At 65.4% G+C, this 56858-nt stretch carries 53 protein-coding genes and 2 pseudogenes (2 of these 55 running past the window's edge); 22 read left to right on the top strand and 33 right to left on the bottom strand.

Annotation, left to right across the window (positions count from 1 at the left end; genetic code table 11):
- Positions 1 to 186 carry the final stretch of a ferric iron uptake transcriptional regulator gene (fur, locus tag OKW38_RS21395; RefSeq protein WP_013090534.1) on the top strand. It extends 243 nt beyond the left edge of the window, so the window shows 186 of its 429 coding nt (coding positions 244–429); its start codon lies off the left edge, out of view; the stop codon is at positions 184 to 186.
- Positions 187 to 286: 100 nt separating this feature from the next.
- Here the strand turns inward: fur and OKW38_RS21390 are convergent, their stop codons facing one another.
- The 3 genes from OKW38_RS21390 to OKW38_RS21380 form a co-directional block, all read right to left on the bottom strand.
- The gene (locus OKW38_RS21390) at positions 287 to 799 is read right to left on the bottom strand and encodes an ureidoglycolate lyase (protein ID WP_429362959.1); all 513 of its coding nucleotides are present in this window, start codon (positions 797 to 799) and stop codon (positions 287 to 289) included.
- 27 nt (positions 800 to 826) lie between these two features.
- Positions 827 to 1837, bottom strand: coding sequence for an allantoicase (gene alc / locus OKW38_RS21385; RefSeq protein ID WP_090801856.1), 1011 nt, complete (start codon positions 1835 to 1837; stop codon positions 827 to 829).
- A gap of 123 nt (positions 1838 to 1960) precedes the next feature.
- Positions 1961 to 3289, bottom strand: a complete 1329-nt coding sequence (locus OKW38_RS21380; protein ID WP_090801858.1) for a C4-dicarboxylate transporter DctA — start codon at positions 3287 to 3289, stop codon at positions 1961 to 1963.
- Positions 3290 to 3526: 237 nt separating this feature from the next.
- Between OKW38_RS21380 and OKW38_RS21375 the strand changes: the two genes are divergently transcribed.
- Complete coding sequence (locus OKW38_RS21375) at positions 3527 to 4213, top strand: FadR/GntR family transcriptional regulator (protein ID WP_429293941.1); 687 nt, start codon at positions 3527 to 3529, stop codon at positions 4211 to 4213.
- A gap of 71 nt (positions 4214 to 4284) precedes the next feature.
- On the opposite strand, the gene gap is transcribed toward OKW38_RS21375, so the two are convergent.
- Positions 4285 to 5295 carry a type I glyceraldehyde-3-phosphate dehydrogenase gene (gene gap / locus OKW38_RS21370; protein ID WP_008923882.1) on the bottom strand — a complete coding sequence of 337 codons (1011 nt, stop codon included), beginning with the start codon at positions 5293 to 5295 and terminating at the stop codon, positions 4285 to 4287.
- Between the two features lie 112 nt (positions 5296 to 5407).
- Positions 5408 to 7429 (bottom strand): transketolase, encoded by a 2022-nt coding sequence (gene tkt / locus OKW38_RS21365; protein ID WP_429362957.1) that lies wholly within the window; start codon positions 7427 to 7429, stop codon positions 5408 to 5410.
- A gap of 269 nt (positions 7430 to 7698) precedes the next feature.
- Between tkt and speE the strand changes: the two genes are divergently transcribed.
- The 3 genes from speE (at position 7699) to OKW38_RS21350 (ending at position 9879) form a co-directional block, all read left to right on the top strand.
- Positions 7699 to 8601, top strand: coding sequence for a polyamine aminopropyltransferase (speE, locus tag OKW38_RS21360; RefSeq protein ID WP_429362955.1), 903 nt, complete (start codon positions 7699 to 7701; stop codon positions 8599 to 8601).
- A gap of 104 nt (positions 8602 to 8705) precedes the next feature.
- Positions 8706 to 9119: a VOC family protein gene (locus OKW38_RS21355; protein ID WP_090801864.1), complete on the top strand. Its 414-nt coding sequence runs from the start codon at positions 8706 to 8708 to the stop codon at positions 9117 to 9119.
- 19 nt (positions 9120 to 9138) lie between these two features.
- Positions 9139 to 9879 (top strand): 16S rRNA (uracil(1498)-N(3))-methyltransferase, encoded by a 741-nt coding sequence (locus OKW38_RS21350; protein ID WP_090801866.1) that lies wholly within the window; start codon positions 9139 to 9141, stop codon positions 9877 to 9879.
- Positions 9880 to 10008: 129 nt separating this feature from the next.
- Here the strand turns inward: OKW38_RS21350 and OKW38_RS21345 are convergent, their stop codons facing one another.
- The 3 genes from OKW38_RS21345 to OKW38_RS21335 form a co-directional block, all read right to left on the bottom strand.
- Positions 10009 to 10569: a barstar family protein gene (locus tag OKW38_RS21345; protein ID WP_090805466.1), complete on the bottom strand. Its 561-nt coding sequence runs from the start codon at positions 10567 to 10569 to the stop codon at positions 10009 to 10011.
- A gap of 16 nt (positions 10570 to 10585) precedes the next feature.
- Positions 10586 to 10999, bottom strand: a complete 414-nt coding sequence (locus OKW38_RS21340; protein WP_090801868.1) for a ribonuclease — start codon at positions 10997 to 10999, stop codon at positions 10586 to 10588.
- 420 nt (positions 11000 to 11419) lie between these two features.
- Positions 11420 to 13759: an NADP-dependent malic enzyme gene (locus OKW38_RS21335; RefSeq protein WP_429362954.1), complete on the bottom strand. Its 2340-nt coding sequence runs from the start codon at positions 13757 to 13759 to the stop codon at positions 11420 to 11422.
- A gap of 178 nt (positions 13760 to 13937) precedes the next feature.
- Here OKW38_RS21335 and thiL point away from each other — a divergent pair, with 178 nt between their 5' ends.
- From thiL to OKW38_RS21315, 4 genes are all read left to right on the top strand, one after another.
- Positions 13938 to 14939, top strand: a complete 1002-nt coding sequence (gene thiL, locus OKW38_RS21330; RefSeq protein ID WP_429362952.1) for a thiamine-phosphate kinase — start codon at positions 13938 to 13940, stop codon at positions 14937 to 14939.
- The gene (locus OKW38_RS21325) at positions 14929 to 15504 is read left to right on the top strand and encodes a phosphatidylglycerophosphatase A family protein (protein WP_429362951.1); all 576 of its coding nucleotides are present in this window, start codon (positions 14929 to 14931) and stop codon (positions 15502 to 15504) included. The genes thiL and OKW38_RS21325 overlap by 11 nt, the downstream gene beginning before the upstream one ends.
- A gap of 109 nt (positions 15505 to 15613) precedes the next feature.
- Positions 15614 to 16114 carry a CinA family protein gene (locus tag OKW38_RS21320; RefSeq protein WP_429362949.1) on the top strand — a complete coding sequence of 167 codons (501 nt, stop codon included), beginning with the start codon at positions 15614 to 15616 and terminating at the stop codon, positions 16112 to 16114.
- 32 nt (positions 16115 to 16146) lie between these two features.
- Positions 16147 to 16677 carry a cupin domain-containing protein gene (locus OKW38_RS21315; RefSeq protein ID WP_184022907.1) on the top strand — a complete coding sequence of 177 codons (531 nt, stop codon included), beginning with the start codon at positions 16147 to 16149 and terminating at the stop codon, positions 16675 to 16677.
- A 36-nt stretch (positions 16678 to 16713) separates the two neighbouring features.
- Here the strand turns inward: OKW38_RS21315 and pyrF are convergent, their stop codons facing one another.
- The 16 genes and pseudogenes from pyrF to mpl all read right to left on the bottom strand — a co-directional run bounded on the left by pyrF (position 16714) and on the right by mpl (position 34748).
- Positions 16714 to 17529, bottom strand: coding sequence for an orotidine-5'-phosphate decarboxylase (gene pyrF / locus OKW38_RS21310; RefSeq protein ID WP_429362947.1), 816 nt, complete (start codon positions 17527 to 17529; stop codon positions 16714 to 16716).
- A gap of 194 nt (positions 17530 to 17723) precedes the next feature.
- Positions 17724 to 18782 (bottom strand): aldose 1-epimerase, encoded by a 1059-nt coding sequence (locus OKW38_RS21305; protein WP_429362945.1) that lies wholly within the window; start codon positions 18780 to 18782, stop codon positions 17724 to 17726.
- Between the two features lie 220 nt (positions 18783 to 19002).
- Positions 19003 to 19944, bottom strand: a complete 942-nt coding sequence (locus OKW38_RS21300; protein WP_429362944.1) for an SMP-30/gluconolactonase/LRE family protein — start codon at positions 19942 to 19944, stop codon at positions 19003 to 19005.
- Positions 19941 to 20741, bottom strand: a complete 801-nt coding sequence (locus OKW38_RS21295) for an SDR family NAD(P)-dependent oxidoreductase (RefSeq protein ID WP_090801880.1) — start codon at positions 20739 to 20741, stop codon at positions 19941 to 19943. Before OKW38_RS21295 ends, OKW38_RS21300 begins: the two co-directional genes overlap by 4 nt.
- 51 nt (positions 20742 to 20792) lie before the next feature.
- Positions 20793 to 21809: an L-arabinose ABC transporter permease AraH gene (gene araH / locus OKW38_RS21290; RefSeq protein ID WP_184022903.1), complete on the bottom strand. Its 1017-nt coding sequence runs from the start codon at positions 21807 to 21809 to the stop codon at positions 20793 to 20795.
- A gap of 54 nt (positions 21810 to 21863) precedes the next feature.
- Positions 21864 to 23420 (bottom strand): L-arabinose ABC transporter ATP-binding protein AraG, encoded by a 1557-nt coding sequence (gene araG, locus OKW38_RS21285; protein ID WP_429362943.1) that lies wholly within the window; start codon positions 23418 to 23420, stop codon positions 21864 to 21866.
- Between the two features lie 207 nt (positions 23421 to 23627).
- Positions 23628 to 24626, bottom strand: coding sequence for an arabinose ABC transporter substrate-binding protein (locus OKW38_RS21280; protein WP_187609987.1), 999 nt, complete (start codon positions 24624 to 24626; stop codon positions 23628 to 23630).
- A gap of 120 nt (positions 24627 to 24746) precedes the next feature.
- The gene (locus tag OKW38_RS21275) at positions 24747 to 25529 is read right to left on the bottom strand and encodes an SDR family oxidoreductase (protein ID WP_429362942.1); all 783 of its coding nucleotides are present in this window, start codon (positions 25527 to 25529) and stop codon (positions 24747 to 24749) included.
- Entirely contained in the window at positions 25526 to 26206 is a 681-nt protein-coding gene (locus OKW38_RS21270; protein ID WP_090801888.1) for a 2-dehydro-3-deoxy-6-phosphogalactonate aldolase, read from the bottom strand. The genes OKW38_RS21275 and OKW38_RS21270 overlap by 4 nt, the downstream gene beginning before the upstream one ends.
- A gap of 45 nt (positions 26207 to 26251) precedes the next feature.
- Complete coding sequence (locus tag OKW38_RS21265; RefSeq protein ID WP_429362940.1) at positions 26252 to 27367, bottom strand: 2-dehydro-3-deoxygalactonokinase; 1116 nt, start codon at positions 27365 to 27367, stop codon at positions 26252 to 26254.
- A pseudogene (locus OKW38_RS21260) lies at positions 27364 to 28393 on the bottom strand (IclR family transcriptional regulator). The gene OKW38_RS21265 and the pseudogene OKW38_RS21260 overlap by 4 nt, the downstream one beginning before the upstream one ends.
- A gap of 363 nt (positions 28394 to 28756) precedes the next feature.
- Positions 28757 to 29491, bottom strand: coding sequence for a monofunctional biosynthetic peptidoglycan transglycosylase (gene mtgA / locus OKW38_RS21255; protein WP_184058505.1), 735 nt, complete (start codon positions 29489 to 29491; stop codon positions 28757 to 28759).
- 25 nt (positions 29492 to 29516) lie between these two features.
- The gene (gene aroE, locus OKW38_RS21250; RefSeq protein WP_429362939.1) at positions 29517 to 30380 is read right to left on the bottom strand and encodes a shikimate dehydrogenase; all 864 of its coding nucleotides are present in this window, start codon (positions 30378 to 30380) and stop codon (positions 29517 to 29519) included.
- Positions 30377 to 32527 carry a ribonuclease catalytic domain-containing protein gene (locus OKW38_RS21245; RefSeq protein WP_429362937.1) on the bottom strand — a complete coding sequence of 717 codons (2151 nt, stop codon included), beginning with the start codon at positions 32525 to 32527 and terminating at the stop codon, positions 30377 to 30379. The genes aroE and OKW38_RS21245 overlap by 4 nt, the downstream gene beginning before the upstream one ends.
- Before the next feature lie 215 nt (positions 32528 to 32742).
- Positions 32743 to 33357, bottom strand: a complete 615-nt coding sequence (locus OKW38_RS21240) for a YqiA/YcfP family alpha/beta fold hydrolase (protein ID WP_429362936.1) — start codon at positions 33355 to 33357, stop codon at positions 32743 to 32745.
- Positions 33354 to 34748, bottom strand: a complete 1395-nt coding sequence (mpl, locus tag OKW38_RS21235) for a UDP-N-acetylmuramate:L-alanyl-gamma-D-glutamyl-meso-diaminopimelate ligase (protein WP_429362935.1) — start codon at positions 34746 to 34748, stop codon at positions 33354 to 33356. Before mpl ends, OKW38_RS21240 begins: the two co-directional genes overlap by 4 nt.
- Before the next feature lie 188 nt (positions 34749 to 34936).
- Here mpl and OKW38_RS21230 point away from each other — a divergent pair, with 188 nt between their 5' ends.
- The 10 genes from OKW38_RS21230 to OKW38_RS21185 all read left to right on the top strand — a co-directional run bounded on the left by OKW38_RS21230 (position 34937) and on the right by OKW38_RS21185 (position 43333).
- A complete protein-coding gene (locus OKW38_RS21230) occupies positions 34937 to 35587 on the top strand; it encodes a UDP-N-acetylmuramate--alanine ligase (RefSeq protein ID WP_090801898.1) in 651 nt (216 codons plus the stop codon).
- A gap of 19 nt (positions 35588 to 35606) precedes the next feature.
- Positions 35607 to 36191 carry a TlpA family protein disulfide reductase gene (locus OKW38_RS21225; protein ID WP_429362933.1) on the top strand — a complete coding sequence of 195 codons (585 nt, stop codon included), beginning with the start codon at positions 35607 to 35609 and terminating at the stop codon, positions 36189 to 36191.
- A 208-nt stretch (positions 36192 to 36399) separates the two neighbouring features.
- Positions 36400 to 36855 carry a type II 3-dehydroquinate dehydratase gene (aroQ, locus tag OKW38_RS21220; protein WP_090801901.1) on the top strand — a complete coding sequence of 152 codons (456 nt, stop codon included), beginning with the start codon at positions 36400 to 36402 and terminating at the stop codon, positions 36853 to 36855.
- 78 nt (positions 36856 to 36933) lie between these two features.
- Entirely contained in the window at positions 36934 to 37407 is a 474-nt protein-coding gene (gene accB / locus OKW38_RS21215; RefSeq protein WP_090801903.1) for an acetyl-CoA carboxylase biotin carboxyl carrier protein, read from the top strand.
- Positions 37408 to 37523: 116 nt separating this feature from the next.
- Positions 37524 to 38888: an acetyl-CoA carboxylase biotin carboxylase subunit gene (accC, locus tag OKW38_RS21210; protein ID WP_090801904.1), complete on the top strand. Its 1365-nt coding sequence runs from the start codon at positions 37524 to 37526 to the stop codon at positions 38886 to 38888.
- 3 nt (positions 38889 to 38891) lie between these two features.
- Positions 38892 to 39794 (top strand): 50S ribosomal protein L11 methyltransferase, encoded by a 903-nt coding sequence (prmA, locus tag OKW38_RS21205; protein ID WP_090801906.1) that lies wholly within the window; start codon positions 38892 to 38894, stop codon positions 39792 to 39794.
- Positions 39795 to 39841: 47 nt separating this feature from the next.
- The gene (locus OKW38_RS21200; protein WP_429362932.1) at positions 39842 to 41224 is read left to right on the top strand and encodes a zinc-ribbon and DUF3426 domain-containing protein; all 1383 of its coding nucleotides are present in this window, start codon (positions 39842 to 39844) and stop codon (positions 41222 to 41224) included.
- Between the two features lie 72 nt (positions 41225 to 41296).
- Positions 41297 to 41797, top strand: coding sequence for a thiol peroxidase (gene tpx, locus OKW38_RS21195; RefSeq protein ID WP_090801909.1), 501 nt, complete (start codon positions 41297 to 41299; stop codon positions 41795 to 41797).
- A 95-nt stretch (positions 41798 to 41892) separates the two neighbouring features.
- Positions 41893 to 42831 carry a carbohydrate kinase family protein gene (locus OKW38_RS21190; protein ID WP_429362930.1) on the top strand — a complete coding sequence of 313 codons (939 nt, stop codon included), beginning with the start codon at positions 41893 to 41895 and terminating at the stop codon, positions 42829 to 42831.
- 25 nt (positions 42832 to 42856) lie between these two features.
- Entirely contained in the window at positions 42857 to 43333 is a 477-nt protein-coding gene (locus OKW38_RS21185; protein ID WP_184058527.1) for a hypothetical protein, read from the top strand.
- A gap of 224 nt (positions 43334 to 43557) precedes the next feature.
- On the opposite strand, the gene OKW38_RS21180 is transcribed toward OKW38_RS21185, so the two are convergent.
- The 7 genes and pseudogenes from OKW38_RS21180 to OKW38_RS21150 all read right to left on the bottom strand — a co-directional run bounded on the left by OKW38_RS21180 (position 43558) and on the right by OKW38_RS21150 (position 51821).
- The gene (locus OKW38_RS21180) at positions 43558 to 44169 is read right to left on the bottom strand and encodes a histone H1-like DNA-binding protein (protein ID WP_429362929.1); all 612 of its coding nucleotides are present in this window, start codon (positions 44167 to 44169) and stop codon (positions 43558 to 43560) included.
- Positions 44170 to 44198: 29 nt separating this feature from the next.
- The gene (locus OKW38_RS21175) at positions 44199 to 44516 is read right to left on the bottom strand and encodes a hypothetical protein (protein WP_084754174.1); all 318 of its coding nucleotides are present in this window, start codon (positions 44514 to 44516) and stop codon (positions 44199 to 44201) included.
- Positions 44517 to 44603: 87 nt separating this feature from the next.
- Positions 44604 to 45839, bottom strand: a complete 1236-nt coding sequence (locus OKW38_RS21170) for a ribonucleotide-diphosphate reductase subunit beta (protein WP_090805471.1) — start codon at positions 45837 to 45839, stop codon at positions 44604 to 44606.
- A 586-nt stretch (positions 45840 to 46425) separates the two neighbouring features.
- Positions 46426 to 49449 (bottom strand): ribonucleoside-diphosphate reductase subunit alpha, encoded by a 3024-nt coding sequence (locus OKW38_RS21165; RefSeq protein ID WP_429362928.1) that lies wholly within the window; start codon positions 49447 to 49449, stop codon positions 46426 to 46428.
- A 534-nt stretch (positions 49450 to 49983) separates the two neighbouring features.
- A pseudogene (gene ampD, locus OKW38_RS21160) lies at positions 49984 to 50581 on the bottom strand (1,6-anhydro-N-acetylmuramyl-L-alanine amidase AmpD).
- Complete coding sequence (locus OKW38_RS21155; RefSeq protein ID WP_090801917.1) at positions 50578 to 50889, bottom strand: PP0621 family protein; 312 nt, start codon at positions 50887 to 50889, stop codon at positions 50578 to 50580. Before OKW38_RS21155 ends, ampD begins: the two are co-directional and overlap by 4 nt.
- Positions 50890 to 50897: 8 nt before the next feature.
- Positions 50898 to 51821 carry a cytochrome C assembly family protein gene (locus tag OKW38_RS21150; protein WP_090801919.1) on the bottom strand — a complete coding sequence of 308 codons (924 nt, stop codon included), beginning with the start codon at positions 51819 to 51821 and terminating at the stop codon, positions 50898 to 50900.
- An 81-nt stretch (positions 51822 to 51902) separates the two neighbouring features.
- Between OKW38_RS21150 and ffh the strand changes: the two genes are divergently transcribed.
- Both ffh and OKW38_RS21140 read left to right on the top strand, forming a co-directional pair.
- Positions 51903 to 53270: a signal recognition particle protein gene (gene ffh, locus OKW38_RS21145; RefSeq protein WP_090801921.1), complete on the top strand. Its 1368-nt coding sequence runs from the start codon at positions 51903 to 51905 to the stop codon at positions 53268 to 53270.
- Between the two features lie 157 nt (positions 53271 to 53427).
- The gene (locus OKW38_RS21140; RefSeq protein ID WP_008923084.1) at positions 53428 to 53979 is read left to right on the top strand and encodes a hypoxanthine-guanine phosphoribosyltransferase; all 552 of its coding nucleotides are present in this window, start codon (positions 53428 to 53430) and stop codon (positions 53977 to 53979) included.
- Between the two features lie 99 nt (positions 53980 to 54078).
- On the opposite strand, the gene OKW38_RS21135 is transcribed toward OKW38_RS21140, so the two are convergent.
- Entirely contained in the window at positions 54079 to 54678 is a 600-nt protein-coding gene (locus tag OKW38_RS21135) for a MarC family protein (protein WP_090801923.1), read from the bottom strand.
- Positions 54679 to 54690: 12 nt separating this feature from the next.
- Positions 54691 to 56427 carry a proline--tRNA ligase gene (locus OKW38_RS21130; RefSeq protein ID WP_429362926.1) on the bottom strand — a complete coding sequence of 579 codons (1737 nt, stop codon included), beginning with the start codon at positions 56425 to 56427 and terminating at the stop codon, positions 54691 to 54693.
- Positions 56428 to 56727: 300 nt separating this feature from the next.
- On the opposite strand from OKW38_RS21130, the gene OKW38_RS21125 reads away from it, so the two are divergent.
- Positions 56728 to 56858 carry the 5' portion of an RNA pyrophosphohydrolase gene (locus OKW38_RS21125; protein WP_090801927.1) on the top strand. Its footprint extends 619 nt past the window's final position, so 131 of the gene's 750 nt are visible here — the first part of the coding sequence; it begins with the start codon at positions 56728 to 56730; its stop codon lies beyond the right edge, outside the window.

Below are 56858 nucleotides of genomic sequence, written 5' to 3'. Positions count from 1 at the left end.
AACGAGGGGTCGCACCACGACCATCTCGTGTGCCTCGATTGCGGGCTGGTCGAAGAATTTTTCGACCCCGAAATCGAAAGCCGTCAGCAGTCCATCGCCAAGGCGCGCGGCTTCAAGCTGCAGGAACACGCGCTGGCGCTGTATGGGGCGTGCACGAAGGAGAATTGCCCGCATCGCAAGCACTGATGCGTCGCAGTCGCGTGGGAGCATGCGGCCTGGCAAGTCGAAAAAAACCCGGCCGATGGGGATCGGCCGGGTTTTTTTATTCAGGCGGCCGCAAGCACCGCTATCCAATCAACTCCGCGCTCGGCTCGAAGGCGAGCCGCCACGGCTCGGCCAACTGCAATTCGTCGCAATTCGGCGCATCGCCGCCGCGATCGACGACGATGAAATCGCTGACCTGATCGAGCGCGAGCAGCGGATGGTGCCAGACCTCTTTCGCGTAATTGACGCCCTGCCACGCATCGGTCCAGAAAGCGCGCATGCGCGCGCCGTCGAACTCGCCGGCCGGCGCGACCACCATCAGATATCGGCCCGCGCGTAAGGGAATGAAAGCCTGGCTGCCGAGCGGATGCCGCTCCATCATCGTGATCTCGACGGGCAGCGCGCGCGGCTGCGCGCGAAACAGACTGACGAGCGGCCGGCCGCCCTGCTCCACCACGTCGACGCGCGCAAGGTCGTGATAGCGCTCGGTGGTACCGCCGTTGATCGGAAAACGACGCGCGCCGTCGAGTTCGATCACGTCGCCGAACGGCGCGAAGGCCGCGCGCGTCAGGCGTTCCATCTGCAGGATCTTCATGCGTGCCGCTCCATGACGTTGCTTGCGTTAAGCGATCTCGCCCCACAGACGCAGGCGCGACACGCCGCCGTCCGGGAAGATGTTGAAGCGCACGTGCGTGACCGGCCCGAGCGCGGCGAGGTCGTCCGCGAACGCGTGCACGTGATCCATCTGCAGTTTCTGTTCGCCGAGCAGCACCGGCCAGAACATCGCCTGCGTGACGAGGGAATCGTCTGTGCCGCCCGTCACCGATGCCGCCTGCAGCGAGCAGCGATCCGGGAAGTTGCCCTTGAAGTGCGCGGTGTCCACTTCGATCTTGCGGATCACGCCGGGCCGCGCGAGCGCGACGATCGCCCAGTCGTTGCCCGGCTCGCGACGCCGCCGCGTTTCCCAGCCGTCGCCCATGTTCACGCCACGGCCCGGCATCAGCATCTGCGAGGCCGGCCCGAAATGCTGGTTGTTCGCGGCGACGAGGTACGCGCCGTTTTCGATCGCGGCGAGATCGAGCAGCGTGCCGCGCTCGACGCGGCTCCAGTCGCGCTGCGGCTGGCCATACACGCGCAGTCGCGCGAGCCCGCCGTCCGGATACAGATTCACGCGCAGATGGGTGACCGGGCGCGCGTCTTTCACCTCGACGTAGTGATGCTGGTTGCCCTGTAGCGTTGTCGCCGGCACGAGCGGCTGCCAGTCGGCGTGCTCGGGCGGAACGTCAGCGTCGCTATGACAGGCATCGATCGACGCCGCCGGCGGGAAATTGCCGGTGAAGTGGCTCGTATCGAGATCGACCCCATGCACGACGCCCGGCCGCGCGAGCCGGATCACGCAATGGTCGTGGCCGGTCGTGCGCTTGCGACGCGTCTCCCAGCCGTCCATCCACTTGCCGTGGTCGTCGTATTTGCCGGGGATGAACACCGCCGGCTGCGGGTCGAGCATGCGCTCTTTCGGCGCGAAGAATTCGTCGCTGGCGAACAGCGCCTTCGCGCCGAGGCGCGGATCGGCGAGGTTCATGTAGCGGCGTGTGAAGGCGGGAGCGTTCGGGTCGAGGATCGGGTTGGCCATGATGTCGGTCGGTGTCGAAGAGGTCGGAAACAGCCGGCGGCGCCACGGCAACCGCCGGCTTTGCGAAAAAAGGTCGAGGAGCTATCTAGGAAGCGATGCCGGTTCGTCTGGTCAGACCAGCCGTCATACCGCCGGTGCGGGTTCGGCCGCACCGGGTTCGACGAGCGTGTCGTCGACGACGGGCACGTAGCGCAGCGCCGCGTCGCGATTCAGCACGCGATGCGCGCGCGCCTTGTCGATATCGTTTTCCCACACGGCGACCACCACCGTCGCGACGCAGTTGCCGATCAGGTTGGTGAGCGCCCGGGCGATGCCGACGAACCAGTCGACCGGCAGAATCAGCACGAGACCGAGCACGGGAATCGCGGGAATCGCGGACAGCGTCGCCGCGAGAATCACGATCGCAGAGCCCGGAATGCCGTGCGCGCCCTTCGATGTCACCAGCGACACCAGCACGACGACGATCAGGTCATGAATAGACAGCGGCGTGTTGGTCGCCTGCGCGATGAACAGCACGGCGAGCGTCAGATAGATCGAGAAGCCGTCGAGGTTGAACGAGTAGCCGGTCGGAATCACGAGACCGACCGTCGAATCCTTGACGCCCATCCATTCGAGCTTGCGCATGATCTGCGGCAGCACGGCGTCGGACGACGCGGTGCCGAGCACGATGGACAGTTCTTCGCGCAGATAGCGGATCAGCTTGAAGATGCTGAAGCCGGCGAGCCGCATCACCGCGCCGAGCACGAGCACGACGAACACCACGCAGCTCGCGTAGAACACCAGCACGAGCATGCCGAGCTGCTTCAGCGACTCGACGCCGTAGGTGCCGGTCGTGAACGCGATCGCGCCGAGCACGCCGAGCGGCGCGAGCTTGATGATGAAGCCCATCACGCGGAAGAACACCTGCGACAGCTCATCGATCAACCCGCTCACGCGCTGCGCGCGCTTGCCGAGCAGCGACAGCGCCGAGCCGAACAGCACCGAGAACACGAGGATCTGCAGAATGTCGCCGGTCGCGAACGCGTTGATCGCCGTGTCGGGGATGATCTTCAGCAGGAAGCCCGCTGTGTCCTTCAGGCTCTTCGCGTGTTCGGTATAGGTCGCGAGCGACGCCGCATCGAGCGAGTTCAGGTTCACGTTCATACCTGCACCAGGACGCGTCGCGTAAGCGAGCACCGCGCCGATCACGAGCGCGATCGTCGTCATCGCCTCGAAGTAGATCACCGACTTCAAGCCGACGCGGCCGACCTTGCGCAGATCGCCCGCGTGCGCCATGCCGCTCACCACCACGCAGAACACGATCGGCCCGATCACCATCTTGATCAGCTTCAGAAAACCATCGCCAAGCGGCCGCAAGGACTGCGCGAAATGCGGAAACACGGCACCGAGCACGATGCCGGCCACGAGCGCTATCACGACCCGGCCAAATAGCGAATTGAAGAATTTCAACACGGCTTCCTCCTGCGGATGGTTATCTCGGTCACTTCTGTTCAGACTGGTCCGACCAGTGCTGTTATGGCGAATAGTAGAAAGCCGATATACCCGCGTCAAGGACTCATCGAGCAGTGTTTACCCGTTGTGTTTTCGGCGATTTCGGGTCGGATTTCGGGATTTCAGACGGCGCGCGGCGCGCCTTCGCGCGCGCAAGTATTAGAATTGCGGTCAGACCACGCTACCGAGCGATCCCTCATGAAAAACGTCCCGCACACCGTCACCGACGCGGCCATCGCGACCATCCGCGAGCGTATCGAGGGGGGCGTCTATCCGGTGGGCAGTCTGCTGCCGGCGCAGCGCCAGCTATCCGATGAACTGTCGATCAGCCGCGCGTCACTGCGCGAAGCGCTTTCCACGCTGGAAGCGCTTGGTCTGCTGGTGATCCGCCCTGGCAAAGGCGTCTACGTGGAAAGCGCGCAGGCGAAAAACGCGCAGGCGTGGCGCTTCGCCGAGCAGTCGTCGCTGCCCGACACGTATCAGATGCGCTACGCGCTCGAAGGCTTCGTCGCGCGTATGGCGGTGCTCGCGGTCACCAACGACGACCTCACGTGGCTCGAGGAAAACATCACCGCGATGCAAAGCGCGCTCGCCTGCGAGGAACTCGACGAAGCAGCTCGGCTCGACTACGCGTTCCATATGCGCATCGTCAGCATCGCGGGCAATGCGGCGATCGAGTCGATCCTGCGCAGCAGCGCCGAGATCATGCAGGAAAGCCAGCGCATGCCGTTCTACCGGCGCGAGCGGGTGCTGTCCACGTACACCGAACATCGCGCGATTCTCGACGCGTTGAAGGCCCGCGATTCGCTCGCCGCGGGCAAGGCGATCGAGACGCACATCGCGAACGCCGCACAGCGCGCCGGCGTCTATTTCCCCACGCCGTAGACGGCAAAAATCGCAGACGAAAAAAAACCGCTCCGAAGAGCGGCTTTTTCATGCAGCGTGAAACCCGAAACTTACTTCGCGTTCGCGAGCGCCACAGCCGTGTCCAGCATGCGGTTCGAGAAGCCCCACTCGTTGTCGTACCAGCTCGACACTTTCACGAGTCGGCCCGACACCTTGGTCAGCGTCGAGTCGAACGTCGACGAAGCCGGGTTGTGGTTGTAGTCGATCGACACGAGCGGTGCGTCGTTGTAACCGAGGACGCCCTTCAGCGCACCTTCCGATGCTTCCTTCATGATCGCGTTGACTTCCTCGACCGTCGTGTCGCGCGCGGCGATGAACGACAGGTCGACGACCGATACGTTGATCGTCGGGACGCGGATTGCGTAGCCGTCCAGCTTGCCGTTCAGTTCCGGCAGCACGAGGCCGACCGCCGATGCCGCGCCGGTCTTGGTCGGGATCTGGCTATGCGTGGCCGAACGCGCGCGGCGCAGGTCTTCGTGGTACACGTCGGTCAGAACCTGGTCGTTCGTGTACGCGTGGATCGTCGTCATCAGGCCGTTCACGAGGCCGATCTTGTCGTTCAGCGGCTTGACCAGCGGCGCGAGGCAGTTGGTCGTGCACGATGCGTTCGAGATGACCGTGTCCGACGCCTTCAGCACGTTGTGGTTCACGCCGTAGACAATCGTCGCGTCGACGTCCTTACCGCCCGGCGCCGAGATGATGACCTTCTTCGCGCCGCCCTTGATGTGCGCGCTCGCCTTTTCCTTGGTCGTGAAAAAGCCCGTGCACTCCATCACGACGTCGACGCCCAGCTCGCCCCACGGCAGTTCGGCCGGGTTGCGGTTCGCCAGCACGCGGATCTTGTCGCCGTTCACGACGAGGTAGTCGCCGTCCACCGACACGTCGCCCGGGAACTTGCCGTGCGCGGTGTCGTACTGCGTCAGGTGGGCGTTGGTCTTCGCATCGCCCAGATCGTTGATGGCAACGATTTCGATATCGTGCTTCTTGCCGTTTTCATAGAAGGCGCGCAGGGTATTGCGGCCGATCCGGCCGTAGCCGTTGATTGCGACGCGAATCGTCATGATTTATCTCCTGATGGCTAAAAAATCCGTTTATGTTCGCCTGGTCGGACTTCCGGTTCGGTGCGTTGCCGCGCGCAGCCACGAGGGGCACGACGGCAACGCGACGCAACCATCAGCCGAGCGCGGCCTTGACCGTCGCCACCACGTGCTCGACGGTGAAACCGAAATGCTTGAACAGCACGCCTGCCGGGGCCGATTCGCCGAACGTGTCGATGCCGACCACGCCGCCTTCCAGACCCACGTACTTGCGCCAGAAATCCGACACGCCCGCTTCGATCGCGACGCGACGCACGCCATGCGGCAGCACGCGTTCGCGGTACTCGGCGTCCTGCTTGTCGAACACGGTCGTCGACGGAATCGACACGACGCGGGCGGCGATGCCTTCGCGCGCGAGGGGCTCGACGGCTTTCATCGCGAGTTCGACTTCCGAGCCCGTCGCGATCAAGATGATCTTACGCGCGACGATCTCTTCATCCCAGTCGCGCAGCACGTAGCCGCCCTTCTCGATGTTGGCGATCTGCGCGTCGGTGCGCTCGTTGAACTGCAGGTTCTGGCGACTGAAGATCAGGCACGACGGACCTTCATGCTCGATCGCATGGGTCCAGGCCACCGCGGTTTCGACCGTGTCGGCCGGGCGCCACGTTTGCAGATTCGGGATCAGGCGCAGGCTCGCGACGTGTTCGATCGACTGGTGGGTCGGGCCGTCTTCGCCGAGACCGATCGAGTCGTGCGTGAACACGAAGATCGACGGCGACTTCATCAGCGCGGCGACGCGCAGCGCGTTGCGGCTGTAGTCGGAGAACGTCAGGAACGTGCCGCCGAACGCCTTGTAGCCGCCATGCAGCGCGACGCCGTTGATCGCCGCGCTCATGCCGAATTCGCGCACGCCGTAGTTCACGTAGTTGCCGGCGGCACGGCCTTCGGCATTCACGCGCACCGGCTTGGCGGCCTTCCAGTTGGTGAGGTTCGAGCCGGTCAGGTCGGCGGAACCGCCGAGCAGTTCGGGCAACACGACCGACAGACCTTCGATGGCCTGCTGCGATGCCTTACGCGTCGCCACGGTCTCAGCGCGCTCGTTCGCGCCGGCGATGATCGCTTTCGCCTTATCTTTCCAGTCGGCCGGCAGTTGCTTCGCGCTGCGGCGCTTGAATTCGGCCGCTTCCTGCGGGTACTTCGCCGCGTAGGCAGCGAACGCCTCGTCCCATTCCGCTTCGAAGCGCGCGCCCGCTTCCTTCGCGTCCCATGCCGTGTAGACTTCCTGCGGAATCACGAACGGCTCCCACTTCCAGCCGATCGCTTCGCGCGTCGCCGCGATTTCCTTGTCGCCGAGCGGCGCGCCGTGCGAATCGTGCGAGCCCGCCTTGGTCGGCGCGCCTTCACCGATCACTGTCTTGCAGCAGATCAGCGTCGGCTTGTCCGACAGCTTCGCCTGCCTGATCGCCGCGTCGACCGCGTCGACGTCATGGCCGACCACGTTCTGGATCACGTTCCAGCCGTATGCTTCGAAGCGCTTCGGCGTGTCGTCGTGGAACCAGTGCACCACTTCGCCGTCGATCGAAATGCCGTTGTCGTCGTAGAACGCGATCAGCTTGTTCAGCTTCAGCACGCCCGCGAGCGAGCAGGCTTCGTGCGAGATGCCTTCCATCAGGCAGCCGTCGCCGACGAACACGTACGTGTGGTGATCGACGATCCTGGCGTCGGGCTTGTTGAATTCGGTGGCGAGCAGCGATTCGGCGAGCGCCATGCCGACCGCGTTCGCGAGACCCTGGCCGAGTGGGCCGGTGGTCGTCTCGACGCCCGGCGTGATGCCGTATTCCGGGTGACCCGGCGTCTTCGAATGGAGCTGGCGGAAGTTCTTCAGCTCGTCCATCGGCAGGTCGTAGCCGGTCAGATGCAGCAGCGAGTACAGCAGCATCGAGCCGTGACCGTTCGACAGCACGAAGCGGTCGCGATCGGCCCATTGCGGGTTCTTCGGGTTATGGCGCAGATGACGCGACCACAGGGCGACGCCGATTTCGGCCATGCCCATCGGCATGCCGGGGTGACCGGAGTTCGCCTTTTGAACGGCGTCCATGGCCAACGCGCGGATCGCGTTGGCCATCAGGGAGGTGGGTGCGGGAGACGGGGTCGTCATGTCGAGTCCGGAGACAGAGTCAGAAAGCGGGGGCGCGCTTGAGGCCCGGAAGCTCGGCGGTCACTTCGCTACGGCGCACGATGCGGCGCCAGGAGACGCGAAACGGGCAGAGCAAGCGGACAAGGCTGAAAGCGTCACATTCTAGCAGAAGGCTACCCCCTATCCGGCCGGAAAGCCGCCTGGCCGCGTGGTTCAACGCGCACCGCCAGGCGGCGGCATTTACAATTCGAGCAGCTGTGTGTCCGCACTACCGATCGAGCCCGTCCGCCGTGAACGCCCCGCTATTGTTCCAGCCTTGTCCCGACGCCGTCTACGGCTTTCCTCACGCGCGCCTCGTCGAGCGTGTCGAATCCCGTTATCAGACGATCGAGATCTGGGACACGCCGCAGCTCGGCGCGCTGTTCACGCTCGACGGCCGTCCGATGACGTCCGCAGGCGACGAGTTCATCTACCACGAATGCATGGTGCATCCGGCCGCGCTCGCGCATCCGGCGCCGCGCGCGGCGCTGGTGCTCGGCGGCGGCGATGGCGGGGCCGCGAGGCAATTGCTCAGGCATCCGGGCATCGAGCGGATCGTCGTCGCGGAGCTCGATCCCGAGGTCGTGCGGCTCACGCGCGGACATTTGCCGCAGGTGCATGGCGGTGCGTTCGACGATCCGCGCGTCGAGCTGGTGATCGGCGATGCGGCGGACTACGTCGCGGCGGCGGCCCGCGCGACGCGGGGTGCAACGAACGTCGCGGCCGCGCAGTTCGACCTCGTCGTATTCGACCTGACGCCACCCGATTCGCCCGCGGCCGGCCTGTACACGCCGACCTTCTACGCGCAGTTGAAGCGCGTGCTACGTGCTGATGCGTTGCTGTCGCTCCATCTCGGCTCGCCGTACCACCACGCGCCGCGCATCGCCGGGCTGCTCGGCGATCTGCACGCCGCGTTCGCACAGGTGCGCACGCTGGGCACCTTCGTGCCGCTCTACGGCTCGCTATGGCTGATGGCGATCGCCAGCGACACGCTCGACCCCGCCGCGCTCACCGCCGACACGCTCACCGAGCGTCTCGCCGCGCGCGGCATCGATTCGCTGCGTCATTACGAACCAGCCCTGCACGCGGGGCTATTCTCGGCGGCGCGATCGGCGCGCGATAAACTGAGCCCGTTGACGAAGTCGTCTTTTTGAAGCGCGGACACCTTGCGCGAATCGGTTCGTGTGATGCCGGCGTGCCGCGCCCGACCGAAACCCGCAACCGTGGCCTCGCCGCCTCACGAGATCCGGAGAACTCCATGACCGCCCCCCACCCCGCCGGTGTGCCCTGGCTCACCCCCTATCTGACGGTGCGCGACGCGCGCGCGTCGACGGCATTCTTCTCGGCGGCGTTCGGTTTCGACGTGCGCGACAGCGTGCAGGACGACGGCGTCGTCATGCATGTCGAGATGACCTATCAAGGCCAGCTGATCGTGATGTTCGCGCCTGAAGGCGCGTTCGGCTCGACCGCGAAGACGCCGAAAAGCGCGGGCACGATCGCGCCGCAATCGTTCTATGTCTATGTCGAGGACGTCGACGCCGTGTATGCTCGCGCGCTCGCGGCCGGCGCGAAGTCGCTGAGCGAGCCACAGGACCAGTTCTGGGGCGACCGCTTCGCGCAGGTCGAGGATATCGACGGCTATCGCTGGGCACTCGCCCGCCACCTGTCCTGAATTCAAGAGTCTCCCGTCGATGCCCCGTTTTTTTGTTGATATCCCGCTTTACGCCGACGACGTGATCGCACTGCCCGACGACGTCGTGCGCCACGTGGCCGTGCTGCGTCTGCAGCCAGGCGATTCCCTGGCGTTGTTCAACGGCCAGGGCGGCGAATACGGCGCCGAACTCGTCGAGGTCGAGCGTCGTGCGGCTCGCGTGAAAATCGGCGAATTTCGCGCGATCGAGGTCGAGCCGCCGTATCGGCTGACGCTCGCCCAAGGCATCGCCGGCGGCGACAAGATGGACTGGCTGATCGAGAAGGCGGTCGAACTCGGCGCCTCGGGCTTCGTGCCGCTCGCGACCGCGCGCAGCGTCGTGCGGCTTACCGGCGAGCGCGCGCAGCGGCGGCAGCAGCACTGGCAGGGCGTGGTGCGGGCGTCGTGCGAGCAGTGCGGACGTAATCGGGTTCCGGACGTGATGCCGGTGTGCGAGATTGGCGCGTGGCTCGATACGCTGTCGCGCGAGCCGGCGCCTGACGAGCTGCGCCTGCTGTTATCGCCGCGCGCGAGCATCGGCTTTGCGGCGCTGCCTGACGCGCCGCCGCCTGGTGGCGTGACGCTGCTGATCGGCCCCGAAGGCGGCCTTTGCGCCGACGAGGAAGCCGCCGCCGGCGAACAGGGCTTTACCGCGATTGGCTTGGGACCGCGTGTGCTGCGCACAGAGACCGCCGGAATCGCAGTGTTGGCGGGGCTCGCGGCGCGCTGGGGCGGCTGGTGAGCGGGAGCTTGCCCAAGCAGCGCGACAAAAGCAAAGGCCCGCCAATTAGCGGGCCTTTGCCGTTTATACCGCGACGTTGACTGTCAGACTCAAGCAGCTACGCCTGAACAGGCGAAAATCCGGCGAACCTCAAGCGAACGAGTAGAACACCCGGAACGCGACCTTGCGCTCGGCCCAGAATTCGGCCGCTTCACGGAACACGTCGAGCAGCGTCTCGCGCCCTTCCTTGTCGAATTTCTGCGCGATCGGCAGGTGTTCGAGCACGATCACGAAGCCGGGCTGCGCGCCGGCCTTGTGCACGAGGTCGGTCAGGCAGTCGTAGAGCGCGTCGTAGTTCTTGCCGAAATGCTTGGGAAACAGGAACGACGTCGCGATCGTCTCGAGCACTTCCTGCTTCGAGGCGGCGTTCGCGCAGTACGCATACAGAAAGTGCTGGCCGAGCAGGTTGGCCTCGTCGGCGAGATCCTGCACGCGGAACGCGCGGATCGACTGCACGATGTTCGGCCGCACCGTCCTGAAAAGGCTCATGGGCTCCTCGTTCGATGAAACCACCGTGGCAGCCTCGCTTTGATTGTCGCGACCCTGCTGGTCGGCGCGCATCTTCATGACGCGTTGGAACAAATTGCCGTCGCCGGCCGCGAAAAGATCCGTCGCGACTCCGGAATCGTGCGCGTAGATGTTGTCGCTCATGCCGTTCATCCCAATGTCATTCAACAATATGGTTAAAACTGGTGTAATGGTCGTCCGAGTAATAACAATTGTCGGTCCGCTGTAGCGGACCTCCGCAGACGATGCGGCGCGCCCCGCGATTACGCGCGTGAGGCGTGGGGACGGTGTATTCATGGTAATAGCCGCGCCGGTGGGCGGGCAGCACCCGTTCGTAGTTGCCGAATACGATGCCGTCCTTCTGATACGGGTAAGGCCCGCCGGCGGCAATGAGGTTCAACGTATCGACCGCCTCGCGCGGCAATTGCGCCAGCGCGATGGTGCCCACCTGCGCTTCCACCCCAGTTGGCGCCGAGTAATCTCGCGCCAGCGCTTCGGGCGCGGAACTGGACAACGCGCAGAGTGCGGCGGCACCGATCAGCACGCCTTTCATGCGCAACCAGTTGCGTGCCATGTATCCGGTTTCCCCGCTGTCAGATCACGAGTTTGACGACCATGAAAGTCGTAAGGGTATCGCTAATAGCCTTTGGAATCAACGTTCGACGGCCGATGGCACCCCGCCTCACCCCGCGGAAAAGCCGGTGGCGCGGACTTTGACGACTTTTGACAAAATGTTTAGCTCAATCAGGCTAAACTGAGCTCAACCGTGATCGAATGCAGTGCGGGCGGTGCAAGCGGCCGCTGGCCGAAGCGCTCGATTGCGGTTGTTAGAGCCTGTAACCACTGAGCCGAAAGGCCGTGTCATTGCCATTTTTCGGGGTGGCGATCCCCTGCTTGCCCTGAGGGCGTGCCCATTGCGGGCACGCCTTTTTTTTCAGGTACACCGGTTGGAAAACCGGCGCCGGGCCCGTCGCGGCCCGATCACGATGCGCAGTTAGCGGGTTGCGCTGACGTCCGCGACCAGCAGCGCCGTCATGTTGACGATCCGGCGCACCGTCGCCGACGGCGTCAGCACGTGCACCGGCTTGGCCGCGCCGAGCAGAATTGGGCCAATCGCAATGTTGTTGCCGGCCGCCGTCTTCAGCAGGTTGTACGAGATATTGGCCGCGTCGATGTTCGGCAGCACCAGCAGGTTCGCGTCGCCTTCGAGCGTCGAATCGGGCAATACCTCACGGCGCAGGTTGGCGTCGAGCGCGACGTCGCCGTGCATTTCGCCGTCAACTTGCAGCTCCGGCACGCGTTCGCGCAGGATCTCGAGCGTATCGCGCATCTTCTGCGCCGTCGGCGCATTGCTCGAACCGAAGTTCGAGTGCGACACGAGTGCAACCTTCGGCTCGATGCCGAAACGGCGCACTTCCTCGGCTGCCATGATCGTGATCTCAGCCAGCTCGGCCGGTGTCGGATCGACGTTCACGTGCGTATCGACGAGGAAAATCTGCCGATTCGGCAGGACCAGCGCGTTCATCGCCGCATAGACTTTCGCGCCGGGCTTCTTGCCGATCACCTGATCGATGAAGTGCAGGTGGCGGTGTGTGGTGCTGACCGTGCCGCAGATCATGCCGTCCGCCTCGCCCTTGTTGACCATCATCGAGCCAATCAGCGTGGTGCGGCGGCGCATCTCGAGCTTGGCCATCTGCGTGGTGATGCCCTTGCGCGACATCATCTTCGCGTATTCCTGCCAGAACTCGCGGTAACGTTCGTCATGATCGGTGTTGACGACCGTGTAGTCCTGCCCCGCGACGAGCCGCAGGCCATAACGCGCGATCCGCTGCTCGATCACGGCCGGCCGGCCGATCAGGATCGGCTTTGCGAGCTTTTCGTCGACGATGATCTGCATCGCGCGCAGCACGCGCTCTTCTTCGCCTTCCGCGAACACGATGCGCTTCTTCTCCGGCTCGATGCTGCGCGCGAGCTGGAAGATCGGCTTCATCGTCGTGCCGCTGTGATAAACGAACTGTTGCAGATGCTGCGCGTACGCGTCCATGTCCTCGATTGGACGCTCGGCGACGCCGCATTCCATCGCGGCCTTCGCCACCGCGGGCGCGACCTTCACGATCAGACGCGGATCGAAGGGTTTCGGAATCAGGTATTCCGGTCCGAACGATAGGTCCTGGATGCCGTACGCGGTCGCGACGATGTCGCTCTGCTCCTGGCGCGCCAGCTCGGCGATCGCGTTGACGGCGGCGATTTCCATTTCGCGCGTGACCGTCGTCGCGCCGGCGTCGAGCGCGCCGCGGAACAGAAACGGGAACACGAGCACGTTGTTGACCTGGTTCGGGTAGTCGGTGCGGCCCGTGCACAGCACCGCGTCCGGACGCACTTCGAGCGCGAGTTCCGGCAGGATTTCCGGCGTCGGGTTCGCAAGCGCGAGGATCAGCGGCCTGGCGGCCATCTGCTTGACCATGTCCTGCTTGAGCACGCCGCCAGCCGACAACCCGAGGAACACGTCCGCGCCTTCGATCACCTCGGCAAGCGAGCGCGCGTCGGTTTCACGCGCGAAACGCTCCTTGTCCGGGTCCATCAGTTCGGTGCGGCCCTTGTACACGACGCCCGCGAGGTCGGTCACGGTGATGTTTTCGAGCGGCAGGCCGATGTCGACCAGCAGGTCCAGACACGCGAGCGCCGCCGCGCCCGCGCCCGACGCGACCAGCTTGACTTCCTTGATGTCCTTGCCGACGACCTTCAGGCCGTTGGTGACCGCCGCCGCGACGACGATCGCGGTGCCGTGCTGGTCGTCGTGGAAGACCGGAATCTTCATGCGCTTGCGGCATTCGCGTTCGACGATGAAGCAGTCCGGCGCCTTGATGTCTTCGAGGTTGATGCCGCCGAAGGTCGGTTCGAGCGCGGCGATCACCTCGACCAGCTTGTGCGGATCGTTCTCGTTGATCTCGATATCGAACACGTCGATGCCGGCGAACTTCTTGAACAGGACGGCCTTGCCTTCCATGACCGGCTTCGACGCGAGCGGCCCGATGTTGCCGAGGCCCAGCACCGCGGTCCCGTTCGTGACGACGCCGACGAGGTTGCTGCGCGCGGTGAAGCGCGCGGCGTTCAGCGGGCTCTCGACGATTTCCTCGCACGCGAACGCGACGCCAGGCGAATACGCCAGCGCGAGGTCGCGCTGGTTGATCATCTGCTTGGTCGGGGCGATCGCGATTTTGCCGGGAGTCGGGAACTCGTGGTAATCGAGAGCTGCTTCGCGGAGTTTGGTATTGACGGAATTCGACATAAGGCGGGCTTCGGAGGGCGGATTAGAATAGACGTTCGACGGCATTGTAGCCCCAATTGCCTACGCAATTCCTTCAATACGGGTACAACAGCCGCGACTGAAACAGCGTGAAAGCGCGCGTTGCCCGTTGTCCGGATGGTCCGGCGCTTGCGACGGGGCATCATGCTCAATCGCCCTGATCCGCGCCATTTCTCCAATCGTTCTCCGCTCACCGTCCGCCATCATGCTTTCCGAGTTTTCGCTCATCGATCGTTTCTTTGCCCGCCGCGCCGCCGCCGGGCGGCCCGCCAATGCCGAAGGCGGCACGCTCGGCATCGGCGACGATTGCGCGTTGCTGGCGCCGCCTGCCGGCGAAATGCTGGCGATATCGACGGACATGCTGGTCGAAGGCCGTCATTTCTTCGCCGATATCGATCCCGAAGCGCTCGGTCACAAGGCGCTTGCCGTCAATCTGTCTGACCTCGCCGCAATGGGCGCGCAGCCGCGGGCGTTCACGCTGGCCTTCTCGCTGCCGAAAGCCGACGAAGCCTGGCTTTCCGGTTTCAGCGAAGGCCTGTTCGCGCTCGCCGAGCGCTACGGTTGCGAGCTGATCGGCGGCGATACGACGGGCGGGCCGCTCAATCTGTGCATTACGGTATTCGGCAGCGTGCCGCCACGAACAGCCTTGCGCCGCGATGCCGCGCAACCCGGCGACGACATCTGGATCTCCGGCACTCTCGGCGATGCGCGCGCCGGCCTCGGCGCGCAGCGCGGCGAATGGTCCGCCACCCCGAATGACGCCGCGACGTTCCGCCGGGCGCTCGAACGCCCCGAGCCGCGCATCGCGCTCGGCCTCGCGCTGCGCGGCATCGCACACGCGGCGCTCGACCTGTCGGACGGACTCGCCGGCGATCTGCGGCACATCCTCGAACGCTCGTCGGTGGGCGCGAGCGTCGACGTCGATGCGGTGCCGCGCTCGGCCGCGCTACGCCGCCTGCCGCCCGACGTCCAGCAGCGCTGCACGCTCGCCGGCGGCGACGACTACGAGCTGTGCTTCACCGCGCCCGCCGCCGCGCGCGCCGCGGTCGAGGCCGCCGCGCAGAAGGCCGCCGTGCCGGTCACCCGCATCGGTACAATAAGCGCACTGGAGGCGGCCACCGACCGCCCGGCCATCGCGTGGCGCAACGCCAGCGGCGCGCCGCTCACTCTGACCTTGCAAGGTTTCGATCACTTTCATGCAGAATGACCCCCCGCTCGGCCCCGCCGACGACTTCCTCGGCGGCGAGCCGCCCCAGCCGCCTGGACCGCGCGAGCCGAAGCCTGCTCAGCCGCGCCGCGCGACCGCGCGCTTCATGCTGTCGCATCCAGTCCACCTTCTGTCGCTCGGCTTCGGCAGCGGGCTGTCGCCCGTCGCACCGGGCACGATCGGCACGCTGCTCGGGTGGGCCTCGTTCGCGGTGCTGAGTCGTTATCTGACAGTTATTGAATGGGGCGTGCTGATCGGCGTCGGCTTTCTCGGCGGCATCGCGTTGTGCGGCTTTACCGCGAAGCGGCTCGGCGTCGAGGATCCGTCGGCGGTCGTGTGGGACGAAATCGTCGCGATCTGGCTCGTGCTGCTGATGGTCACGCCTGCCACGCTCACCGGCCAGGTGTGCGCGTTCCTGATCTTCCGCTTCTTCGACATGGTGAAGCCGCCGCCGATCGGCTACTTCGACCGCCGGCTGAAAGGTGGCTTTGGCATCATGTTCGATGACCTGATCGCCGCATTTTTTACGTTGCTGGTGATTGCGCTGTGGCGGATGTCGGTTTGAGCGCTGCCTGTTCACCGTTCGAGTACCGTTCGACTCTTTTGGTCGCCGCCCGGCCCCTGCCGTTCGCCGCGCCGCCCGGCCGGCTTCGTTTTCCGGATTGACTGACGCCATGCCTACCGATTCCGTCGTTCACCAGCTTGCGATCCGCGTGAGCAACCGTCTGCGCGACGAGCGCCTGATGCTCGTGACCGCCGAGTCCTGCACGGGCGGCATGGTCGCGACCGCGATCACCGACATCTCCGGCAGCAGCGGCTGGTTCGACCGCGGCTTCGTCACGTATTCGAACCAGGCGAAAAGCGAAATGATCGGCGTGCCGGCCGACCTGATCGAAAAGCACGGCGCGGTCAGCGAGCCGGTCGCACGAGCGATGGCCGAAGGCGCGCTGCGCAACAGCCGAGCGCAGGTGTCGCTGTCGATCACCGGCGTCGCCGGCCCCGGCGGCGGCACGGAAACCAAGCCGGTCGGCATGGTGTCGTTCGGTTGGAGCAACCGGCTGCACACGTCGGTGGAAACGAAGATTTTCAAGGGCGACCGCGATCAGATCCGCGTGCAGGCCGCGGCGCACGCGCTGCGCGGCCTGCTGGCGCTACTCGACGAACGCGAGCATTGAGCGGCGGCTAACTATCACTGAGGAGGCGGACAATGCCGGATTCGCGCGCGATCGCAGACGAACTGATCCGCCGCTTCGATCTGAAGCCCCATCCTGAAGGCGGCTTTTTTGCGGAGACCTACCGCTCGGCCGCGCGTGTGCTGCGCGCCGGCGAGCCGAGCGAGGTTGGGAACGCCCGTGCGGCGTCGACTGCGATCCATTACTTGCTGTGCGACGGCGCGCATTCGGCGTGGCATCGGATCCGTTCCGATGAAGTCTGGCATTTCTATGCCGGCGAGCCGCTGCTGGTCCACGTGCTCGATGAAAGCGATGCCGGCGGCGTGCTCGTCACGCACCGACTCGGCAATCCGCTCACGCATCCCGATACGGTCTGTCAAGCCGTCGTGCCGGCCGGCTTGTGGTTCGCGGCCGAGTGCGCCGATCCGGCATCGTTCGCGCTGGTCGGCTGCACGGTCGCGCCTGGTTTCGAATTCAGCGAGTTCGAACTCGCGGAGGTGGATGCGCTGAAGGCGCGGCATCCGCGGCATGCGGGGTTGATCGGGCGGCTCGCACCGGCGCGCTGACGCGCCGCGCCGGCCGCCGCGGGATCGCCCGCCGGTTCAACGAAACGCGTTGATCCGGTCGCGGGTGTCCTTCGCGGCCTGCGCGGCCGCTTGCGCGAAATCGTCGCCCTTGCCCGCGTAGATGATCGCGCGCGAAGAGTTGATCAGCATGCCGGTGCCGTTCGTGGTCCGGCCGGCGCTCACGGTGGCCTGCACGTCGCCGCCTTGCGCGCCGATGCCCGGAATCAGCAGCGGCATGTCGCCGACGATCCCCCGCACCACTTCGATTTCCTTCGGAAACGTCGCGCCGACCACAAGCCCAAGCTGGCCGCTCGCATTCCACTTCTGCGCGGCCAGTTGCGCGACGACCTGATACAACGGCCGACCGCTTGTCTCGAGAAACTGCAGATCCGAGCCACCCGCGTTCGACGTGCGACACAGCACGATCACGCCCTTGCCTGCGTGCTCGAGATACGGCTCGATGGAATCGAAACCCATGTACGGATTGACCGTCACCGCGTCGGCCTGGTAGCGCTCGAAGGCCTCGCGTGCGTATTGCTCGGCCGTGCTGCCGATATCGCCGCGCTTGGCGTCGAGAATCACCGGCAGGCCCGGATGGTTCGCGTGAATGTGGGCGATCAGCTGCTCGAGCTGCTCTTCTGCGCGATGCGCGGCGAAGTAGGCGATCTGCGGCTTGAACGACGACGCGTACGGCGCGGTTGCATCGACGATCGTGCGGCAGAACTCCAAGATCGCGTCGGCGCGGTCCGCGAGCGCACCCGGGAATTTGCTGGGCTCGGGATCGAGGCCAACGCACAGCAGCGAGTTCGTGCGCTGCCAGGCGTCGTTGAGTGTCTGGATGAAATTGGACATGGTGAGTCTCGCGGCGAGCCGGTAATCGGAGGAGGCGCGTATTTTACCTGTCCCACGAACGCCGTCCGTCGATGGCGGTCACCGCGCGGCCCGCGCCTCATAGGCGATAGCAGCGCCAGGCCGCCCGTTCGGACGTTCGGACGTTCGTCCGGCCGGCGGCCCGGCGGCTACGACTGCGGCTACGGCTGTGACTACTACCTGCGCCGCGCGCCACGCCCGCCCGGCATCGAGCGCAGTCCAGTCCGCTCGACCGTGAAGCGGAACGTGCGCGTCAACCGCTCGCCGCGCTTGAGCAGCGTCATGCCGTTTTCGCTCGCGCCGCCCGCCAGGTTCATTGCATTGATCGGATGATCGACCGGTTCGAAGCAGAAGAAGTCTTCGCCGGGCGGCGTGTACAGCACGTAATAGTCGGTGTCGGCGGCGATGTTCAGCGACAGACGGCGCTTCGGCCACACCACTGCCGCCTGCCCGCTCCAGCCGGTGAACGCGTGATTGACGATCGTCTCCGGCAGCGGATACGCGACGCCGAACTGCCACGCGGGGGGCGCCGACACGTGGCGCACCGGCAGCCAGTCGTCGCCCGAGAGCCACAGGCCGCCGGCCGCCGCCGACAGCTCGGTGTCCGCGTCGCGCACGAAGAACGGATGCACGCCGAGCCCGAACGGCAGCGTCTCGCGGCCAGCGTTTTCGATGTCGAGCGAGACGACCAGCGTCGGGCCGTCCAGCGTATAGGTTTGTGTCGCGCGGAACGCGTACGGCTTGCCGTCGCTGCGGTCGAGCGCGAGACGCACGTGCTCGCGGCCCGCGTCGAGCACCTGCCATTGCGCGAGCCAGCCGTCGCCGTGAATCGGCAGCGGCTCGTCGGCGCGGTTGCGCGGTACCTCGACGCGCCGCCCGGCCACGCTGAAATGGCCGCCGCCGATGCGGTTCGAGTACGGCAAGAGCGGATAGCAGGCCAGCTGGTTCGGTTGCGTATCGACACCGATGTGACTGCAGCGCCGAAAGATCGGCGTCAGCGCGCCGTCGTCGCGCCAGTCGAAGCGGGTCACACCGCCGCCGAGCGTCGGCGCGACATCGAGACGCAATTGCGAGTTGGCGAGCGTGATGCACGCGACATCGCCGGCGCTGCCTTCGCCGAGGGCCACCGCCGACGTGCTCGGGCCCGCCAGCACGGGATTGGCGGCCGCGGCGAGTCGCGAGCGTCGCGTTTGAGAGGTTGGGGATGAGGTTGAAACGAGATTCGCAACAGTCATATCTGGCTCCATCGAGAGGCGTGGGACGTTGCCGTCAGGGTTGACGGGAGTGGCGGGCGATTTTTTATGACCAATTCGCCTCGAGTCCGAACTGCATGCTGCCGATTCGTTGCCGGCCGGTCGCGGGCGTATTGCTCGCGGACCGAAACTGCCACATCGACTTCTGCTTCACCTTCAGGATCGCGGCCCCGGCGTGCGGCCGGGGCTGCGTCATTCTGCGCTAGATAGGCGCGCCCTGGAACAGCGGCTCCGCAACACCGCGCCGCGCGAGCGTCGCGACGAACAGGTCGCCCGCGAGCGTGTCGGCCGCGCGCGCCGTCGCATCGAGTTCGGCGTAGGCGCTCGTGATGTACAGCGTGTCGAGCGCCGACTCGCCCTGGGCGCTGCCCGTGGCCTGGCCGAGCGCGGCACCGCCGATCGCGACGCAGCTCGGCTGCGTGGTGGGCACGTCGATGCGCTCGGTTTCCACGCCATCGGGGCCGTAACGCACCACGCGCGCGCCGCCCCATTGCGCGTTCCACAGGCCGCCGTCGCTGTCGACGGTCGAGCCGTCGGGGATGCCGTTCGCATCGGTCAGGCGAGTGAACAGGCGATCGTTCGCGATGCCGCCGTCCGCGCGATAGTCGCACGCGCGGATTTCACGCGTCGGCGAATCGCAGTAGTACATCGTCGCGCCGTCGGGACTGAATGCGATGCTGTTCGAAATCGCCGGCGCTGGCAACGGTAAACGTTCGAGCGACAGATCGTGATTCAACCTATAAAAGCCGGCGACCGTCTGCCGTTGCCCGCTTTCGTCCTTGGTGCCGAACACGAAACGCCCTTGCCGATCGCAGCGGCCGTCGTTGACGCGCGTGTTGAGACCGGGCTCGACGTCGACGATGCGCTGTGTGCTGCCTGTCTGCAGATCGAAAAACGCGAGGTGCGATGCGAGCCCGAGCAGCACGTAGCGCGGGTTTTCGCACAGTGCGAAGGTGGCGAGCCGCTCGGGCATGTCGAACGAATCGCTGCGGCCGTCGGCCGGATCGTAGCGCCACAGCCGCGCGCCTTCGATGTCGGTCCAGTAGAAGCGGCCGCTCCTCGCGCACCAGGTCGCGCCTTCGCCGAGCTCGCATTGCGCGTCGAGCAGCAGCGTGGCCCGCTGCACGCGCGGGCTGGCGCTCACGCCCAGCCTCCGTCGACGACGATGTCCTGCGCGGTGATCATGCGGCTGTCGTCGGCGGCGAGGAACAGCGCCATGCGCGCGAGGTCGGCCGGCATCAGCTCGGCGTCGATGCACTGGCCTTCCTTGATCTGGCGGCGGCCGTTGTCGTCGAGCCACAGGCGCAGCTGCTTGTCTGTCATCACCCAGCCCGGCACCAGCGTGTTGACGCGGATATTGAAGTGGCCGAGGTCGCGCGCGAGCCCGCGCGTCAAACCCTGCACCGCCGACTTCGACATCACGTACACCGGATAGCCGCCGTTCTTCAGCATCCAGCTGATCGAGCCGAGGTTGATGATCGAGCCGCTACGCGCGGCCTTCATGTCCTCCATCACGGCCTGCGCCGCGAAGAACTGATGGCGGATGTTCACGGCGATGCCCGCGTCGAACGACTCGCGCGTCACGTCGCCGATCTGATGGCGCTTGTCGTTCGCAGCGTTGTTGATGAGCACCTGGATCGGACCCAGCGCGGCCTTCACGTCGGCGATCGCTTTTTGCAGCGCGTCGACGTCGGTCAGATCGCAGGCCAGAAACAGCGGCTTGTGCTTCGAATCGCCGAGCTGGTCGGCGAGCGCTTCGCCCGCGCTCGCGTCGATATCGAAGAACGCGACGCGCGCGCCCTGCGCCGCGAAGTGCTCGACGAACGATGCGCCGATGCCGGTCGCGCCGCCCGTGATCAGCACCGTACGGTCGACGAGGCTCGGATAGCGCGCGTACGCGGTGTCAGCGAGGCTGGCGTTTGCATTGGCCGGAGACGACATCGTTCGATTCCTTTATGAGCTTGGATGTGCTTGGGATGGGGTGAAAGCGACTCAATCGCGCGAGCCGCGGTTCTTCAACTGGTCGAGCAACACGGCCGCGAGCAGGATCGCGCCGCGCACCAGGTACTGATAGAACGCGTCGATGTTCAGCAGGTTCATCACGTTCTCGACCGTACCCATGATCAGCACGCCGATCACGACGCCGGAAATCGTCGCGCGGCCGCCCAACAGCGACACGCCACCGAGCACGCACGCGGAGATCACGTTCAGCTCGAAGCCTTCGGCGGCGTTCGGCTGACCCGACGTGATACGCGACGCGAGAATCACGCCGGCAAGCGCGGTGACGGCGCCCTGGATCAGAAAGATGTAGACGCGCGTGCGCTCCACGTTGATACCGGCGAGCCGCGACGCTTCCGGATTACCGCCGATCGCCAGCGTATTGCGGCCGTACACGGTCTGGTTAAGCATCACGCCGAACACGATGAAGCAGATCAGCGTGACCCAGATCGGCAGCGACACGCCGAAGAACGTCAGGCCGCCGAGCGCGATGAACGTATCCGACGACACGCCGACCGCCTGCCCATGCGACACGATGAAGCCGAGGCCGCGGACGATTTCCATCGTCGCGAGCGTCGTGATCAGCGCGTTGATGCGCAGATAAGCGATCACCGCGCCGTTGACGAAGCCGATCACCGCGCCCGCCGCGACCGCCGCGATGATCGCGATGACTGTGCTGTTGGTCGCGTTGAGCACCATCGCGCACAGCACGCCGGCGAACGCGACGGTCGAGCCGACCGACAGGTCGAAGTCGCGCGACGCGAGACAGAACATCATCGTGCACGCGACCATGCCGATCTGCGAGATCGACAGCGCGAGGCCGAGCATGTTCTCGATCGAGAAGAAATGATCGACGGTCAGCGACATCGTGACGAACATCAGGATGAAGATCACGATCAGGCTGTATTCCGTGATCTGCTGCCACCATTTGGCCTTGTCGCCGGTCTGCGGAATCAGCGCGTCGGCCGCGCTCTTGGCGGTCTGCTGCGCGAGGTTTTCTCTGGCTTGCATGTTCAATACTCCTCCCCGTTCCCCACGGGTTGCGGACTCACGTCCGGATAAGGTTCAGGCCGCGCGCGACGCGCTCTGGTTGGCGGCATTGGCATTCGCGTTTTCAGGCAGAGCGGTCGAGCTTTGCGGCAGCGCAAGGCTCAGCACCGACTGCTCGGTCGCGTCCTTGCGCGCGAGCTCGCCGGAAATGCGGCCCTGGCGCATCACGATGATCCGGTCGGACACGCCGAGCACTTCCGGCAATTCCGACGAAATCATCACGATCGCGCAGCCGCGCTCCGCGAGCTGATAGATGACGTTATAGATCTCGTGTTTCGCGCCGACGTCGATGCCGCGTGTCGGTTCGTCGAGAATCACGACTTTCAGATCGGGCTCGGCGAGCCAGCGCGACAGAATCGCCTTCTGCTGGTTGCCGCCCGACAGGAAGCGGATCTTCTGCCGCCGATGCGGCGTCTTGATCTTCAGCAGCTTGATGAAACGGTCGGCCGTCTGCGCCTCCTTCTTGCGATCGAGAAACACGCCCGCGCGCAGATAGTGACGGCGGCAGCTGATGTTGATGTTCTCCGCGACGCTCGCCATCGCGACGATGCCCTCTTCCTTGCGATCCTCGGGGCACAGCACGATGCCGTGCTTAATTGCCTCGCCCGCGCTGCGCACCTTGATCGGCTTGCCGTCGAGTATGAGTTCGCCGCCCTTGCGATGCTCGGCGCCGTACACCAGATGCATCAGCTCGCTGCGGCCCGCGCCGACGAGTCCGAAGAAGCCGACGATCTCGCCGCGCCGCACCTCGAAGCTCGCCGGCTGCGCGAGCGGATGACCTTCGATCGCCTTCGCCGCGAAACGCACTTCGCCGAGCGGCCGCGCCGAATAGCTATAGATGTCCGAAATTTCGCGCCCGACCATCTCACTGACGATCGTGTCGCGCGACACGCCTTCTAGCGTCGGATGCGACGCGACCTTGCGGCCGTCGCGGAAGATCGTGCACGCGTCGCACAGCTCGTAGATCTCGTCCATCCGATGCGAGATGTAGATCATCGCGCGGTTGTCGGCGCGCAAATCGCGCACCAGCTTGAACAGCACCTCGGTCTCGCGGTGCGACAGCGAGCTGGTCGGCTCGTCGAGCGCGATGACGCGCGCGTTGCGCATCAGCGCCTTGCAGATTTCGACCATCTGCCGCTGCGCGATCGACAGCTTGCGCAGCTTCGCGTTCGGATCGAGCGCGACGCCCATCGCTGCGAGCCGCTCACGCACGAAGCGCTTCGCCTCGCGCTTGTTGACCCAGCCGAGCGCATTGGGCAGTTGGCCGAGCAGCAGATTTTCCGCGACCGTGAGGTCGGGCACGTACTGCAGTTCCTGGTGAATCACCGCGATGCCGGCACCGATCGACGCGGCCGCGCTCGGAAAGCGCACCTCGTTGCCGTCGATCATCATGCGGCCCGAATCGGGCTGATACTCGCCGCCGAGAATTTTCAGCAGCGTCGATTTCCCGGCGCCGTTTTCGCCCATCAGGCCGTGCACCTGGCCGACGTTGACGTCGAAGGACACGCCGTCGAGCGCACGCACGCCTGGAAAAACCTTGCCGATATTGTCAAAACGTAGCGTCGCTGACACTTCGCCTCCTTGTCGACCGGAGTTAGCGCTTTAGCGCTTACTCTGGTCCCATGCAAGATATTGCTGCCTCATGTTGACCGTACGCGTATCGCGGACGGTCCGTCTGTCTACCGCAGATCTTCTCTCGCCGCCGGCGTGCGGTCCCCTGCGCCAGGCAGGGAAAGCGACGCGCCGGCGGTGTACTTCATACCACCGCCAGTCTTGCGACTACTTCGACGCGAGGCCCATCTTCTCGCGCACTTCGCCGACGTTGTCGCGCGTCGCCAGCATGCCGGTCGTCAGCGTCAGCAGCGGCGGTTCCTTGCCCTGCGTGATCCACGCGTACATCAGTTCCGAGGTTTCCTCGCCGTGGCGCTTCGGGCTGATGATCACGGTGCCGTAGAAGCCCGTCGGCTGCGGCTTCTTGAACTCGTTCATCGCGGACTCCGAACCGCCGATGCCGATGCCGATCATGTTGTCGGCCTTGAAGCCACGGCCTTCCGCCGCGCGCACCGCGCCGAGCACGCCTTCGTCGTTCAGCGCGTAAGCGACCCAGTGCTTGAACTGCGGGTTCTTCGTCAGCGCGATGTTGGCGGCGTTGAACGCGTTTTCCGTGTCGGTCTTCGCCTGCGGCGCGGTGACGATGTTCGCTTTCGGGAAGCCCGCGGCGACCAGCGCGTCGGTCGCGCCGGTGGTGCGGTCATGCGCGGTCGGCAACTGCTCGTAGGTCACGTCGATCGCGCCGACGTCCTTCATGTCCCAGCCGCGCTTCTTGATTTCAGCCGCGATGCCGTCGCCGACCTGCTTGCCGATGTTATACGCCGAGATGCCCATGTGCGGCACCGCTTCGATCGGCTTGCCCGCGCCGTCGACGAGGCGGTCGTCGACCGTCATCATCTTCAGGCCGTCGGCCTTCGCCTTCGCGACGATGCCCGGCCCGAGCTTGACGTCGGGCGTGCAGATCACGAAGCCCTGTGCCTTCTGCGCGGCGAGGTTATCGATCGCGCTCATCACCTTCTCGCCCGACGGCGCGCCGATCTTCACGAGCGTGAAGCCCTTCTGCTTGGCGGCGATCTCGGCGAACTTCCATTCGTCCTGGAACCACGGCTCTTCCGGCTGCTTCACGAGGAAGCCGATCTTGACCGAATCGGCGGCCTGTACGACCGGTGCGTTGAAGAGCACACCCGCCGCCGCCGCTGCCAGCGTGAGGAAAATTCTGCGTTTCATAATGCGTGTCTCCTGACTAATTGATAACGAGAAGGTAATCGGCCGCGTCTTCTTGTACCGGTCTGACACACGCGGCCAGCGCGTCGTCCGGTGTTTTGTGCGTCTTTTGGCGACGCAAATTCAGTCGTGATACAGCGCCGAGCGTCCGCCATCGACGGTAATGCAGCTCGCGTTGATGAACGGCGCCTCGTCCGACGCGAGGAACACCGCGGTCATCGCCACCTCCTCCGGGCGGCCGATGCGCTTCATCGGCTGCAGATCGAGTGTCGCCTGCTGCGCGGCGGCCGGATCGGACTGCTCGTTCCACCAGTCGTGCGTCAGCTGCGTTTCGATGTAGCCCGGCGCGATCGCGTTCACGCGCACGTTGCGCGGCGCGTACTCGATGCCGAGCGCGCGCGTGAGGCCAATCACGCCGTGCTTCGCGACCGGGTACGGAAAGCAGCCCGGAATGATCTTGAACGCGTGCGTCGACGCGATGTTCACGATGCTGCCCGCGCCACGCTCGACCATGCCCGGCAGCACCGCGCGACAGCCGTTCCACACGCCGTCGAGATCGACCGCGAAGCAGCGCCGCCAGTCGGCGTCGGTCATCGTCAGCGGATCGCAGAACACGTTGATGCCCGCGTTGTTGACGAGGATGTCGAGCGCGCCGAACGCGCGTTCGCCTTCGCTGACCGCGTGCCGCACCGACGCGGATTGCGTCACGTCGGTCTGCACCGCGAGCACGCGCGCGCCGGCGCCAACGTCTGCGTCGATCTGCGCGGCCGTGCGCTGCGCCGTGTCGAAGTCGAGTTCCGCCAGCACGACCGCCGCGCCCTCGCGCGCGAACGCCAGCGCGATCGCCGCGCCTATGCCTCGTCCAGCGCCCGTCACGAGAGCGGCTTTGCCGGCGAGCCGGTTCATTTCTTCACGCCCGCGCGGGCGATCCGCAGACCGTTGATGAACGCCTTCGCATGCGACGCGGTCACCGCCGCGCTCTGGCCCGGCTTGTACAGCGCGGAGCCGAGGCCGAAACCGTTCGCGCCGGCGCTCAGGAACGGCCCCATGTTGTCCGGCGTGACGCCGCCGACCGGCACGAGCGGCACCTGCGCGGCGATCACCGCGCGCCATGCCTTGACGACCTGGCAGCCGAGCTGCTCGGCGGGGAACATCTTCAGCACGTCCGCGCCGTTCTTCAGCGCAATGAACGCCTCGGTCGGCGTCGCGACGCCGGGCGCGCAGGCGAGGCCCCGCGCCTTCGCGGCGATCACGACTTCCGGATCGCTGTGCGGCATCACGATGAGTTCGCCGCCCGCGGCCTTCACGTCGTCCACGAACAGCGGATGCAGCACCGTGCCCGCGCCGACGATCGCGTCGGCCGGCAGCACCTTGCGGATCGCCGAGATGCTGTCGAACGGCTGCGGCGAATTGAGCGGTACTTCGACGATGCGAAAACCGGCTTCGTACAGGGCCTGACCGTGATCGGCCGCGTCGGCGGGCGTGACGCCGCGCAGGATCGCGATCAGCGGACAGGCTTCGAACGCGGCGATCAGACCCGCGTGCGGCATGTACGGTGCGGGCAGATTGATGTGTGGTTGCATGTCGGTTCCTTGTTTCGTGAGCGTCGTAAAGGGCTCTGCCGCCGGTCAGCACGCGCGCGCCGCCTGGGCGGACGGCCGGACCAGCCCCGCTTCGACGGCGACGCGCCACAGGCCGCGTTCGGTTGCATGCCTGACCGGCTCCGCGCGCAGACAGCCGAATTGCGCGAGCGCGAGGCGGTAGCGCTCGCACAGCGCGTCGTTGCCGATCAGCCGCAGACTCTGCTGCGCGAGCGAGCTGCCTTGCTGCGCGAGTACCGCTTCGAGGCCGGCGAGTTCGTGCCCGATCAGCAGGCCCGACAGATAGTCCGGCTGTGCCTCGCTCGACAGCGCGCCGGTCAAGCCGAGCGTGCGCGTGCTGAACACGGTCGCGAGCACGCCTGCCTGGCCCTGCTCGCGCGCGATGTTCACGCCGCGCAGAAATGCTTCGGTATCCGGGCGATCCGGCGTGACCATCGTGCGGCCGAGAATCGTGTGCTCGCGCAGCGCGGCGAACACCTCGCCGGTCATGAACGTATGAAAACGCTCGATGCGCTCCGCCTGCACGACCGCCCATTTCGCGTGCGTGCCGGGCAGGCCGATCAGCGAGCGGGCGTTGCTGTCGACCGAGTTCGCGTCGTGCACGCCGTCCGCGTCCGCGCTGAGCGCGCCGAAAATTTGCGTCTCCTCGCCGCGCATCACGTTCGGCAATTCACCGCGTTGCAGCACGCCCGGCACGATATGCAGCGTCGCGCCGCGCGCGGTCTGCACGCGGACGATACCGGCCACCAACGCATCGGCGTTCGCGGGTGTCTCGACATACGGCGCTTCGAGCCAGCCCTGCGCGCTGCCGACCATCCCCGCCGCGATCACCGGCACGCCGCGCGCATGGTCGAGCCATGCGCCGCAGGCGTCGTCGAACGCGGCGTCGAAGCCGCCCTCGGCCGCGCTACGCGGCAGATTCATGATGCCGGCCGTCGATGCGCGCGTCGCCAGCACGCGACCGTGCGCGTCGAACAGATAGGCGCGCAGCGACGTCGTGCCCCAGTCGAGCGCGATCAGCGCGGCGTGCGTGAAATCGACGGCGGCGGTATCGGCGGCGGCGGTCGCGTCGGGCTTCACGCCCGAGGTGGGCGCGGCGGACGCCCGGTGGTTCGCCGGCGTGGCGGTGCCCGCTTGTTTCATCGCTTGATCCTGCGCGTGGCCGGTCGCGGTGCGCGCCAACCGAGTTCTTCCGAAATCGCGCGCGCCTCGCGCTGCACGACCGGAATCAGTTCGTCCATCCGTTCGAGCGGCATATAGGGAATCGTGCTGGCCACCGACAACGCCGCGACGATCGCGCCCGACGCATCGCGCACCGGCGCCGCGACGCAACGGATCGCCGCTTCGTTCTCTTCGAGATCGAACGTGTAGCCGCCGGCCGCGTAGTTCGTCATGCGCTGCAGGAAGGTCGGCGCATCGGGGCGGTTGTCCGGCTTGAAGCTGACGCCTGCGAGCGCGCGGCGCGACGCGTCGAACAGCGACTGCCATGCGTCCGGCGCGAGGTCGAGCATCATCGCCTTGCCGATGCCGGTCGACGCGAGCGGCATCCGATGGCCGACGCGCGAGCGCATTTCGAGGCCGCGCGTGCCGGGGATCTTGTCGATGTACAGCACGTCGTCGCCGTCGCGCACGCCGAGGTGGATCGTGTCGCGCGTCTGCTCGGCCAGCGACTCGAGGTGCGCACGCGCGACGGCGGTCAGCGGCATCTGTTCGAGCGCGATCGTGCCGAGCTCGATCAGCTTCGGCCCGAGCAGATAGCCGCCCTGCACCTGGCGCAGATAGCGCGCCTGCACGAGGCTGCTGACGAGCCGGTGCGTGGTGCTGCGGGTCGTGCCGAGCGCGGCGCCGAAGCTGCGCAGATCGCGCACAACCGGCCGCGGCCGCCTCGAGAATCGCAAGGCCGCGCAACAGCGTCTGCGTGCCGGCCTGCTGCGGCGTGATTTCCAGCAGCGTGACCGGCAGCCCGAGACCGTCGACGGTCGCCGCGCGCGCCACCGGGCGCGACGCCCTCGCGGTAGCGGACGCACTGGCGGCGACATTGGCGGTGACGGCTGAAGCCTCGCGCGGCGCGGAATTCAGCGCCGGATTCGCGGCACTGTTCGGCCCGCCGTTCGAGCCCTGCGCGGCCTCGGTCGCGCTGGCGGCGGGAGTGGGCATCGCTTTGTTCATGGCGATTCGCCTTCGGATGGTTTCTGCGCTTAGCGCGCGGGGCCGGAGAACAGGGCGGAAACGGGTGCGGCGCCGCGCTCGCGCGGCTGCTGTGGTTGGCTGCCAGACATGGTCGGTCTCGTCTCCGGTTTTTTTTCTGTCGCTGTTCGCTGTTTCGGCGCGCTGGGGCGCCGACTTGCGATGCATGTTGGCTTGGATTGTAGGGCGACTTTTGAGAATCACCAATATGTGAATGTTGAGTCCATATAGTGAGATTTTAGTGGGCGATCGAGTGTTTAGCGAACTGTCACGGTCGCGGTCTGCTGACGAAAAAAGCCCGCGCGAGGCGGGCTTCGAAGCAGGACAACGAGATCGAGGGCTCTTTCAATCCGGCAATTCAGCCGCGCCCATCCGCCGCGCAATCACGCGCGCGCGTTGCGTGAGATACGCCGAATTTCTGTGTTCATCGAAATACCTGGGGCGTGGCAGCATCACCGCGAGCCGCGCCGACTGCGCGGCCGTGAGCTTGCTCGCCGAGGTCTTGAAGTAGTACTGCGCGGCCGCCTCGGCGCCGTACACGCCGCTGCCCCATTCGACCGAGTTCAGATAGATCTCGAAGATGCGCTGCTTGTCCATCAGCGTTTCGAGCATCCACGTGATGATCAGCTCCTGGCCTTTGCGGATATAGCTTTTCTCGCGCGACAGAAACAGGTTGCGCGCAAGCTGCTGCGAGATCGTCGAGCCGCCGCGCACGATCCGGCCTTGCGCCTTGTTGCGCTCCCACGCCTGCAGGATCGCGTCGGTTTCGTAGCCTTTGTTGTTGACGAAGTTCGCGTCTTCGGACGCGATGATCGCGCGCTTCAGGTTGCGCGAAATCTGCTCGTACGGCACCCACGTTCGCTGCACCGACAGATCCGGCCGGTCCTGCGACAGACGCCATGCGTCCGAGCGCATGAACGCGGTCGAGCGCGGATTGACGACGTTCCAGATTGCGATCTGCGCGAAGTAGTACGCCTGCGTCGCGAGCCAGGCGATGGCCACGACCGCGGTCAACCAGGCGAGCCAGCGCAGCGGGCCGGACTGGCCGCGTGAACCGCTGGCGCGACGCGTCGCTGTCATGGTGCGTGCTATCCGCGCGCCGACGTCACGCGGGCGACGGCGCCGTCAGCAGCGCGCGCAATTCGGCGAGCACCGGCGCACTGTCCGGACGCACGCCGCGCCACACATGGAACGATTCGGCGGCCTGCTCGACCAGCATGCCGAGTCCGTCGGCGCCGCGCGCGCCGAGTTTCGCCGCGTGCTGCATGAAGATGGTCGGATGCGCGCCGTACATCATGTCATAGGCGAGCGTGCCGTTGCCGAACGCGCAATCGTCGCACTCGGGCAGCGACGCATCGAGGCTGCCCGCGGTCGCGTTGACGATCACGTCGTACCGGCCCGCTTCGATCGCGCGCGCGCTGCCGCCGGTCAGACGGCAGTGCGCGCCGCTGGCAGCCTGCGCGAACTGGTCGACCAGCGCCTCGGCCTTCTGCGCCGTGCGATTGACGATCGTCAGCGTATGCGGTGCGCGCTCGAGCATCGGCAGCACGACACCGCGCGCGGCCCCGCCCGCGCCGAGCAGCAGGATGCGCGCGCCCTTCAGCGACACGCCGAGATTCACCTCGATGTCGCGCACGAGGCCGACGCCGTCCGTGTTGTCGCCGTAGATGCCGTCGGCGTCGACCCGCAGCGTGTTGACCGCACCCGCCGCCGCCGCGCGCGGCGACAGCGTATTCGCGAATGCATGCGCGTCGAGCTTGAACGGCACCGTCACGTTCAGGCCGCGTCCGCCCGCTTCGATGAACGCGCGCACGTGCGGCACGAACGCGTCGAGCGGCGCGAGCAGATGACCGTACTCGACCGGCTCGCCGGTTTGCGCGGCGAAGCGGCCGTGGATGAACGGCGACTTGCTATGCCCGACGGGGTTGCCGATGACCGCGTAGCGCTCGCGCGTTGGGTTGCCGCTCATCGTCCCGGCTCCGTGATGTGTTGGTCGTTGTCGGCGTTGTTCGCGGCGTCGTTGCCGTCGCCGGTCGCCGCGGATTCGTCTGCGCTGGGGTTGTCGTTGGGATTGCCGCCGTCGGCTTCGGCTTCGGCTTCGGCTTCCGCTTCAGCTTCGGCTTCGCTTTCGGCGCTGTCGTCGGATGCGTCGAGCAACTCTTCCTCGCTCTCGTCCTCGCCTTCTTCGGCTTCGGCGCCGCTCGTCACGGTCGGTGCATCGAGCACGTGCAACAGACGCACCGACGCTTCGATCGTCAGTTCATCGATCGACATGACTTCCATCTGCAAACGCGTGCCGCGCGCATGCACGCCGAGGCCCGGCACGTGCAGCAGCAGCGGAATTTCCTCGAGACGCACGAGGTCGCCCTTCACGACCGACGCGACCACCTGCTTGCGGTTTTCCTGCGTGAGCCAGCGCAAACACCAGAAGTACTCCATGCGACGCTGATAGTCGGCGTACGCGGTGTAGGTGTCGTCGAAGCCTTGCACGACCGCGAACAGATCGGCGTCCTTCGGCTTGAATGGCGCGGCGAGCTTGGCGGTCACGCCATGCTGCACGCACGCGATCAGCTGCCACTGATTCACGAGGTCGACGTAGCGGCGCAGCGGCGACGTGCTCCACGCGTACTGCGTGACGCCGAGCCCTTCGTGCGGCGCGGCGTTGGTCTGCATGCGCGTGCGCTTCGGGCCGCTCGGCACGCCGAACGCGCGCTGCGTGCGATAGATGCCCGGCACGCCGTGATCGTGCAGGAATCCGCCCCACGACGAGTTCGCGAGAATCGCCAGCTCGGCGACGATCGTGTCGAGCGGCGAGCCGCGCCGACGCGGCGTAATCGTGACGTGCTCGCCGTCGACGTAGAAATTGAAGTCGGTATTGCGCTGCACTTCGCGGCGCAGGCCGTAGCCGGCGCGCGCGGTCTGGCGCTTTTCGAACAGCGCTTGCGCGAACGGCCACAGCACGGCGATATCGTCCTTGTGCGGATACTCGCCGGTGCCCTCGGCGAGCGCCTTCTCGGTGACGATTTCGTCGAGCGTGTTGTGGCGCAGATTGTTCTTCACGAACACGCTCTCGGCGCGCGTTTCGCTCGCGACGATCTCCTGCGTCTCGCGATTGACGATCACGTACAGCGACAGCGCCGGCCGATACCCACCCTCGGCAAGCGTGAAGGTGTCGACGACGCTGTCGGGCAGCATCGTGATCTTGTCGCCGGGCATGTAGACCGTCGACAGACGCGCGCGCGCAATCGCATCGACTTCGTCGCCACGCTGGATGCCGAGCGCCGGCGCGGCGATGTGCACGCCGATGCGCACACGGCCGTCGGCCAGATGCTCGACCGAGAACGCGTCGTCGATTTCGGTCGTGGTGATGTCGTCGATCGAGAACGCCTCGACGTCCGCCTGCGGCAGATCGTCGGGCACGTTCGCGGCCGCGACGGACGGGAAGCCGGTGCCGTGCGGGAAGAACTCGGACAGGAACTTCGCTTCGTGCAGCGCGCGCGGCGACGCGATCGCGCCGCATTCGAGCATCAGCCGCGCCTGCGAGATGCCGCGCGCGGCCGCGGCGCCCTCGAGCGCCTTGTACTCGATCGTGTTCTTGTCGGGCTTCGTCAGGAGCGCGAGCCCCTTGCCGCCCGCGAACGCTTCAGGCAGACGGCCTGCCTTCAGCTCTTCCTCGTACTGCGCCTGCACGAGCGCCTGCTGACGCTTGCGCTCGAGGCCCGCGAGCGCCATCTTCAGTTGCTCTTGCGGCGCGCGCTGGTACATGCCGCGGCCCTTGCGGCGGAAGTACACCGGCGAGCCGTGCATGCGCAGCACCAGCGCCGCGCGCTCGATCGCGCCGAAGCTCGCGCCGAAGTACTCGGCGCCCAGCGTCGCGAACGGGAATTCATCGTCCGGCGCGCATTCCCACAGGAAGTCCAGATCGATCTCTTGCGCCAACGCGTCGGCCTGCTGCATCAGTTCGGCCGCGGTGGGCTTCTCGAACTCGATCAGCACATCCTTCGCGCGCACCTTCGCGCGCCGCCCGCCCGGCAACTCGACCTGAAACGCGTCGCCCTGGCGCGACAGCACGCTGCCGGCCTTGAAACTGCCCGATTCCTCGAAGAAGACGTTCACTCAATACTCTCGTTCTGACTTGCGTCTGCCGTCGCGCCCGACGCCCTGTGGCGATCGATCACTGCATGCGCGGCACGGCAACCTGTTCGTGATAGTGAATCCGCGGCGCGCACTGCGCGTGCCAGCGGGTTGAATCTTGCGACCAGCGGTGGCGGTCGGTGTGCCTCTCTGACTGACGTCCTGGCAGGGTTCGGTGCCGCCGCCCTTGCATGCCGTCAGGCCGCCGCGCGCGGCGCCGGCGGCTCGACATATTCGGCGTCGCAAAAGGCCAGCACGTCGCCGAGATACTGCGCAAACTCGCTGATCGCGTGGTCGCTGCCCTCGATCAGCGTGGTGCGCGCGCCCGGATAGTGCGCGAGCATTTCGCGGTAGTCGAGCACTTCGTCGCCGGTGGCTGCCATCAAATAATAGCGTTCGGGCTGCGTGATCGACGCCACGCCGAGCGCGCGCAATTCATCCAGATGATGCGGCTCGACGACGATGCTGCCGCCACCGTGCCACAACGGCTGCTCGCCGAGATACGCGCTCAGGTCGCGCTGCGGCACGACCGCCGGGTTCAGCAGCACGGCCGGCCAGCCGTGTTTCTCGGCCAGATGGGTGGCGAAGTAGCCGCCGAGCGAACTGCCGATCACGGTCACCTGCCGCGCATCGCCCTTCGCGCGTGCGTCGGCGACCAGCGATTCGGCGAGCGCCACGGTCTCGAACGGCGACACCGGCAGCATCGGGCAGCACCACTCGTCGGCGCGGCCCAGCTCGGCGAGACGCGCCGCGAGCAGGCGCGCCTTGAACGAATTCGGCGACGAACGGAAACCGTGCAGATACAGAATCACGACGCGCCTCGCGTCGAAAGACCGTCGAGCAGTTTCTGATGCACGCCGCCGAAGCCGCCGTTGCTCATCACCAGAATCTGGTCGCCGGGGCGCGCCGCGTGGACCACCGCCTTCACGAGCGCGTCGAGGTTGTCGAACGCCTGCGCCTTGCCGTCGAGCGGCGCGAGCGCTTCGCCGAGGTTCCAGCCGAGCGCGTCGCGCCCGCTCGGCGCGCCGTAGCCGAACACGAGATCGGCGTCGGCGAGGCTCGCCGGCAGTTGCGCTTTCATCACGCCGAGCTTCATCGTGTTCGAGCGTGGTTCCAGCACCGCAAGGATTCGCGTGTTGTCGCGGCCGACCCGCGCGCGCAGGCCGGCCACCGTCGTCTCGATCGCGGTGGGGTGATGCGCGAAGTCGTCGTACACGGTCACACCCTCGACGCTGCCACGCACTTCCATGCGGCGCTTCACGTTGCGAAAGCCGGACAGCGACTTCGCGGCCTGCGCGGGCGGCACGCCGACATGGCGCGCGGCGGCGATCGCGGCGAGCGCGTTCAGGCGGTTATGCTCGCCCTGCACCTGCCAGTCGACCACGCCGACGCGCTCGCCGTTGTGATAGACGGCGAAGCGTTCGTCGACGGGCACGCCCTGCTGCGCCGCCTGGATCTCCCAGCCGCCCTGGACGCCGAAGCGCTCGACCTCGCTCCAGCAGCCGCGCGTCAGTACGCGCTCGAGCGCGTCCTCGCGGCCGTTCGTGACGACGCGGCCGAGGCGTGGCACCGTGCGGATCAGATGATGGAACTGCGTTTCGATCGCGGCGAGATCAGGGAAGATGTCGGCGTGATCGAATTCGAGATTGTTCAGCACCGCCGTTTTCGGGCGGTAATGGACGAACTTCGAGCGTTTGTCGAAGAATGCGGTGTCGTATTCGTCGGCTTCGATCACGAAGAAGCTCGAATCGGTGAGCCGCGCCGACACGCCGAAATTCAGCGGCACACCGCCGATCAGGAAGCCGGGGTTCAGGCCCGCGTCTTCGAGCAGCCAGGTCAGCATCGAGCTCGTAGTGGTCTTGCCGTGCGTGCCGGCCACGGCCAGCACCCATTTGCCGTTCAGCACGTGCTCGCCGAGCCACTGCGGACCGGACACGTACGGCAGGCCGCGGTCCAGAATGGCTTCAATCAGCGGGTTGCCGCGCGTGACCACGTTGCCGATCACGAATAGATCCGCGTTCAGGCCGTTCAGTTGGTCCGCGTCATAACCCTCGATCAGACCGATGCCTTGCGCCTCGAGCTGCGTGCTCATCGGCGGATAGACGCCGGCGTCGCAGCCGGTCACCGTGTGGCCCGCATTGCGCGCGAGCACCGCGAGACCGCCCATGAAGGTGCCGCAGATGCCGAGGATGTGGATATGCATAAGCCTGTCGTGCCGCGGGGGCGTTTCTTGCGAGGGATGAGAGAGCCACAGGACGGTCGGAACGTCCGTCTGCAAAGGACGCCTATTGTAACCGACGCGACGCGCGCTGCCCCCTGCCGGCCACGCCAGGCGCCGCCCCGTGCGGGCCGCCGAACCGCGTCGCAGGCTCGATCGAGTATCATGCAAGGATGGTCCGCAAATCACATTTCGATCCGCAGCGCGTGCGCGAGGAAATCGCAATCGCGGCGGCACGCCTGATTGCCGAAGACGGCCTGGATTACGCCAGCGCGAAGCGCAAGGCGGCCCGGCAGGTCGTCGGCGAGACTCGTGTTGCCGGCGAATGGCTGCCGGACAACGATCAGATCGAAGAAGAAATCCGCGAATATCAGTCGCTGTTCCAGAGCGACAGCCAGCCGGCGCTGCTGCGGCGCCTGCGCATGATCGCGGTCGACTGGATGGAGCGGCTCGCGCCGTTCAATCCGTATCTGACGGGCGCGGTGCTCGGCGGTACGGCCGGCGAGCATTCGGATGTGCATCTGCAGGTGTTTTGCGACAACCCGAAGGAAGTCGCGATCTACATGCTCAATGCAAACATCCAGTATGACGTGTCGGAAACGCGCCACTTCGCGGGCCGCGGCTACGTGGAGACGCTGAGCTTTCTGTGGCGCCCCGCGGGCGAGCGCAACGCCGAGCCGGTCGGCATCCACGTCGCGCTGTACGAAACCGACGACCTGCGTGGCGCGGTACGCGCCGACGCGCGCGGCCGCACGGCGCGGGCCAATTTGCCGGCGGTGCAGGCGCTGCTCGACGGCGACGAAGTGCCGTCCTTCACCAATTGATCAGACAGAACGGAGCACGATGAATACGAGACGTATGCTGGCGGGCGCGCTCGTCGCGCTGATTGCCGCGGGCGGCGGCGTACTGGCCAATCACTGGCTCAATCGCGGTTCCGACGTCGCGAACGCGGCGCAGGCCGGAGCGCAGGCCGGGGCGCAGGCCGTAGCGCAGCCTGCCACCTCTGCGAGTCCCGTGCAGCAACTGTGGACCGCGCCGGTCACGAACGTCGACGGCAAACCGCAGTCGCTGAACCTGCTCAAGGGCCACCCGATCGTCGTCAACTTCTGGGCGTCGTGGTGCGCTCCGTGCGTCGAGGAAATGCCGGCGCTGTCGCAGATCCAGCGCGAGTACGCGAAGAAAGGCATCCAGTTCGTCGGCCTCGGCGTCGACTCGGAAAAGAACATCCAGACCTTCCTGCAGAAGGTCAAGGTCGCGTACCCCATCTACGTGACCGGCTTCGGGGGCGCCGACCTCGCGCGCGCGTTCGGCAACAATGCGGGCGGTTTGCCGTTTACCGTCGTGATCGACGCAAAAGGCAACATCCGCTCGACAAAATTGGGCCAGATCGACCCGACGGCGCTGCGTCAGACGCTCGACGCGCTGTAAATTTCCCGATTTCCCACGCTATGCTTTTTGGCATGCGATTCCGTGCAGAACGAGCAAAAATACGCGGATAATTCCCGAATTTGAGTGAAGTTGGACCCAAGGCTGCGCGGCGGCCCGCGCCGGCCGTCGCCGCGTACGCGCGCGAAACTAGACAAGTTTCTCTAATCAGCGCTAAAGTGCGCGCAATTCCACGGAAAAAGAAGCGACCATGACGCGACTGCTGGTACTGCACGGACCCAACCTCAATCTTCTCGGCAGCCGGGAACCCGAGGTCTACGGTCGCGTGACCCTGCCGCAGATCGATCAGGCGCTGGCGGACCGCGCAGCCGACGCAGGCGTCGAACTCGCGTCGTTTCAGAGCAATCACGAAGGCGCACTGGTCGACCGTATTCAGGCGGCCCGCACCGAGCAAACCGATTTCATCCTGATCAATCCCGCCGCGTACACACACACGAGCGTGGCCATTCGCGACGCACTGGCGGGGGTCGGCATCCCGTTCGTCGAGATTCATCTGTCGAACGTGCATCGCCGCGAACCGTTCCGGCATCACTCGTATTTCTCCGACCAGGCTGAGGGCGTCATTTGCGGCCTCGGCTGGAAGGGGTATCTGTACGCGCTCGAATTCGCGCTCGACCGGCTCGCGGCCGGGTCGTCGCGCGGCTGAATCCAAACACGTCCAATTTGAGCTGGCTACTGCGACTTGCACACGCCGGCACACTACGCATTGAAAAGGGGCAACCTGATGGATCTACGTAAACTCAAAACTCTGATCGACCTCGTCTCGGAGTCCGGTATTTCCGAACTCGAAGTGACCGAGGGCGAAGGCAAGGTCCGCATCGTCAAGAATGCGCCGCCGGTTTACGTCCAGCCGTCCGCCTCATACGCCGTACCGCAATTCGCACAACCGGCACCGTTCGGCGCTGTCGAAGCACCGGCAGCCCCCGCGGGCGCTCCGGCCACGCCGGCCGCCGCCGCACCGCAGGGTCACGTCGTCACCTCGCCGATGGTCGGCACGTTCTACCGCGCGCCGTCGCCGGGCGCCGATCCGTTCGTGCAGGTCGGCGACACGGTCAAGGAAGGCCAGACCATCTGCATCATCGAAGCGATGAAGCTGCTCAACGAGATCGAGTCGGACAAGTCCGGCGTGGTCAAGGAAATCCTCGTCGAAAACGGCCAGGCGGTCGAATACGGCCAACCGCTGTTCGTGGTCGGCTAACGCGGCACGCACGATTTGCCGCCCGCGCGCCGCTCGTCCCGAGGCGCGCGACCGATCCTCTGCGGCAGCCGGCGTCGTGACCGACCCGGCGCCCATTGATGAGTCGAAAACCCGCTATGTTTGAAAAAATCCTCATTGCCAATCGTGGCGAGATCGCGCTTCGTATCCAGCGCGCCTGCCGCGAGCTCGGCGTCAAGACGGTCGTCGTCTATTCGGAAGCCGACAAGGAAGCCAAGTACGTGAAGCTCGCCGACGAGGCGGTCTGCATCGGCCCGGCACCGTCGAATCTGAGCTATCTGAACATGCCCGCGCTGATCAGCGCGGCCGAAGTCACCGACGCCGAAGCGATCCACCCCGGCTACGGCTTCCTGTCGGAGAACGCCGACTTCGCCGAGCGCGTCGAGCAGTCCGGCTTCACTTTCATCGGCCCGCGTCCGGAAACGATCCGCATGATGGGCGACAAGGTCACGGCCAAGCAGACCATGATCAAGACCGGCGTGCCTTGCGTGCCGGGTTCGGAAGGCGCGCTGCCGGACGATCCGAAAGAAATCGTGAAGATCGCCCGCCAGGTCGGCTATCCGGTCATCATCAAGGCGGCGGGCGGCGGCGGCGGCCGCGGCATGCGCGTGGTCCACACGGAAGCGGCGCTCGTCAACGCGGTCATCATGACCCGGGAGGAAGCCGGCCGCGCGTTCGGCAACCCGCAGGTCTACATGGAGAAATTCCTCGAGAACCCGCGGCACATCGAAATCCAGGTGCTGGCCGACTCGTTCAAGAACGCCGTGTGGCTGGGCGAGCGCGACTGCTCGATGCAACGCCGTCACCAGAAGGTGATCGAGGAAGCGCCGGCGCCGGGCATCGCGCGCCGTCTGATCGACCGCATCGGCGATCGTTGCGCGGACGCGTGCAAGAAGATGGGCTATCTCGGCGCGGGCACCTTCGAGTTCCTGTATGAGAACGGCGAGTTCTACTTCATCGAAATGAACACGCGCGTGCAGGTCGAGCATCCGGTGACCGAACTGATCACCGGTGTCGACATCGTGCAGGAACAGATCCGCATCGCGGCCGGCGAGAAGCTCACGTTCCGTCAGCGCGACATCCAGTTCCGCGGCCATGCGATCGAATGCCGGATCAACGCCGAAGATCCGTTCAAGTTCACGCCGTCACCGGGACGCCTGACCTCGTGGCATATGCCGGGCGGTCCCGGCATCCGCGTCGATTCGCACGCCTACAATGGTTATTTCGTGCCGCCGAACTACGATTCGATGATCGGCAAGCTGATCGCTTACGGCGCCACGCGCGAACAGGCGATCATGCGGATGCGCATCGCGCTGTCGGAAATGGTGGTCGAAGGTATTCAGACCAACATCCCGCTGCACCGTGAGCTGATGCTCGACGCGAAGTTCGTCGAAGGCGGCACCAGCATCCACTACCTCGAAAACCGGCTGGCCGCGCGTCAGCAGGTCGCGGAAGAAGCGTAAGTCATGAGCTATCGGGAACTGGTTGCCGAACTGGCGCGCGAGCACGCGGAGGAGTTGTCCGACGCGCTGCTCGAGCTGGGCGCGCTGTCGGTATCGGTCGAAGACGCCGACGCCGACACGCCCGACGAGCAGCCGCTGTTCGGCGAGCCCGGCCTCACGCCGGATCGCACGGCATGGCAGCATTCGCGGGTGATCGCGCTGCTCGCGCCGGAACACGATCCGGCCGTGCTGCTGACCGCCGCGGCCAACGAGATCGGACTCGATGCCGCGCCGGCATATACCGTGCGCGAGGTCGAGGAGCAGGACTGGGTGCGGCTCACGCAGTCGCAGTTCGATCCGATCCAGATCGGCGAGCGCATCTGGGTCGTGCCGTCGTGGCACGATGCGCCGGACCCCGACGCGCTCGTGCTCGAACTCGATCCGGGTCTCGCGTTCGGCACCGGCAGCCACCCCACTACGCGTCTGTGCATGGAGTGGATCGAGCAGTCGATCAAGCCCGGCCAGTCCGTGCTCGACTACGGCTGCGGCTCGGGCATCCTCGCGATTCTCGCGAAGAAGTGCGGCGCCGATCCGGTGATCGGCATTGATATCGATCCGCAGGCGGTCGAATCGGCGCGTCACAATAGCGAACGCAATCACGCCGAAGTCACCTATGGCCTGCCCGACGCCTGTCCGGCCGGCGAATTCGACGTCGTGGTCGCGAACATTCTCTCCAATCCGCTCAAGCTGATGGCGTCGATGCTGTCGTCGAAGGTGAAGCCGGGCGGCCACATCGCGCTGTCGGGCATTCTCGCCCGCCAGGCCGAGGAGGTCGCGCAGGTCTACGCGCGCTGGATCGATATCAGCGTGTGGCGCGAACATGAAGGTTGGGTGTGCCTCGCCGGAACGCGCCGCGAAAGCAATTAGAATAAGGCGTATTGTCAACCTAACGGCCTCAGGCTCAACGGCTCGATATGCACCTGGCGACGCGTTGCCCCTTCTGCGAAACTGTCTTCCTTCTGCAACCGGCGCAGCTTGCGCAGCGCCGCGGCCTCGTGCGGTGCGGGCATTGCCAGCAAGTCTTCGACGCGTCGAGCAGTCTGTTCGACGTCTCCGAAGGCGGCGATTTTTCCACGGCCAAACCGGTTGCCGCCGCGGCGGCAATCGAAGCGCTGTCGGGTGTGCGGCAACCCAACCCGGACTTCAGCGGGGTCGCGTGGGACCCATGGGCGCCGGCTTCGGAACAAGACTCCACCAGCATTTCCCGCAGCACGCTGGATGCCCGTTTGCGCGACCACGTGAGCAGCGTGCCGCTCGCGCCGCTGCCGCCTGGCGGCAACGAGCACGCACCCGTCGCATCGGACACTCCTCGCCAGGCGACCGAACCGGAATTGCGCGCCGGCGCTTTCACGGCACCGCTACCCGCGGACGATGAGCCGACGCTGGCCGACGCGCCGCTCGAACCCTTCGCCTATCCCGCCGACAATGCGGTCGATGAACCACCTGTCGTCCCGCCCACCGCGCCTGCTCCCCCACCGCGAGTCGAAGACGAAGCGCCGCGCGTCTGGCACAAGATCGAACGCCCCGAGCCGTCCACGCTCGATGAACCGGCGCTGCGCGAACCAGCAAGTCTGCATGGCATGCCCGACAACGAGCCGCACTTCGGCCCGGTCGGTGGGGGCGTGGGCGGCTTCGGCGCCGCCGCAGGCATGGCTGCCGCAGGTGCTTCGGGCGCCGGCGGTCCCGGCGGCCCGCGCCCGCCGGGCGGTCCGTCGCTCGCCCCATCGAGCGGCGAACCGTTCTCGGTCAATCCGCCCGTCAGCGATGGCGACGATCCGTTCCCGGTCGTGCGCGAAACCCGCCCGGTGGACGCCGGACGCGTCGGCTGGATCGTCGCCGGTGTGGTGCTCGCCGCGCTGCTCGTCATTGCGCTGCTCGCGCAACTCGCGTGGTGGCAACGCGAGACCGTGATGGTCAACCTGCCGCGCTCGCAGATCCTGTACGCGCAGGCCTGCGCGCATCTCGGCTGTCAGCTGACGCCGCCGCACGACCTCGAAGGCTTGCTGGTCGAGCCGTCCGATCTGCGGCAGATCGACGGCCCGCACAAGCTCGAGTTGAAGATGCCGCTGCACAACCGCCTGAACATCGCGCTCGCCTACCCCGCGATCGAACTCACGCTGCTCGACGATCAGAACAACGTCGCCGTGCGGCGCGTGCTGTGGCCGCAGGATTACGTGCCGCCCGGCACCGTGATCGCGTCCGGCCTGCCCGCGCACGCGACGCAGACGATGATCGTGCACCTCGACACCGGCAGCGCGATTGCCTCCAATTTTCGCGTACAGATTTTTTATCCGTAACGCACCCTCGCGCGCCCGCTCCCGAGCGGGCGCATCATTGTCATCACTGAAGCCCTTTTCGGAGCACAACACATGAGTCAAGTCACGCTGGGCGGCAACCCGATCGAAGTAAGCGGCACGTTCCCGTCGGTCGGCCAGCAGGCCGCCGCATTCTCCCTGATCGGCCGAGACCTGAAGCCGCTGACGCTCGCCGACTTCGCCGGCAAGCGCAAGGTGCTCAACATCGTCCCGAGTCTCGACACGCCGACCTGCGCGACGTCGACGCGCAAGTTCAACGAAGCCGCCGCGAAGCTCAGCAACACGGCCGTCATCGTCGTGTCGGGCGACCTGCCGTTCGCGGCGTCGCGCTTCTGCACGACCGAGGGCATCGAGAACGTGGTGACCGCGTCGACGTTTCGCGGCCATGAGTTCGCGCAAGCGTACGGCGTCGACGTGACGAGCGGTCCGCTGACCGGCCTGACCGCGCGCGCGGTCGTCGTGCTCGACGAAAACGACAAGGTCGTGCACGCCGAGCTGGTCGGCGAGATCAAGAACGAGCCGAACTACGACGCAGCGCTCGCCGCGCTGAAGTAAGCCCTCTCGCGCGCGAACCACGGCGCCGCGCCTCGCGCGCGGCGCCGTCGGCGCGGCGCGTCTCTTCCCACCGCTTTCATACAGGAACGCTCGCCTTGGCTACGCTCATCTGCGGCTCGCTCGCGTACGACAACATCATGACCTTCGAAGGCCGCTTTCGGGAGCACATCCTGCCGGAGCAGGTCCACATCCTGAACGTGAGCTTTCTCGTGCCGACCATGCGTCGCGAGTTCGGCGGCTGCGCGGGCAACATCGCCTATGCGCTGAATCTGCTCGGCGGCGAGGCACGGATCATGGGCGCGATCGGCGCCGTCGACGCACAGCTCTATCTGGACCGGCTCGCGCAGCTCGACCTGTCGACGGAAAACGTGCTCGTCGTGCCCGACACCTACTCGGCGCAGGCGATGATCACGACCGACCTCGAGAACAACCAGATCACCGCTTTCCATCCGGGCGCGATGATGCAGTCGCATCAGAACCGCGCCGACGAAGTGGCGGGCCTGACGCTCGGCATCGTCGCGCCGGACGGCTATGACGGCATGGTCCAGCACTCCGAACAGCTTGCCGCCGCAGGCGTGCCGTTCATCTTCGATCCGGGCCAGGGCTTGCCGCTGTTCGACGGCGAGACGCTGCGGCGCATCATTGAACTTGCTACTTATGTAGCGGTCAACGATTACGAAGCCGCGCTGGTGAGCAACAAGACTGGCTGGTCGATCGAACAGATCGCCGGCAAGGTCGACGCGCTGATCATCACTCTCGGCGAGAAGGGTGCGCAGATCCATCACGGCGGCGGTATCGAAGAGATTCCGGCGGTCACGGCCAGGCAGGTGCTCGATCCCACCGGCTGCGGCGACGCGTTTCGCGGCGGCTTGCTCTACGGTATCGAGAAGGGTCTCGGGTGGGCCACGACCGGCCGTCTCGCCAGCCTGATGGGCGCACTGAAGATCGAGCATCAAGGCCCGCAAAACTACGCGCCCAGTCGGGCGGAAATCAACGAGCGGTTCAAGCAGGCCTTCGGATACGACCTGCACTGATATCGCGTGCTATGGGAGTTTGGGAATGAGAACATCGAGTCGCCTGATCGTCGTCACCTTGTTCGCCGGTTCGCTGGCCATGTCGGGGTGTGCGGTCAACAGCAGCTCTCCCGACGTTTTCACCGCCTCGCAGGCGCAGCGTGAACAGACGGTTCGCATGGCCACGGTGGAGAGCGTGCGCGCGGTGCGGATCAGCACGAACGACGGTCAGCCGATCGGCATCGGCGCACTCGGTGGCGGGGCGCTCGGCGCGCTAGCCGGCAGCACGATCGGCGGCGGACGTGGCTCGGTCGCGACGGGTATCGTCGGCGGTATCGGCGGTGCGGTCGCCGGCAATGCAATCGAAAACCGCGTCGCCATGCGCGACGGTATCGAAATCACCGTGCGCCTCGACAACGGCGACATGCGCGCCGTCACCCAAACTGCTACCGGCGAAATCTTCCGCGCAGGCGATCGCGTGAGGCTGCTGTCGAGCGGCGGCGTCACGCGCGTCACACACTAAGCGCACCTCCCGCGCGGCGGCGCGTAGTTCAGCGCCGCGACGACGACTTCACACGCATGGGTCCTCACGGGTCCATGCGTGTTTTTTCTTTTCGGGACGACGGGCAAAAAAAACCCGCCACCGGCACACCGGTAACGGGTCATTGACCGGGTGGCGCCCGCAAGAAATCGAGCACGACCCGGTCATCCGGCACATCGTACGATGTGTCGACTTACTGCTACTGCTTACGGACGGCTGCCCGTCGGGAACGGCCATGCCGCTGCCGGGTTCAGCGCGGTCTTCACCGTCGCCGCCGGTGCGCTCGAGACAGCAGGCGCAGCGGGAGCAGGCGCGGCCTTCTTGGCGACAGCCTTCTTCGCAGGGGCAGCCTTCTTCGCAGGCGCAGCGGCCTTCTTCGCGGCAGCCTTCTTGGCAGGTGCAGCTTTCTTGGCTGCAGCCTTTTTGGCAGGCGCCGCCTTCTTGGCAGCGGCCTTCTTCGCCGCGACCTTCTTCGCCGGTGCTGCCTTCTTCGCTGCGGCCTTCTTCGCCGGTGCTGCCTTCTTCGCTGCGACCTTCTTCGCTGCGACCTTCTTCACCGCGGCTTTCTTTGCCGGTGCTGCCTTCTTCGCCGCGACCTTCTTGGCTGCAACCTTCTTCGCCGCGACCTTCTTCACTGCGGCTTTCTTCGCCGGTGCTGCCTTCTTCGCTGCAACCTTCTTCGCGGCGACCTTCTTCACTGCGACCTTCTTCGCGGCGACCTTCTTGGCCGGAGCAGCCTTCTTAGCCGGAGCAGCCTTCTTTGCTGCGGTCTTCTTTGCTGCGGGCTTCTTGGCCGCGGCCTTCTTTGCAGTTGCCATCATTTTCTCCTTCAGGTTTTCAGATGAGGTCAGTTCAAACTACACCCTTCGTCAAAACCCGCTTCCCGCGGACGCTTCTCAGGGCGCGCGCTACGAAGCGGGCTATTCATCGGCGTACGCAGGTGCGGCGCGCTTACGCTAATGAATGCGGTAAGGCGCGCCGTGCCCGAAGGCACCGCGCGCCAAATCTGGTCGGCGTCGCAAGGCGACGCCGGCAATTGCTTGATCGGGCCGCCGGCAACGACGCCAGCGGCTTTTTCCGGGGGGAAGTTTGCCCATCCCACTGAAGGGTCCGCAAAGTGCCTGTCATGTTTGTGGGCCGTCAAGGCACCGGGCACGCTTTGCATCAGGCCGTTCTGCTCCTAACCCGGGGCGCCGCGGCCACAGGCGGCGGCATCCCCATCAATGAATACATCCGCGATACGAATCCCGGCTTACTCCCAGGAAAGCGCACCGCCAGTCTGATATTCGATCACTCGCGTCTCGAAGAAATTGCGTTCCTTCTTCAGGTCGATCATCTCGCTCATCCACGGGAACGGGTTTTCCTCGTTCGGGTACAGCGGATCGAGACCGATCTGCTGGCAACGGCGGTTGCAGATGAAGCGCAGATAGCTCTTGAACATCGACGCGTTGAGGCCGAGCACGCCGCGCGGCATCGTATCTTCGGCGTAGCGGTATTCGAGCTCGACCGCCTGCTGGAAGATCGCGCGAATTTCGGCGCGGAATTCGGCCGTCCACAGGTGCGGGTTTTCGAGTTTGATCTGGTTGATCAGGTCGATGCCGAAGTTGCAGTGCATCGACTCGTCACGCAGGATGTACTGGTACTGCTCCGCCGCGCCGGTCATCTTGTTCTGGCGGCCGAGCGCCAGGATTTGCGTAAAGCCGACGTAGAAGAACAGGCCTTCCATCACACAGGCGAACACGATCAGCGAGCGCAGCAGCGTCTGGTCTGCTTCGAGCGTACCGGTCTTGAAGGCCGGGTCGGTCAGCACGTGGATGTACGGAATCAGGAATTCGTCTTTCGCGCGGATCGACGGGACCTCGTGATACGCGTTGAAGATTTCGCCCTCGTCCAGACCGAGCGACTCGACGATGTACTGGTAAGCGTGCGTGTGGATCGCCTCTTCGAACGCCTGGCGCAGCAGGAACTGGCGGCATTCGGGCGCCGTGATGTGGCGGTAGGTGCCCAGCACGATGTTGTTGGCGGCGAGGGAATCTGCCGTCACGAAGAAGCCGAGGTTGCGCTTGACGACGCGGCGCTCGTCTTCGGTCAGCCCGTTCGGGTCTTTCCACAGGGCGATGTCGCGCGACATGTTCACTTCCTGCGGCATCCAGTGGTTGGCGCAACCCGCCAGATACTTTTCCCAAGCCCACTTGTACTTGAACGGCACCAACTGATTGACGTCAGTCTGGCCGTTGATGATGCGCTTGTCGGCGACATTGACGCGCGCTTCGGAAGCGGCCGCCGCGTTGGCAACCGCGTTGCCAATATGAGCGACGGGAGCGACAGCGACGTCGTTCGCGAAGACTTCTTGAGCGGAGGGAGCATGCGGAGCGGAACGCGTTCCGATTTGCGAATCAACAGCCGACCCCGCAGCGTTGCGCAACACGTTCGGTTGCGTCGCGCTCGAGGGAGTTACGGCAGTGATCTCGTCATCCCAGTTGAGCATAAATGTCACCATCAATTTAGAACGGTTTGTACCATCTTTTCACGAGCGATAAAAGAGTTCACTCGCGAAAATTCCTGTTTTCGATTCGCGTTGCTACGTTCATACAACACTTTGTTCGACATGCTGCGTGTGACCCATCCAGTGACGCATCGAGTGACGCGTGATGAACGCGTGTTGAACATGTGTTGCCGAGGTCCTTCGCGAACTCGAAGAGCAACGTTTCGACACGACGTTTCGTTGCTCTATCTATATGTATTGCGCAGTGCGTTCGCGGCATCCGCCGACTGATCGATGGACTGATCGATGCCGCGCGAGCCGCGCATCGCGAGAGTCGGCGGTGAGCCGTGTCGAGCGTGTTGCGTCAGCGTTGGCGGTCGAGGTGCGATGCCATGTCGAGCGATCGTCTGGTGTTGCCAACGGCTGGATTGCTTCACTGCATCGACGAGCGGTGAGACTTCGATACTGCTCACCGCTCGTCGACCTGCTTTCTACTTCATCGACGGGGCGCGTCGCTCACCGCCTGCGGATCACCACCTACGACCCTCGCGTGCAGTCAGCAAGCATCGCTCCCGCTGCTTGCCAATCTTTACTGGCAAGCCTCGCACTCGTCGAAGCCAGGATCGCCCGGACGCATCATGCAGACAGGACCATCCGCTTCGGGTGCCGCGTCGAGCGCGACCGCGGCAGTCGCTGCGACCGCGGCAGCAGCCTGGAAGCCGCCGCCCACACCACCCGCCGCGCCGCCGCCCACGCCGAAGCCGCCTGCCGCGCCGCCTGCGCCACCCGAGCCGTCATGACCCGAGCTCACCGCGTTCAGCGCGCCGTGCGCGACCGTCGACTTCTCGACGTGCGTCGCCGCCATCGTGCGCAGGTAGTAGGTGGTCTTCAGACCGCGCAGCCATGCGAGCTTGTAGATCTCGTCGAGCTTCTTGCCCGATGCGCCCGCCATGTAGATGTTCAGCGACTGCGCCTGGTCGATCCACTTCTGACGACGCGAAGCCGACTCGACGAGCCACACCGGATCGACTTCGAACGCGGTCGCGTAGATCGCGCGCAGGTCGGCCGGGATGCGGTCGATGCGCGACAGCGTGCCGTCGAAGTACTTCAGGTCGGCGACCATCACTTCGTCCCACAGGCCGCGCGCCTTCAGGTCGCGCACCAGGTAGTCGTTGACCACCGTGAACTCGCCCGACAGGTTCGACTTCACGTACAGGTTCTGATAGGTCGGCTCGATGCACGCCGACACGCCGATGATGTTCGAGATCGTCGCGGTCGGCGCGATCGCCACGCAGTTCGAGTTGCGCATGCCGTAGGTCGAGATACGCGAGCGCAGCGCGGGCCAGTCCATCGACTCGCTCGAATCGACCTCGACATAACCGCCGCGCGCCTCGGCGAGCAGCGCCACCGAATCCTGCGGGAGGATGCCGCGATCCCACAGCGAACCGCGGTAGCTCGAGTAGCGGCCGCGCTGTTCGGCAAGCTCGGTCGACGCGTAGTACGCGTAGTAGCAAACCGCTTCCATCGAGCGATCGGCGAACTCGACCGCTTCCTGCGACGCGTACGGCGTGCGCAGCACGTGCAGGCAGTCCTGGAAGCCCATGATGCCGAGGCCGACCGGACGGTGCTTGAGGTTCGAGTTGCGCGCCTTGGCGACCGCGTAGTAGTTGATGTCGATCACGTTGTCGAGCATGCGCATCGCGACGCTGACCGTGCGCTTCAGCTTGTCGTGGTCGAGCGCGAGCGTGCCGTCGGCCTGCTCCTTCAGGTGCGCGACGAGGTTCACCGAGCCGAGGTTGCAGACGGCGATTTCGGCGTCGCTCGTGTTCAGCGTGATTTCCGTGCATAGGTTCGACGAATGGACGACGCCGACGTGCTGCTGCGGCGAGCGCACGTTGCACGGATCCTTGAACGTGATCCACGGATGGCCGGTTTCGAACAGCATGCCCAGCATCTTGCGCCACAGCTGCGCCGCCGGGATCTTCTTGAACAGCTTGATCTCGCCGCGGGCGACCTTGTCTTCGTAAGCCGTGTAAGCCGTTTCGAACGCGGCGCCGAACTTGTCGTGCAGGTCCGGGCAGGTGGACGGCGAGAACAGCGTCCAGTCGCCGCCTTCCATCACGCGCTTCATGAACAGATCGGGAATCCAGTTCGCGGTGTTCATGTCGTGCGTGCGACGACGGTCGTCGCCGGTGTTCTTGCGCAGCTCGAGGAATTCCTCGATGTCGAGGTGCCACGATTCGAGGTACGCGCACACCGCGCCCTTGCGCTTGCCGCCCTGGTTCACGGCGACCGCCGTGTCGTTGACGACCTTCAGGAACGGCACCACGCCCTGCGACTTGCCGTTGGTGCCCTTGATGTGCGAGCCGAGCGCGCGCACACGCGTCCAGTCGTTGCCGAGGCCGCCGGCGAACTTCGACAGCAGCGCGTTTTCCTTCAGCGCTTCGTAGATGCCGTCGAGGTCGTCGTCGACCGTGGTCAGGTAGCAAGACGACAGCTGCGAGCGGCGCGTGCCGGAGTTGAACAGCGTCGGCGTCGAACTCATGAAGTCGAAGCACGACAGCACGTTGTAGAACTCGATCGCGCGCGCTTCGCGGTCGATCTCGTTCAGCGACAGACCCATCGCGACACGCATAAAGAATGCCTGGGGCATTTCGATACGCACGTTGTCGTGATGCAGGAAGTAGCGGTCGTACAGCGTCTGCAGACCGAGGTAGCCGAACTGCAGGTCGCGGTTCGCGTCGAGCGCGGCCCCGAGGCGCTTCAGGTCGAACTGCAGCAGCTTGTCGTCGAGCAGCTCGGCTTGCACGCCGCGCTTGATGAACTGCGGGAAGTACTCGGCGTAGCGCTCGCCCATCTCGGCTTGCGTGACTTCCTCTTCGAGAATCTCGCGGCGGATCGTATGCAGCAGGATGCGCGCGGTGACCTGGCTGTAGGCCGGGTCCTTTTCGATCATCGTACGGGCAGCGAGGATCGCCGAGTCGTACACCTGGCTCATCGGCACGCCGTCGTACAGGTTCTTCACCGTTTCCGCGACGATCGGCTCGGCGCTTACGGCGTCGCCGAGGTTCGCGCACGCGGACTCGATGATGCCGCGCAGCGCAGCCATGTCCAGCGCACGCGTGATGCCGTTGTCGGTCACGTTCAGGCCCGGGGTGCTGGCGCCTTCCGCTGCCTGACCTTCATGAGCGTCATGCGCGCGCGCCTGGTTGCGCTTCTCGCGATACAGCACGTAAGCGCGCGCGACGTTGTGTTCGCCGCCGCGCATCAGCGCGAGTTCGACCTGATCCTGAATGTCTTCGATATGGAACGTGCCGCCATTCGGACGGCTGCGCACCAGCGCGCGCACCACGTTCTGCGTGAGTTGCTCGACCAGTTCGCGCACCCGTGCCGACGCCGCGCCCTGGCCACCGTTGACAGCGAGGAACGCCTTCGTCACGGCGATCGCGATTTTCGACGGCTCGAACGACACCACGCTGCCGTTGCGGCGGATCACCTTGTAGTCGGCGTAATTCGCTTGCGGCGCGAGCGCCTGCGCGCCTTGGGTCTGGCCGAAGGCCTGGCCAGTCGGTGAGCCCTCGTAACGGGTCGTCACGTTGTCGGTGGTTTGCATGTGCAAAGCTCCTGGTCTTGGAAATATTGCGGCGAGTGCCGCGGATTAAATCAAACGCCGCGCCGCCGCGTGCGCGTGCGATGAGGTGCAGGAAGGCCGGCTACGCCGGTTGGCGGGATGCAACTGCGAGGAAGCCTGGTTCGATTTGATGACGGTCTTCATCGGGTCGGTCGCGATTACTGGCTGGTCCTTTCCTGAATGCTTCTGGATGCGGCCGGAGATCCCCTACCGGCTGCTCCCCAGGAATTTTTTTCGCTGTCTGGAATGCTTGCGGTGCCAGGCTCGGGGAGCGGGACGCCGCAGACTTATCCACTCTTATTCACTCGGTTATGCACATGGTTATTCACAGCACAACACAAGATATAGTGCGAAACTCAGTTGTCGGCACCAAGTATAGTGGAGTTTCGAGACAGGTCAAAAGGTTTTTATTTGCGCTTGCAGTCTTGACTTTTGCTTCACGCGGCGCGCAGAAGCTCCCCGGAGAAGCAGGCTGCGCCTCGTTCTGCGTGGATCACGCAAGATCGTGCGAAGGGGTTACCGCGTTTCGGAAAACTTGCGATAGGGGAAATACCGACCGTCGAGCAAGGTGTCGCGCTGCAGTCGCGGCCACTCGAAATACGGACCGGGATCGGTCTTGCGACCGGGGTGCGATGTCGGAGTGGCCGGCAAGCGCGTCGATCGGATAGCGTGCCTTCAGTGCTCTGACGAGCGCGGCGAGCGTGCGGTATTGCGCCGCTTCGAAGGCGGTGGTGTCGCTGCCTTCGAGCTCGATGCCGATCGAGAAATCATTGCAGCGCTCGCGGCCAAAAAAATTCGACGGCCCCGCGTGCCACGCGCGCTCGTTGCACGACACGAACTGCTCGAGTGCGCCATCGCGATGAATCACGAAATGCGCGGACACGCGCACGCCGCGCAGATGCGTGTCGTAGTACGGGTGAGTGTTGCAGTCGAGCGCGTTCTGGAACAGCTCGGCAATCGCGGTGCCGCCGAACTGGTTCGGCGGCAGGCTGATGTTGTGAACGACGATCAGCGTCGGCAGCGCGCCTTGCGGCCGCGCTTCGAAGTTTGGCGAGGCAAGCTTGCGTGCGGCAGGAACCCAACCGTCGGCATCGACGGTGTACGCGCCGCTCATCGGGCGTCGCGGCCGCTCGGACGCGCGCCGTGGCGCTGCGCGTGCGCGGCGCAGCAGAACGCCTGCCCCGCGACGCTGACCGAGTCGCTCTTCGGTGCGTGCACGCCGCACTCGACGCAGCGGATCATCGGCTCGGCAAGCTGCGGCTGTTGCCCATTCGAAGAACGCGCGCCGCCATTTGCGGTGCCGGCAGCGTTGGCACCGCCGGCACCGGTGCGTTGCGCGGACTGCGCGTCGTGGCGGCGCAGCGCCTTCACGAGCCATTGACCGACGATGAACAGCAGAATCAGCAAAAAGATTTGTCGCATGGGGACACTCACACCACGGGCCGGTGCAACAGCACCTCGAAAACAAAACGGCTGCCGACGTACGCGAGCAACAGCGCGACGAACGAGGCCAGCACCCAGCGCAATGCCGCACGGCCGCGCCAGCCGGACACCTTGCGCGCGGTCAGCAGCGCGCCGAACATCACCCACGAAAGAATCGCGAACACGGTCTTGTGATCGAGCCGCAACGCGCGGTCGATCAGCTGCTCGCTGAACAGGATGCCCGACAGCAGCGTCAGCGTGAGCAGCACGAAGCCGGCGCCGATCAGACGGAACAGCAGCTTCTCGAGCGTGAGCAGCGGCGGCAGCGCGTCGAGCCAACTCGACCACCAGCCATTGTCCGCCGCCGCGTGCCTTTGCGCGAGACCACCGCGCATCGAATGCAGACGCCGCTCGACCGCCAGCATCAGCACCGCGTGCAGCGCCGCGATCGCGAACAGACCGTACGCGATATTCGCAATCAGGAAGTGCAGCTTGAACATCGGCGCGGCCGCATACGGCAGCACGCGCACGCCGCCGAACGCGAGCGGCAGCAGCGACGCGACGCACGCGAGTGGCAACACCAGCAGGCGCAGTCCGTCGAGCGGGAAAAAGAAACTCTCGATCCAGTAGATGCCGGCGCCGAGCCAGAACATCGCCGACAGCGCGAACGCGAAGCCGAACACCATCGCGTTCTGCGGGAAGATCGTGCTATGCAGCAGCACGCCGTGAGCGAGCAGCGCGACGAACAGCAGCGCGCGCCCGGGCGCGCTCATGCCGGAGGCCACCAGAGCGCCCGCGTTGGCGGCATGACCGGGCAGCGGCGGCACGCTCTCGAGCAGCGGCCGCACGGCCGCGTGCCGGTGCGAGCGCCAGCCGGCCACGGCAAGACCGCCATAGAGAAGCGCGGTGAGAGCATACAGTACAATATCCATATTCGAAGTTTACACTAGGGCCCTACTCCGCGACGTCTTGCGCTTCGCGCGCTGCGCGGGCCCCACCGTTCATCGCTCCCCATGCTCGACAATCTGACTCAACGGATGGCGCGCGTCGTCAAGACGCTGCGCGGCGAAGCCCGGCTCACCGAGGCGAACACCCAGGAAATGCTGCGCGAGGTGCGTCTCGCACTGCTCGAGGCCGACGTGGCGCTGCCCGTCGTGCGCGAGTTCATCGCGAAGGTCAAGGAGAAGGCGCTCGGCGAGGAAGTGATCTCCAGCCTGTCGCCGGGTCAGGCGCTCGTCGGCGTCGTGCAGCGCGAACTGACCGCGGTGATCGGCGGCGATTACGAAGGCAAGGCCTCCGAGCTCAATCTCGCCGTCGCGCCGCCCGCGATCATCCTGATGGCGGGTCTGCAGGGCGCCGGCAAAACGACCACGGTCGGCAAGCTCGCCAAGCTGCTGCGCGAGAAGTACAAGAAGAAGGTGCTGACCGTTTCGTGCGACGTCTATCGTCCAGCCGCCATCGCGCAGCTGAAAACGGTGACCGAGCAGGTCGGCGCGGACTTCTTCCCGTCGGAGCTGAACCAGAAGCCGGTCGACATTGCCCGCGCCGCGCTCGACTGGGCCAAGCGCCACTATCACGACGTGCTGCTCGTCGACACGGCCGGCCGTCTCGGTATCGACGAGGTGATGATGAACGAAATCACCGCGCTGCACGCCGAGCTGAAGCCGGCGGAAACGCTGTTCGTCGTCGACGCGATGCTCGGCCAGGACGCGGTCAACACCGCGAAGGCGTTCAGCGACGCGCTGCCGCTCACCGGCGTTGTGCTCACCAAGCTCGACGGTGATTCGCGCGGTGGCGCGGCGCTCTCGGTGCGTCACGTGACGGGCAAGCCGGTCAAGTTCGTGGGTGTCGCCGAAAAACTCGACGGCCTCGAAGTGTTCCACCCGGACCGCATGGCGAGCCGGATTCTCGGCATGGGCGACATTCTCGCGCTGGTGGAGGAAGCGCAGCGCGGCGTCGACGTGCAGGCGGCGCAGAAGCTCGCCGACAAGGTCAAGAAAGGCGGCGACTTCGACCTCAACGATTTCCGCGCTCAGCTCACGCAAATGAAGGGCATGGGCGGCCTGTCGTCGCTGATGGACAAGCTGCCCGCGCAGTTTCAGCAAGCCGCGGCCGGCGCCGACATGAGTCAGGCCGAGAAGCAGATGCGCCGCATGGAAGGCATCATCAACTCGATGACGCCGGCCGAGCGCGCCAAGCCCGAACTGATCAAGGCGACCCGCAAGCGCCGCATCGCCGCGGGCGCGGGCGTGCAGGTGCAGGAAGTCAACCGCATGCTGAACCAGTACGAACAGATGCGCACGATGATGAAGAAGCTCAAGGGCGGCAACCTGCAGAAGATGATGCGCGGCATGAAGGGCATGATGCCCGGCATGCGCTAAGCTTGATGGGACCGGCGCGCGCTCGCGCCGAGGGCGGCGCGGCTGACTTCGGCACCGTGCGGGTTTATTCTGTAGCGCATTGCGCCGTCCCTCGCGGGAACGTCCCTCGGGACGTTGCCACTCACACTATGTATACAGTTACCGTCCGTCAGACGTCATGAACCGCGAAGAAGCCCTCCATATTTTTCAACACTCCGAAGAGATAGTTTCGGCCTCGGACGTCACTGCGTCGATCGCCCGCATGGCGGCTGCCATCCGCGACGAGATGAGCGAGGACTTCCCGCTCGTGCTGTCGGTGATGGGCGGCGCCGCGGTATTCACCGGCATGCTGCTGCCGCACCTCGATTTCCCGCTCGAGTTCGACTACATCCACCTGACGCGCTACCGCAATACGACGAAGGGCAGCAACGAGATGCAATGGCGCGTCGCGCCGGCCGAGTCGGTCAAGGATCGCGTGGTGCTCGTGCTCGACGACATCCTCGACGAAGGCGAGACGATGGCCGCAATCCGCGACCGCATCCTCGCGATGGGCGCGAAGCGCTTCCTGTCCGCGGTGCTGTGCGAGAAGATCATTCCGAAGGCGAAACCGCTGCGCCCCGATTACTGCGGCTTCGAAGTGCCGGACCGGTACGTGTTCGGCTGCGGGATGGATGCGAAGGGCTACTGGCGCAACCTGCCGACCATTCGGGCGTTGACCGAGGGAGCGTGAGCGGGGCATCCGCCCCGCCCCACCGGCGAAAAAAAAGCAGCCTGCCTGGCTGCTTTTTTTATGGCTGCGACGGTGGCAATGCGCGCACCGGCTCGCGTTTCACAGCTTGTGCACGAAAGAGCGGATTCCACCGAGCATCATCTCGACTGAAATCGCGACGAGCACGAGCCCCATCAGTCGCTCGAACGCCGCCATCACACGTTCACCGAGCCACGCCTGAATGCGCTCGGCGAGCATCAGCACGATCGCACAGATGATCATCGTGACGGTCAGCGCGCCGACCCACTCGACCGTTTTGCCCGGCGCCTGCGAGGTCAGCAGCATGACCGTCGCCAACGCCGACGGACCCGCTAGCGCAGGAATCGCGAGCGGCACGATCAGCGGCTCGCCCCCGCGCGCGTCGCCGCCGAACGGACCGTCCGGATGCGGAAACACCATGCGCAGCGCAATCAGAAACAGCACGATGCCGCCGCCGATCCGCAACGACTGGTCGCTGAGGCTCATCATGCGCAGAAAGCTCTGCCCGAGCATCATGAACACCAGCAGGATCGCAAACGCGATCGCGACCTCGCGCAGGATCACGACCGTGCGACGCTCCGGCGACACACCTCGCAGGCAACTGACGAAGATCGGGATGTTGCCGAGCGGATCGGTGATCAGGATCAGCAGCACCGTCGCGGACAGGAAGGTGTACTCCACCGCCCGCTCCGCTTAGTTCGCCAGCACCGCGCGCACTTTGCCGATCACGGTCTGCGCGGCATCCGCGACCGGCAGCAGCGTCGCTTCGGCCTCGCGACGGCCCTGATACTCGATCTTGCCGTCCTTCAGACCACGGTCGCCGATCACCAGTCGATGCGGCACGCCGATCAGTTCCCAGTCGGCGAACATCACGCCCGGCCGCTCGCCGCGATCGTCGAGGATCACGTCGATACCGGCCGCGACGAGTTCCGCGTACAGCTTGTCGGCCTGCTCACGCACCGCGTCGCTGCGGTCATAGCCCATCGGGCACAGCACGACTTCGAACGGCGCAATCGACTCCGGCCAGATGATGCCCTTGTCGTCGAAATTCTGTTCGATCGCGGCGCCGAGAATCCGCGTGACGCCGATGCCGTAGCAGCCCATTTCCATCGGCCGAGGCTTTCCGGTTTCGTCGAGACAGGCCGCGTTCATCGCTTCGGAATACTTGGTGCCGAGCTGGAACACGTGGCCCACTTCGATGCCGCGGCAGATGTCGAGCACGCCCCTTCCGTCCGGCGACGGATCGCCCTTCTTCACATTGCGGATGTCGGCGACGACCGGCTCCGGCAGGTCGCGGCCCCAGTTCACGCCGGTGGTGTGATAGTCGACGTCGTTCGAGCCGACCACGAAGTCGCTCATGTTCGCGACCGTGCGGTCCGCGATCACCTTGACCGGCTTCTTCGTGTTGATCGGACCGAGATAGCCCGGCGGTGTGCCGAACGTCTCGACGATCTCGGCTTCGGTCGCCATGCGGAAACTACCGAGGCCCGGGAGCTTGGCCGCCTTGATCTCGTTCAGATCATGATCGCCGCGCAGCATCAGCAGCCAGATCGTCGGCTCGGCGCCTTCGTTCTCGGTGGCGAGCACGACCGACTTGATCGTGCGTTCGAGCGGAATGTTCAGCAGCTCGGCAACCGCCTCGCACTTCGCCTTGCCGGGCGTCGCGGTCTTCTTCATCTCTTCTGCCGGCGCCGCGCGCTCTGCGATCAGCGGTAGCGCTTCGGCCGCCTCGACGTTCGCGGCGAAATCGGAGGTCGGGCAATACGCGATGTCGTCTTCGCCGGTGTCGGCGATCACATGGAACTCATGCGAGCCGCTGCCGCCGATCGAGCCGTTGTCGGCCGCCACCGCGCGGAAGTCCAGACCGAGGCGCGTGAAGATGCGCACGTACGCGTCGTACATCTTGCGATACGACTCGCGCAGACCCTGCGCGTCCTTGTCGAACGAATACGCGTCTTTCATGATGAACTCGCGGCCGCGCATCACGCCGAAACGCGGACGGATCTCGTCGCGGAACTTCGTCTGGATCTGATAGAAGTTGACCGGCAGTTGGCGATAGCTCTTGATCTGGTTGCGCGCGATGTCGGTGACCACTTCCTCGTGCGTCGGGCCCATCACGAAATCGGCCTGCTTGCGGTCTTTGAAGCGCAGCAGCTCGGGACCGTACTTCTCCCAGCGCCCCGATTCCTGCCACAGTTCGGCCGGCTGCACGGCCGGCATCAACAGCTCGATGGCGCCCGCCCGGTTCATTTCCTCACGCACGATCGCTTCCACCTTGCGGATCGAACGCAGGCCGACCGGCAGGTAGTTATAGATACCGCCCGCGACGCGACGGATCATGCCCGCGCGCACCATGAGCTTGTGGCTGATGATTTCGGCGTCGGCGGGCGCTTCTTTGAGAGTGCCGATAAAGAAACGGGAAGCTTTCATTCAAGGTGTCCAAAAGCGGCGGCTTCCGGTAGGACCGCCAGAAAAGGGGAAAATGAGGGAAATCGACACAGATCCGCGGCGAAGCCGGCAGGGTTCGCCCGACTGGGGGCGCCCTGCCCCCGTGCGGCGCCGAAACCGCCGCGCAAAGCCTCTCTCACAAGGGATAGGCACGGAAAACCGACAGGCTACCGCAAACCCGGGCCTGTTGCGGCGAATCGCTCCATTCTGATGCGATTCGGTGCGAAGGGTCCGTTATCTGTTTATAATCAAAGCAATTTTAAAGGATTCGAAGGTGGTTGTATGCTGGATCGTGAAGGCTTTCGCCCGAACGTCGGCATCATCCTCTTGAACGCGCACAACGAGGTGTTTTGGGGCAAACGACTCCGTGAACATTCCTGGCAGTTTCCGCAAGGGGGCATCAAATATGGTGA

It is taken from the genome of Paraburkholderia sp. MM5496-R1 (assembly GCF_050436205.1).
Taxonomy (GTDB): Bacteria; Pseudomonadota; Gammaproteobacteria; order Burkholderiales; family Burkholderiaceae; genus Paraburkholderia; species Paraburkholderia tuberum.
Note: the sequence above shows the minus strand (reverse complement) of the source record. Positions and strands in the feature narration are given on the sequence as shown.

Bases quoted from the DNA above. Each gene is read 5' to 3' on its own strand.
- OKW38_RS21270 (WP_090801888.1), bottom strand. From the start codon at position 26,206: ATGCAACCACACATCAATCTGCCCGCACCGTACATGCCGCACGCGGGT.
- OKW38_RS21340 (WP_090801868.1), bottom strand. From the start codon at position 10,999: ATGGCACGCAACTGGTTGCGCATGAAAGGCGTGCTGATCGGTGCCGCC.
- aroQ (WP_090801901.1), top strand. From the start codon at position 36,400: ATGACGCGACTGCTGGTACTGCACGGACCCAACCTCAATCTTCTCGGC.
- gap (WP_008923882.1), bottom strand. From the start codon at position 5,295: ATGACGATTCGCGTCGCAATCAACGGCTACGGCCGGATCGGCCGCAAT.
- OKW38_RS21230 (WP_090801898.1), top strand. From the start codon at position 34,937: ATGGTCCGCAAATCACATTTCGATCCGCAGCGCGTGCGCGAGGAAATC.
- thiL (WP_429362952.1), top strand. From the start codon at position 13,938: ATGCTTTCCGAGTTTTCGCTCATCGATCGTTTCTTTGCCCGCCGCGCC.
- OKW38_RS21155 (WP_090801917.1), bottom strand. From the start codon at position 50,889: ATGCGACAAATCTTTTTGCTGATTCTGCTGTTCATCGTCGGTCAATGG.
- pyrF (WP_429362947.1), bottom strand. From the start codon at position 17,529: ATGTCCAATTTCATCCAGACACTCAACGACGCCTGGCAGCGCACGAAC.
- mtgA (WP_184058505.1), bottom strand. From the start codon at position 29,491: ATGACAGCGACGCGTCGCGCCAGCGGTTCACGCGGCCAGTCCGGCCCG.
- OKW38_RS21305 (WP_429362945.1), bottom strand. From the start codon at position 18,782: ATGACTGTTGCGAATCTCGTTTCAACCTCATCCCCAACCTCTCAAACG.
- tpx (WP_090801909.1), top strand. From the start codon at position 41,297: ATGAGTCAAGTCACGCTGGGCGGCAACCCGATCGAAGTAAGCGGCACG.
- OKW38_RS21345 (WP_090805466.1), bottom strand. From the start codon at position 10,569: ATGAGCGACAACATCTACGCGCACGATTCCGGAGTCGCGACGGATCTT.
- OKW38_RS21350 (WP_090801866.1), top strand. From the start codon at position 9,139: ATGCCCCGTTTTTTTGTTGATATCCCGCTTTACGCCGACGACGTGATC.
- OKW38_RS21320 (WP_429362949.1), top strand. From the start codon at position 15,614: ATGCCTACCGATTCCGTCGTTCACCAGCTTGCGATCCGCGTGAGCAAC.
- OKW38_RS21130 (WP_429362926.1), bottom strand. From the start codon at position 56,427: ATGAAAGCTTCCCGTTTCTTTATCGGCACTCTCAAAGAAGCGCCCGCC.
- mpl (WP_429362935.1), bottom strand. From the start codon at position 34,748: ATGCATATCCACATCCTCGGCATCTGCGGCACCTTCATGGGCGGTCTC.
- OKW38_RS21275 (WP_429362942.1), bottom strand. From the start codon at position 25,529: ATGAACCGGCTCGCCGGCAAAGCCGCTCTCGTGACGGGCGCTGGACGA.
- alc (WP_090801856.1), bottom strand. From the start codon at position 1,837: ATGGCCAACCCGATCCTCGACCCGAACGCTCCCGCCTTCACACGCCGC.
- OKW38_RS21335 (WP_429362954.1), bottom strand. From the start codon at position 13,759: ATGCCGTCGAACGTCTATTCTAATCCGCCCTCCGAAGCCCGCCTTATG.
- OKW38_RS21295 (WP_090801880.1), bottom strand. From the start codon at position 20,741: ATGTCGTCTCCGGCCAATGCAAACGCCAGCCTCGCTGACACCGCGTAC.
- OKW38_RS21150 (WP_090801919.1), bottom strand. From the start codon at position 51,821: ATGGATATTGTACTGTATGCTCTCACCGCGCTTCTCTATGGCGGTCTT.
- OKW38_RS21225 (WP_429362933.1), top strand. From the start codon at position 35,607: ATGAATACGAGACGTATGCTGGCGGGCGCGCTCGTCGCGCTGATTGCC.
- OKW38_RS21355 (WP_090801864.1), top strand. From the start codon at position 8,706: ATGACCGCCCCCCACCCCGCCGGTGTGCCCTGGCTCACCCCCTATCTG.
- OKW38_RS21175 (WP_084754174.1), bottom strand. From the start codon at position 44,516: ATGCAAAGCGTGCCCGGTGCCTTGACGGCCCACAAACATGACAGGCAC.
- OKW38_RS21200 (WP_429362932.1), top strand. From the start codon at position 39,842: ATGCACCTGGCGACGCGTTGCCCCTTCTGCGAAACTGTCTTCCTTCTG.
- aroE (WP_429362939.1), bottom strand. From the start codon at position 30,380: ATGAGCGGCAACCCAACGCGCGAGCGCTACGCGGTCATCGGCAACCCC.
- tkt (WP_429362957.1), bottom strand. From the start codon at position 7,429: ATGACGACCCCGTCTCCCGCACCCACCTCCCTGATGGCCAACGCGATC.
- OKW38_RS21315 (WP_184022907.1), top strand. From the start codon at position 16,147: ATGCCGGATTCGCGCGCGATCGCAGACGAACTGATCCGCCGCTTCGAT.
- OKW38_RS21140 (WP_008923084.1), top strand. From the start codon at position 53,428: ATGAACCGCGAAGAAGCCCTCCATATTTTTCAACACTCCGAAGAGATA.
- OKW38_RS21265 (WP_429362940.1), bottom strand. From the start codon at position 27,367: ATGAAACAAGCGGGCACCGCCACGCCGGCGAACCACCGGGCGTCCGCC.
- OKW38_RS21390 (WP_429362959.1), bottom strand. From the start codon at position 799: ATGAAGATCCTGCAGATGGAACGCCTGACGCGCGCGGCCTTCGCGCCG.
- ffh (WP_090801921.1), top strand. From the start codon at position 51,903: ATGCTCGACAATCTGACTCAACGGATGGCGCGCGTCGTCAAGACGCTG.
- accB (WP_090801903.1), top strand. From the start codon at position 36,934: ATGGATCTACGTAAACTCAAAACTCTGATCGACCTCGTCTCGGAGTCC.
- OKW38_RS21375 (WP_429293941.1), top strand. From the start codon at position 3,527: ATGAAAAACGTCCCGCACACCGTCACCGACGCGGCCATCGCGACCATC.
- OKW38_RS21325 (WP_429362951.1), top strand. From the start codon at position 14,929: ATGCAGAATGACCCCCCGCTCGGCCCCGCCGACGACTTCCTCGGCGGC.
- OKW38_RS21280 (WP_187609987.1), bottom strand. From the start codon at position 24,626: ATGAAACGCAGAATTTTCCTCACGCTGGCAGCGGCGGCGGCGGGTGTG.
- OKW38_RS21185 (WP_184058527.1), top strand. From the start codon at position 42,857: ATGAGAACATCGAGTCGCCTGATCGTCGTCACCTTGTTCGCCGGTTCG.
- OKW38_RS21165 (WP_429362928.1), bottom strand. From the start codon at position 49,449: ATGCAAACCACCGACAACGTGACGACCCGTTACGAGGGCTCACCGACT.
- prmA (WP_090801906.1), top strand. From the start codon at position 38,892: ATGAGCTATCGGGAACTGGTTGCCGAACTGGCGCGCGAGCACGCGGAG.
- OKW38_RS21180 (WP_429362929.1), bottom strand. From the start codon at position 44,169: ATGGCAACTGCAAAGAAGGCCGCGGCCAAGAAGCCCGCAGCAAAGAAG.
- araH (WP_184022903.1), bottom strand. From the start codon at position 21,809: ATGCAAGCCAGAGAAAACCTCGCGCAGCAGACCGCCAAGAGCGCGGCC.
- OKW38_RS21170 (WP_090805471.1), bottom strand. From the start codon at position 45,839: ATGCTCAACTGGGATGACGAGATCACTGCCGTAACTCCCTCGAGCGCG.
- accC (WP_090801904.1), top strand. From the start codon at position 37,524: ATGTTTGAAAAAATCCTCATTGCCAATCGTGGCGAGATCGCGCTTCGT.